The sequence below is a fragment of the Roseococcus sp. SYP-B2431 genome (genome assembly GCF_004336745.1).
Taxonomy (GTDB): domain Bacteria; phylum Pseudomonadota; class Alphaproteobacteria; order Acetobacterales; family Acetobacteraceae; genus Roseococcus.
In genome coordinates, this window is sequence record NZ_SJXD01000002.1 from 1 (window position 1) to 52,904 (window position 52,904).

Sequence of the window (52,904 nt, forward strand, 5' to 3'; positions counted from 1 at the left end):
GGCCGCGGCCGCCGGAGCGGGCGGAGGCGGCGGGGGCGGCGGCGGGGGGGCGGGCGGCTCCGGGCGCGCCGGCTCCTCCTCCGGCGGCTCCGGCGAGGGCGGCGCCGGCACGTTCACCGGCGCGCGCGGGGCGGGCGTCTCGCCCTGCGCGGTCTCGGCGGGGGCGATGAACTCGACCTCCATCGCCTGCTCGCGCGGCTCCTCGATCCTGCGTGGATCGAGGTCGAGCAGGAGCGCCCCCAGCACCAGCAGGTGCGCGGCCAGGGATGCGCCGACCCAGAGGCGGAAGCGCCCGTCTTCCATGGCTCAGCGCGGCGCCGGGCCTCGCGACGGGGGGTTCGCGGCGGGTGCGGGGGCGCGCGGGGGAGCGCCAGAGGGACCGGTATTGGGACCGGTATTGGGACCGGTATTGGGACCGGTATTGGGGGCAGCGGCCGGACGGGCTCCGGCGGGATTGGCCTGCTCGGCCAGCAGCGCGACACGGGTGAAGCCGCCGGCGCTGATCGTGCCCATGACCTCCATGACGCGACCATAGGAGATGCCGCGGTCGCCGCGCACGAAGATGCGGCGCTCGGGCTGGCCAGGCTGCTGGGTCTGCGAGATGGCCTGGAGCTGCTGCACGAGATTCTCCAACTGGACCTCCGTCTCCTGCAGGAAGATGCGGCCCTCGGGATTCACGCTGATGGTCAGCGGCTCCTGCTCCTGGTTCAGCGGCTGGGCGGTCGTCTTGGGCAGGTCCACCGGCACGCCGGAGGTCATCATCGGCGCGGCCACCATGAAGATGATGAGCAGCACCAGCATGACATCCACCATCGGCGTCACGTTGATCTCGGCCATGGGTCGGTAGCGGGCGCCCACCCCCCTCTTCATCAGCGGCCCGGCCATCGCGCGCTACTCCGCCGCCGTCGGCGCGGCGGCGAGGCGCGCCTGCGCCGCGGCCTCGGTCTGGCGGGCCAGGATGGCGCCGAACTCGGAGGCGAAGCCCTCCAGCCGTCCGGCGAACTTGGCGAATTTGGACGACAGCATGTTGTAGATCAGCACCGCCGGGATGGCGGCCACGAGGCCCATCGCCGTGGCGAAGAGCGCCTCGGCAATGCCCGGCGCCACGACCGCCAGGTTGGTGTTCTGCATGCCGGCGATGGCGGTGAAGCTGTTCATGATGCCCCAGACCGTGCCGAAGAGGCCCACGAAGGGCGCCGCCGAGCCGGTGGAGGCCAGGAAGGTCATGCGCTTTTCCAGCCGCTCCATCTCGCGCTGGATGGTGACGGACATGGCCCGCTCCACCCGCTCGCGCGTGCCGGCCACCATGTAGGAGCCGGTGCCGGCCGCGGTGCTCGCGTGCCATTCGCGCATGCCGATGACGAAGACGGCGGCCATGGGATGCGCGGGATGCTCGCCCTGGGCGCGATAAAGCTCATCCAGGCTGCCGCCGCGCCAGAAGCGGTCCTCGAACTCGTCGGCCTCCTTGCGGGCGCGGGCGAGGCTCGTGAACTTCTCGAAGGCGATCGCCCAGACATAGACGCTGGCCAGGACCAGCAGGACCATCACCAGCTTCACGATCCAGTCGGCCTGCATGAACAGGCCGAGGAGCGAGAGGTCGTGGGCAGCCGCCAGCGGCGCGGTGGTGACGGAGTTCAAGGGGCTGGGCCTCCTCAGGTCGTTTCGGGCAGGGCGTTGCCGGGTTGGGCGTTGCCAGGCAAATCGTTGCAGGCGGGGACGGTCCGGGCGCGCAGCGCGCCCAGCCAGGGTTCAGGCAGGCGACGCGGAGCGAGCGTCGCTCCATCCACGCAGGCGAGCGTCACATCGAGCCATGCCAGCCTTTCCTCCCCCCGCCAGACCTCCTGCCGGAGCAGCAGGCTTGCGGAAGCGCGGCGGATTCGCGTGACCACCGTCACCTCGTCGTCGAGTCGCGCGGGGCGTGCATACTCCACCGTGGCGCGCCGCACCACCATGAAGCAGCCATGTAAGCGCTGCATGTCGGCATGGGGCAGGCCCATCTCCCGGAGCGATTCGGTGCGGGCGCGCTCGGCCCAGCGGAGATAGGAGGCGTGGTAGGCGACGCCGCCCGCATCCGTGTCCTCGTAATAGACGCGGATCGTCATCCGATGGGCCGAATCGGTCACTCGATCCGTCATTGCGGCGGATCCAGCAGGTCGGGCTGGAGCTGGGTGCCGGCCGGCGGCGTCATCCCCAGGTGGCGCCAGCCGGGCTCGCCGAGCATGCGGCCCCGGGGCGTGCGCAGAACGAGACCTTCCTGGATGAGGAAGGGCTCCACGACGTCCTCCAGCGTGTCGCGGCTCTCCGACAGCGCCGCCGCCAGCGTCTCCACGCCCACCGGCCCGCCATTGTGGTGCTCGGCGATACGGCGGAGGTAGCGGCGGTCCATGGCGTCCAGGCCCCTGGCATCCACCTCCAGCCGGGCGAGCGAGGCATCGACCATGGCGCGGTCGGCCACCCGGCCCTCGACCACGCAGAAGTCGCGCACGCGGCGCAGCAGGCGGCCGGCGATGCGGGGGGTGCCGCGGCTGCGGTTGGCGATCTCGCGCGCGCCCTCCTCGGCCAGGGCGAAGCCCAGCTTCTCCGCGCCCCGCCGCACGATGCGGAACAGCTCCTCGGGCGTGTAGAGGTTCAGGCGCAGCGGGATGCCGAAGCGGTCGCGCAGCGGCGTGGAGAGCAGGCCCGAGCGCGTGGTGGCGCCCACCAGCGTGAAGGGCGGCAGGTCGATCCGCACGGTCCGCGCGGCCGGGCCCTCGCCGATGATGAGGTCCAGCTGGAAATCCTCCATCGCCGGATAGAGCGTCTCCTCTATGGCGGGCTGAAGGCGGTGGATCTCGTCCACGAAGAGCACGTCGCGCGGCTGCAGGTTGGTGAGGATGGCCGCCAGATCGCCGGCGCGCTGGAGCACCGGGCCGGAGGTGGCGCGGAAGCCAACCCCCATTTCGCGCGCCACGATCTGCGCCAGCGTCGTCTTGCCCAGGCCCGGCGGGCCGTGCAGCAGGACGTGATCGAGCGCCTCGCCGCGCGCCGAGGCGGCCTGGATGAAGACCGAGAGGTTTTCCCGGAGCAGCTTCTGGCCCGTGAACTCGGAGAGGAGCTGCGGGCGCAGCGAGGCCTCGCCCAGATCCTCCTCCTGCCGCGCGCCGCTGGTGATGCGGTCGGCGCTCATCTGTGCCACCGATTCAGCTCTCCGGCGCCATCGCGCCTCCGACCATCGGGGGCGGTCATCCGCGCCACCGATTCAGCTCTCCGGCGCCATCGCGCCTCCGACCATCGGGGGCGGTCATCGCACCGACTCCCGCAGCGCGGCCGTGATCAGCGCGTTCAGGCCCGCGCCCTCCCCCAGGCTGGCCTTGGCCCGCGACACCGCGCGCTCCGCCTCGGGCCGCTTCAGGCCGAGATTGAGCAGCGCGCTGACCGCATCGGCCTCGGGCGTCTCGGGCGGCGGGGGCGTCGTGAGCGCGCCGCTGCCGTCGGCTTCCGGCGTTGCGCGGCCCACCGCCCATTTCTGCATCGCCGGCTCGTCGATGATGCGGTTGGCGGTGGCCGCGCCGAGGCCCTTCACCTCGGAGAGCCGCTTGCGCTCCTTGGCCGCGATGGCGGCCGCCAGCTGGTCCGGCGCGAGGCCCGACAGCACGAGCAGCGCCTTTTGCGGCCCGACCGTCTTCACCTCGATCAGCGCGCGGAAGGCCTCGCGCTCGCTGGCATCGAGGAAGCCGTAGAGGGTGATGGCGTCCTGGCTGACGCGCGTCTCGACCAGCAGCTTCTGGCTCCCGTCCTTCGCCGTCAGCCGGTCCAGTGTCTTGCGGCTGCACGCGACCAGGTAGCCGACGCCGTTCACGTCCAGCACGCAGGCACCGTCCTGCGTCGATTCCACGAGGCCCCGCAGGCTGCCGATCACGCCCGCCTCCGATGGCCGGAGGCGCGAAGGCGCCGGAGGGCTGAATCGGCGGCCGTCATGCCGGTATCAGCCGGGCGAGCATGTTCTTCGTGCCGCGGTGATGCGCGTGGCAGATCGCGATCGCCAGCGCGTCCGCCGCATCCGCGCGCTTCAGCACGGCGCCGGGCAGCAGGCGCCTCACCATGTCCTGCACCTGGATCTTGTCCGCATGCCCGGTGCCGACGACGGCCCGCTTCACCTCCATCGCCTGATATTCCGCGACGGGAAGCCCGGCGAGCGCCGGCACCAGCAGCGCCACGCCGCGCGCCTGGCCCAGCTTGAGCGCGGCTGCCGGATTCTTGTTCACATAGGTGTGCTCGACCGCCGCCTCGTCCGGCGTCCATTCGCCGATGAGATGCGACAGCCCGTTGTGGATCTGCACCAGCCGATGCGCGAGCTCGTCGCCGGCCGAGGTGCTGATGGCCCCCGCCGCGATGTAGCGCAGGTGCGAGCCCGCGCTCTCGATCAGCCCCCAGCCCGTATGGGTCAGGCCAGGGTCGATCCCCAGAACGCGGACGCCGCCGGGGGCCAACTCAGCCCGAAAGCTTCGCCAGCACGGCGTCGCTCACCTCGAAATTGGCGTAGACCTGCTGCACGTCGTCATGGTCGTCGACCAGGTCGATGAACTTCAGGACGGCGGCGGCGCCCTCCTCGTCCAGCTCGACGGTCATGTTCGGCTTCCACTCCAGCCGCGCGCCCTGGGCCTCGCCGAAGCGGGCCTCCAGGGCGTCGCGCACCGTGTTGAGGTCCTCCGGCGCGGTCAGGATCTCATGGCCTTCCGCCGTGCTGGCGACATCCTGGGCACCGGCCTCGATCGCCGCCTCCAGCATGGTGTCCGCATCGGCCACGTCGGCGGCGAAGCGCACGGCGCCGACGCGGTCGAACTGGAAGGCCACCGTCTCGCCCATCGCGCCGCCATGCTTGCTGAACATGGAGCGCAGGTCGCTGGCCGTGCGGTTGCGGTTGTCGGTCAGCGCCTCGACGATCAGGGCGACGCCCGCCGGGCCGCGGCCCTCGTAGCGGACCTCGACATAATCCTCGCCGGAGCCCGCGCCGGAGGCCTTCTTGATGGCGCGGTCCACCGCGTCCTTGGTCATATTGGCCAGCCGGGCCGCGACCAGGGCCGCGCGCAGGCGGGGATTATGGGCCGGATCGGGCAGGCCGGCCTTGGCCGCCACCGTGATCTCGCGCCCGATCCGGGCGAAGGCCCGGGCGCGCTTGGCGTCCTGCCCGCCCTTGCGGTGCATGATGTTCTTGAACTGCGAATGCCCAGCCATGGCTTCTTCAGAGATTGGTTGAAGTTTTTCCATATAGCGCCCGGCCGAGAGTTTCGCCACCATGGGGCGCATGGACACGCATGCCCCCCTGGGTGACGCCGCGGTCGCCGACCGCCACGCCGTCACGACCCTCGAGGCCCTGGAGGCCATCTACGGCCACGCCTCCGAGCTCGCGGCCAACAAATCCACGGACCGGCTCGATCCGGTGACGCTGGCCTTCATCGCCGCCAGCCCGTTTGTCCTGCTGGGCACGCAGGGGCGGAAGGGCAACCACATCACCCCGCGCGGCGACGCGCCCGGCTTCGTGGTGGCGCTGGACGAGAAGCGGCTGGCGGTCCCGGACCGGAAGGGCAACAACCGCCTCGACGGCTATCGCGACATCCTCGAGGACAACCGGGTCTCGCTCCTTTTCCTGGTGCCTGGGATGGGCGAGACGATGCGCGTGCACGGCACGGCTACCATCTCGACCGACCCCGGGCTGCGCGCGCGCTGCATGGCGCAGGAGAAGGTGCCGGCCACCGTGCTGATCGTGGAGGTCCGCGAGATCTTCATGCAATGCGCCAAGGCGATCATGCGCTCCGATCTATGGGACGGGCGGAAGAAGGCGCCGGGCGTGCCGAGCATGGGCGCGCTGCTGCTGGCCCATAAGAAGAACGGGATGGACCCGGCCGCCTATGACGCGGCGGCCGAGGAGCGGCTGCGCGCCAATATGTACTGAGAGCCCCGGGCCTTCACACCTCGCCCTCACACCTCGCCCGTCACCATCCGCGCCGTCGCGACGAAGCTGCGCGGGCCATCCACCCCCCAGGCACGACGCAGCGCGCCCTCCAGCCGCGACCGCGCCGGCGGCTCCAGCCCGGTCGCGAAGGCGCCGACGATGCCCTGACCCCGCAGCCAGGGCTCCCACCAGTCCTCGAACCCGGAGAATTCCTGACGGATCGAGATGTCCCGCTCCCGCGCGTTCCGGATGCCCGCCGCCTCGAAGAGCGCGCCCAGCCGGCCCGGCGTGCCGATCGGGTCGGCCCAGTGCTTGTCGCGCCATTCGGCGCCCTCGCGCAGCACGACGGCCGCCGTGTCCGCGAAGAGCCGCAGGAAGGGAAAGCCCCCGGCGAAGTCCCACATGGCCGTGGCGACGACCCCGCCCGGCCGCGTGACCCGCGCCATCTCGCGGACCGCCTTCAGCGGATCGGGCACGAAGGCGAGGACGAGCAGGGCCAGCGCCGCGTCCTGCGAGCCGGTCGGCAGCGGCAGGGACAGGATGTCGCCGCGCTCGAACCGCGCCTGCGGCAAAGCGACGCGGGCCGCCTCGACATAGGCCTGGCCGAGATCGACCCCCGTGACCTTGGCGCCCGGGTCGCGCTCCAGCAGGGCGGCGCTCAGCGCGCCGGTGCCGCAGCCGGCGTCCAGCACGCGCTGGTCCGGGGCCAGGGCCAGGGCGTCCAGGAAGGGCTCCGCCAGCAGGCGGCTCCAGCGCCCCATGCTCCGCTCATAGGCGCGGGCGTCCGTCGCGACGTAGTCCATCGTGGTGCTCATGGCGCCCGCGTATACCGGAAGTTGCAATGGGTGGAACCGGACATGATGGTCTGCGTGCGCTCCAGCTTCATCCGCGGATCGTAGCCCTCGCAGAAGGCCCCGTCGCGGTTGCAGGAGAGCACGGCGCCCAGCTTGCCCAGCCCCATCTCGCGATAGCTCTCGGCATAGCGGCAGCGGGTGACGTTGAAGTCGAAGTGTTCTTCGTCCTCGCGCAGCACCTCGATGCGCAGCGCATCGTCGAGCTTCCAGCGCTCCATGAGCTCGGCGAAATGCGCGATGCTGGGCTCCGGCGCCTCCCGGGCCATGGTGGCGCCGGTCTGCCGCGCGAGCTTCACGACGGCGCTGGTGAGGATGGCCGTGGCCTGCTCCTCGCCGAGCGCGGCCGCCATCTCCTCGTAGATGCCCTTGGCGAAGGCCGCCTCGATGCGGCGCTGCTCGAGGATGGACACGGTCATGGCGAGGCTCCTGGAATCGGCCGCGTCACGCTAGCCTCGCCGGCCACCGCAACTCCAGCCCTGGGCGGCCCGGCCGTCACGCCGCCTTCCCCCGCGGCAGCCAGCGATAGCCCGCGATCCCGATCACGAGCGAGGAGCCGAGCAGCAGGAAGCCGACGCGGTACCCCGCCTCGCCCACGCCCACCAGCGCCACCGCCCCGCCCACGACCGCCGGCAGCAGCGCCGAGCCGAGCACCTGCCCCAGATTCACCGTCGTGATGCCGCGCCCGACCATGTGCTCGGGGAAGAGCGCGCGGCCCTGCGCCACCAGGATGATCGAATAGGTGGAGAAGAAGCAGCACACCATCATGAGGCCGACCGCCGTCCACAGCGGGATGCCGGGCCAGAGCGCCAGCGTGGTCATGCTGAGGATGACGATGACCGCGGAGGTGATCACCGCCGGCTCCCGCCCCAGATGGCGTTCCAGGAAGGGCAGCGAGAGCTGCCCGCAGGGCACCGTCAGCCCCATGGCCAGCAGCACGGCGCCGCGCCCGCCGGCGTCCAGCCCGTGCACGTCGTAGAGATAGGGCCCCGCCCAGAGGGTCAGCAGCGTCGCCATCACCGCATAGGCGAAGCAGTGCATGGACAGGATCCGCATCAGGCCCGGCGTCCTCCAGACGAGGAACTGGCCGGCCAGCACCTCGCGCAGGGTCTCCTTCTTCGCCTCGCGCAGGGCCATCCCCGGCGGCGCATCCGCCGCCCAGCGCCACCACGCCGCGCCGACCGCGACCGTCAGCACGGCCGAGACCAGATAGGCGCCCCGCCAGCCGACCAGCCCGGAGGCCAGCGCCAGCGGTGCGCCGGCCGTCAGCACGCCCACCTGGCTCCAGGCGAAGATGCCGCTCATCGCCTTGGTGAGGCCGGGGCCGGCATGCCATCGTCCGGCCAGCACCACCGCCGCCATGAAGCTCGCCGCGCAGCCGAGGCCGAGCACGAAGCGCGCGGCGAGGAACTGCGCGCCGTCCTGCGCCAGGGCCTGGCCCACCGAGCCGATCACCGCCAGCGCCGTGAGCCAGGTCACGAGGCGGCGCGGCCCCATGCGGTCCAGCCCCACGCCCACCGGCAGCTGCGCCACCAGCAGGGCCAGGAAGAAGGCGGTGTTGGCGGAGCCGAGCGCCGCCGGGCCGAGCTGCAGCTCCGCCGCCAGCTCGGGCGCCACGACGCCCACCGCCGCGCGATGGAACTGGGAGACGGCCGTCATGGCGGACATCGCCGCGCCGACGCGAACGACGGGGGTCATGCGGCCGCGAGCAGGGCACGCACTCCTGGGGCCAGCGCATCTGCGGAGATTTTCGGCCGCATAGCGGCCGGCGCTGTCCAACTGACCGCGCCGTCTGGACCACCGGCGGCGCGGCGACGCCAAGCCGCCCGAGGCGGCGCCCGGCGTTTGAGGGCATCAAGAATCCTCATGCCGCGATGCCGAACTCCACCGAGAGCGCCCGGGCCCCCTCCGGCGTGCAGGCCAGCCGCCGCCGTTGCAGGAGGTCGGTCGCCGAGGGCTCTATCCGGGTGAGCCAGAGGCGGCGCGTCATCATCGACGCGATCTCGCGCCCCAGCCCGCCGGAGAGGTGCGGCCGGCGCTCGGACCAGTCCATGCAGTCGCAGGCGAAGCGGGGCGCGCGGCGGGCGGCGGCGAGGTCCACGCCCAGCTTCGCCAGCCGTGCCTCGCCGGATTCCGTCGCGACCCAGCCGCCTGGCGCGGCCTCGATCCAGCCGTCGCCCGTCATCCGCGCGTGCAGCGCCACGCCGATCCGTCCGGCGACGTGGTGCCAGCACAGCCGCGCCTGCCGGAAGCCCTCGCCATGCGGCCAGGACTTGCGGGGGCTGGCCTGGGGCAGCGCCATCAGCGTCTCCAGAGCGCTCGCGACCTCCTCGCCGGCCAGCCGGTGATACCGGTGCCGTCCCTGGGCATGGACGCTCACCAGCCCCGAATCGACGAGCGCCTTCGCCTGGGCGCTGGCCGCCGCGGCGCCGATCCCCGCCACGCGCGCCAGCTCGCCGGCGGTCAGCGCCTCGCCGGGCAGCAGGGCCTGCAACATGGCGGCACGGGAGGGGTCGCCGATCAGATGGGCGATGGTGGCGAGATTGGACATGGCGACGCGATCCTACCGGCTTTCGGGGCGACAACCTACCGCCCCACTCCTCCGGACGTTTCGCGGGCCTCCGAAAGGCGGCCGGCTCGCCGCCGCGGCGTTTTACGGCCAGGATGCCGCATGTTCCGGATTTTCCTCACGATCCTCCTGCTCGCCGCGGCGCCGTCGCCTCGTCCCCTCGGGGCGGCCGAGATCAAGCTCGCCACCTGGAACATCGCCTGGCTGACCCTGCGCCCGGCCGGCGACCGCGCCCTGCCGCGCGACCTCACGCCTCGCCAGCCGGGCGATTTCACCCGCCTCGCCGACTACGCGCGCCGCCTCGACGCCGACATCCTGGCGCTGCAGGAGGTGGACGGGCCGGAGGCCGCCGCCCGCGTGCTCGATCCGCGCGACTACAACTTCTTTTTCCCCGACGAGCGCGACATCCAGCGCACCGGCTTCGCCGTGCGGCGCACGCTGCGCGCCATCCGCAACGCGGACCTGGAGGAGTTGGACCCCATCCCCGACGCGCGCTTCTCGCTCCGCCGGGGCACGGACATCACCGTCGAGGTGGAGGGCCGGATGCTGCGGCTGCTCTCGGTCCATCTCAAGGCCGGCTGCCGCGAGGCCTCCGACCAGGGCCGCGACTGCGAGACGCTGATGCGGCAATCCACGGTGCTCGCCGGCTGGATCGCGGCCCGCCGGCGCGAGGGCGCCGCCTTCGCCATCCTGGGCGACTTCAACCGCCGCTTCGCCACCCCGCAGGATGCGATGCTGCGGGAGCTGACCGCCGCCGCGCCGCTGACCCGCGCCAACGAGGGCGTCTCCAACCCCTGCTGGTCGGACGCGCGGGGCGGCCGCCCCTTCATCGGGCACATCTTCCTCGGCGGGCCGGCGCGCGGCTGGATGGTCCAGGACAGCCTGCGCGTCATGGTCTATGCCGAGCGCGATCCGGCCATGCGCCACCGCCTCTCGGACCATTGCCCGATCAGCATCCGGCTGCGCGCGGGCTGAGATGCGCACCTTCTTCCGGATCACCTTCCCGCTGGCCCTGGTGAACTTCCTCAACCAGGCGAGCCGCGCGGTGATGGCGGTCATCGGGCCGCTGCTGGCGCTGGAGTTCGGCCTCTCGGCCTCCGATCTCGGGCTGCTCGCGGCCGTCCTCTTCGCGGCCTACGGGCTGGCGCAGCTGCCGGTGGGGCTCGCGCTCGACATCTTCGGCGCGCGGCGGGTGCAGACGGTGCTCTCGCTGACCGCGGGCCTCGGCTTCCTGATCTGCGCCCTGGCGGAGGACGTCCTCTTCCTCGGCGTCGGCCGCTTCGTCACGGGCATCGGCATCGCGGCCGGGCTGATGGCGATGCTCAAGGCCAATACCCAGTGGTTCCCGCGCGCCAAGGTGGCCGCCATGACGGGCAGCGGCGTCTTCGTCGGCGCGCTGGGCGGCATGGTCGCCACCCTGCCCATGCAGGCGCTGATCCCGCTGACCGGCTGGCGCGGCGGCTTCCTGATCTTCGCCGTGCTGAGCTGCCTCATCGCCGCCTGGATCTGGATCTCCGTCGCCGACGCGCCGCCGGGCTACGTCCGCCCGCCGCGGCGGAGCCTGGTCGCCGAGATCACCGCCTTCGGCCCCATCTTCGCGCATCCCTACTTCCGGCGCTTCGTGCCGGCGATCCTGATGCTGACGACGATGAACTTCGTCTATCAGGGCCTCTGGGCCGGCCCCTGGCTGCGCGATGTCGCCGGGCTCGACGACCAGGCGCGCGGCCTCCTGCTCTTCACCTATGCCTGCGGCGCGGCGGCGGGCAGCCTGCTCACCGGCCAGGCGGCGAGCTTTCTCCAGGGCCGCGGCCACTCGCCGATGCTGGTGCCCTCCGTCGCCATGGGCGCGCTGCTGGCCATCCAGGCCGTCCTGATCGTCGCGCCACCCTCGGGCATGCCGGCGCTGGGCCTGGTCTGGCTCTGCTTCGCCATGGCGGCCTCGGCCGGGCCGGCCGGCTATGCCGCCGTGGGCCAGCGCTTCGGGCCGGAGCTGGCCGGGCGCGTGGCGACCGCCATCAACGGCTCCATGCTGGTCCTGGTCTTCCTCGCGCAGATCGCGATCGGCGCCATCCTGGACCTCTGGCCGCGCACGGCCGAAGGTGGGTGGAACGCGGCGGGCTATGGCTGGGCCATGGGCCTCACGCTCGGCCTCCAGGCCCTCGTCGTGCTGTGGGCCTGGCGGGGCCGCAGGCTGCTGGGAGCAACGGCGACATGAACATCGAGGTCGAGGACATCCTCGCGCGCTACCGGATCGAGAAGGGCAAGGGATTCCGGCTGAAGGACCACGAGCCGGACGACACGGCCGGGCTCAGGCTCTCCAAGGACACCGCGGCGGCGCTGCTGCGCGAGGGCGTGGAGCGGCTCTCCGCGCAGCAGGACAAGCTCTACGCGCAGGACCGCTGGTCGGTGCTCTGCATCTTCCAGGCGATGGACGCGGCCGGGAAGGACGGCACGATCAAGCATGTCTTCTCCGGGCTGAACCCGCAGGGCTGCCATGTCGCCGCCTTCAAGCAGCCGAGCCCGACGGAGCTGGACCACGACTTCCTCTGGCGCCACGTCACGGCCCTGCCGTCGCGCGGCCAGATCGGCATCCACAACCGCAGCTGGTACGAGGAGGTGCTGGTCGCGCGCGTGCATCCGGAAATCCTGGCCCGCCAGAAGCTGCCGCCGAAGCTGGTAACGAAGCACATCTGGGACGAGCGGCTGGAGGACATCGCGGGCTTCGAGCGCTACCTCGGGCGGCAGGGCGTGGTGGTGCTGAAGTTCTTCCTCAACGTCTCGCTGGAGGAGCAGAAGAAGCGCTTCCTGGAGCGGCTCGACGAGCCGGAGAAGAACTGGAAGTTCTCCGCGGCCGATGTCTCGGAGCGGCGGCATTGGGACGCCTACCAGGAGGCCTATGGGGAGGCGATCTCCGCGACGGCGACCGCGGCCTCCCCCTGGTACGTGGTGCCGGCAGACCGGAAATGGTTCACCCGGCTGGTGGTGGTCGCCGCGATCGGCCGGGCGCTGGGGTCGCTGGACCTTCACTATCCACAGCTGACCGAGGAACAGCGCGTGGCCCTCACGGAAGCGCGCTCCATGCTCGAATGAGCGGCGGGCTCCGCCGCGCCTCCGCCTGGGCGCCAAGGGCCGGTCGCGCGGGACGTCGGCCTCGGGGGCTGGAGAAGCCCTGACGGGAGGTGTCCTCGCCCGCATGGGGCAACCCGAAGGCGCGCGCCGAGTTGTTTCCGGCAGAGGCGGCATCAATCCGGATGCCCCATTTCGGAGAGACAGAGCCATGGACAAGGATCGCATCGAGGGCCTGGGCAAGCAGGCCAAGGGCGCCGTCAAGGACGCCGCCGGCAAGCTGACGGGCGACGCGAAGCTGCAGGCCGAGGGCAAGGCCGACAAGGCCGAGGGCAAGATCCAGAACGCCGTCGGCGGCGCGAAGGACGCGGTGCGCGACGCCACCAAGTAGGCTGCGGCCACCATCGAATCCGGGGCGGCCGGCGGGACAACCCGCCGGCCGCCTTGCGTCGTCCGGGCCGCATTGACAGGGGCAGTCGGAAGATGATCCTGCCGCCTCACGCGCCGCTTCCGGGCGCGGCACGGAAGGCGGCTTTCATGCGTATCCTCATCCTCGGCGCGGGCGCGCTCGGCGGCTATTACGGGGCCCGGCTCATCCAGGGCGGCGCGGCCGAGGAGGTCGCCTTTCTGGTCCGCCCGAAACGGCAGGCGCAGATCGCCCGGGAAGGCCTCGTGGTGAAGAGCCCGCTCGGCGACTTCGCCCTGCCGGTGAAGACCGTCGCGGCCGATGCGCCCGGCAACCACTGGGACGTGGTGCTGCTGAGCTGCAAGTCCTACGACCTCGAATCGGCCATCGAGGCGATCCGCCCGGCGGTGGGGCCCGGGACCGCGGTGCTGCCCGTTCTGAACGGCCTGTCCCACCTCTCCGCGCTGCAACGGGCCTTCGGCGACGGGGCCGTGCTGGGCGGCGTCGCCAAGATCGCGGCCATGCTGACGCCGGAAGGCCATATCCGCCACATGGCGCCGCCGGCCGACCTCCTCTTCGGCGAGATCGCGGGCGGCATGTCGGCGCGCGTCGAGGCGCTGGCCAGGGCCTTCCAGGCCGCGCCGCATATCAAGACCACCGCCTCGCCCGCCATCATGGACGAGATGTGGGCCAAGCTGGTCATGCTCGGCTCGCTGGCCGCGCTGACGGTGCTGATGCGCGGCCATATCGGCCAGATCATCCGCGCCGGCGGGCAGGAGCTGATCCTGCGCATGTTCCGGCTCTCGGCGGCGATCGCGGCGGCGAACGGCCATCCGGTGCCGGACGAGACGCTCACCGGCATGGAGCGCATGTTCACCAACCCGAAATCCACCTCGACCGCCTCGATGTTCCGCGACCTGAAGGCCGGCGGGCCGATCGAGATCGACCACATCGTCGGCTTCCTGGTGGAGGCCGGAAAGGGCGCCGCGCTGGACGTGACGCTGCTCGAGGCGGCGCTGGTCAGCGGCCGGACCTACGAGGCGCAGCGCGCCGAAGCTGCCGCCTGATGCCGGACATCGAAGCGCTCCGGCCGCTCGCGCATCTGGTCCTCCGCGACGCGGAGATCCCCGAGCTGCCGAACCACTACGGCGGCAAGGTGCGGGAGAATTACGACCTGCCCGACGGCCGCCGCGTGCTCATCGCCACCGACCGGCTGAGCGCCTTCGACCGCATCCTCTGCGCCATCCCCTTCAAGGGCCAGGTGCTGACGCAGACCGCCCGCCACTGGTTCGAGCGGACGGCCGACATCTGCCCGAACCACGTGCTGGCCTATCCCGACCCCAACGTGGTGATCGGGCGCCGGCTGGACATCCTGCCCGTCGAGATCGTGGTGCGGGACTACCTCGCCGGCACGACCAGCACCTCGGTGCTGACCATGTACAAGGCCGGCAGGCGCGAGATGTACGGCCTGCGACTGCCCGAGGGCATGCGCGACAACCAGCGCCTGCCGCAGCCCATCATCACGCCGACGAGCAAGGCCTTCCATGGCGAGCACGACGCGCCCCTCTCGGCCAAGGAGATCCTGGACGGCGGGCTGCTGACGAAGGCGCAGTGGGACCGGCTGAGCGAATACGCGCTCGCGCTCTTCGCCCGGGGCCAGGAGATGGCGGCCGAGCGCGGGCTGATCCTCGCCGACACCAAGTACGAGTTCGGCACGGATGCGGAGGGCCGGATCGTCCTGGCCGACGAGATCCACACGCCGGACAGCAGCCGCTACTGGCGTGCGGACAGCTATCCCGCGCGGTTCGAGGCCGGCGAGAAGCCGGAGAGCTTCGACAAGGACTTCGTGCGCAACTGGGTGGCCGCGCGCTGCGACCCCTATCGCGACGCGATCCCGGAAATCCCGGAGGAGCTGATCCTGAACACGGCGGCGGTCTATATCGAGGCCTACGAGACCATCACCGGCCAGGGCTTCGATCTGCCGCGCGGCGACACCCCCGTGCTGGACCGGGTGCGGACAAATCTGCGGCCCCTTTTCGGCGCCTGACCGTGCAGGATCCGCTGGTCTTTGCCCTGGCCGTGCTGGCGATCCTCGCCACGCCGGGGCCGACGAACACGCTGCTCGCGACCGGCGGCGCCACCATCGGGCTGCGGCGGTCCCTCGCGCTGATCCCGGCCGAGGCGGCGGGCTACACCCTCTCCATCCTGACGCTGGGCCTGCTGCTGGGGCCGATCCTCGCCGGCGCGCCGGCTCTCGCTTTCGCCATGCGCATGGCGGTCGGCGCCTATCTCCTGTGGCTGGCCATCCGCCTCTGGCGGCGCGGCGGGGCCGCGCTGGCGCTCGGGCGCGTGGTGACGGCCCCGCAGGTCTTCGTCACGACCCTGCTGAACCCCAAGGCGATCATCTTCGCGCTCGGGATCGTCCCCTTCGGGGCCGGGCGGGTCTGGCCCTATATGCTGGGTTTCCTGGCCCTGCTGACCTGCGTGGCCCTGGGCTGGATCACGGCGGGAGCCGTGCTCGGCGGCGCCGCGCGGCGCCGCGGATGGGGCGGCTTGGTTCCGCGCGTCGGGGCCGCGGCCGTGGGGACCTTCGCGGCGATCCTGCTGATCGCCCCGCTGCTGCGCTAAAGAGCATTTTCAAGTCAGGCGGAATCGCCTGACGACTCGGAAAATGCGTTAAAACAATAAACTAGAGTCGCTTCAGCGAGCGCAGTCCAGCTGAAACGGCTCTAGGCCGCACGTGAATCTCGCCTGACGCGCTCCGGTTCTGGTAAGCTTCCGCTCCCACGATGTCCGGGAGGCAAACCATGCGTCCGAGCCGGCAGCGCGCCACCTGGCGGGACAATGCCATCGCGGCGCTGTTTCTCATGGCCTTCATACTTCCGACTTTCGCAGCCTGGTCGCAGCACCTCTATTCCTGCGGGGCGGACGATCGCTGGGCCTTCGCCACGGTGGGCGCGATCCTCTTTCCGATCGGGGTTCTGCATGGAACCGGGGTGTGGTTCGGCCTGTGGGGATGACGGCAGGGCGCTGAGCGCCTGACGTTGCCGTCCAGTATGCGGACTCTGCCGGTGCTTCCCGGCCGGGCGGCGTCCGCGCCACGGGGCCATGAAAACCGTCCCATTCCGCGCGCACAGCCCACCCAGTCCAAACATGCGAGTCGTTAACATTTATTGGTGACCGACGGCTGAGCAGAAGTAAATTTCTGGCGGCCAAAATCCCTCTCTAAATCATTTTTCCCCTATGGCTCAGACATTGTAAAATATTTCTGCATCCGGATGCACCTTTTTTGGAGCCCGGCGTTTGTTGTGAACGGTCGCGCTCATCAAAACTCCACCATTCCCCTCACACCGGGCGCCAGCGGATAAAAGGTTACACTATGTTGGATCGTACGCCCTTCAGCCTTCGGCACGAGATCAGGCTCTCCCCTCCCCCCCCGGCCAGGCCCGCCCCGCCGGCCGAAGCCCCTTCCAGCCGCTCGCCGACTCATGACGACGGCAAGGTCGGCCGGCGCATCAAGGACATTCGACGGAAGCTGGGCCTGACGCAGAAGCAGGTGGCCGGACGCGTGGGCGTCACGGGAGCGCAGTTCCACCGCTACGAAGTCGGTGCCACGCGCGTGGCGGCGAGCCGCCTGATGGCCATCGCGACAGTGCTGGGCGTCCGGCCGGAAGCCTTGATGAGCGACGCGGCCCTTCCCGCCGAAAGACCGGCAAACGTCGAGACGCCCGCGACCGATGCGCTTGTCGAACTGGTGGAGCTGTTCTCCTCCCTCCAGGACGACCGGCGCCGCAGAGCCGTGCTGGGCTTCGCCCGATCGGTAGCAGCCAGCCCCCCATGCCTGGCCGCCGCGGAGGCGTGATCCGTGGAGCGGGAGGGCGGGGCGCCGGCCTACGCCGCCCCCTCCACCCTCCTCCCACTTGAGGAAGGGCAACGGAGCCGCCCCGGCGGGGTTGATCCATCCCGGGGACAATCCCGGCAAAGCCATAGAGGAACCCGTCTCATGAGAATTCTTCGCATAGCCCCCGCCGCCCTTGCTGCGGGCCTGCTCGTCGCACCGGTCGCCGGCTTTTCGCAGGTCGTGACCACGCCCACGCCGACCGTTCCCAACAGTCCGAACACGCCCGGGCAGCCCGCTCTCCTCCAGCCCGCACCGGCCGCGCCCTCGACCTCCTCCGGCGCTCCCAACGCCCCGAGGACGACGACGCCGAGCATGGGCGGACATTCCGGCGCGACCGGCGGCTCGTCCTCCGGCCAGGGCGGCGGCGGCGGCGGCAGTGGTGGCGGCTCGGGCGGCTGAGCCTCACTCGTCAACCAGCTCGGCCGCCCGCCCGGAGGCCCGCATGGCGCCGGGCGGGCGCGCCGCAGCGCCTGGACTTCTCTACGCGAGGTCTGGCCGTTCCAAGCGGCTGGGGGTCGCGGCATCGGGGCGAGAGGATTCGAACCTCCGACCTCCTGCTCCCAAAGCAGGCGCACTACCAGGCTGTGCTACGCCCCGTCCTCCCGGCTGTTTAGGGGCTGCCCCCAGCGGCAGCAAGCGGCATCAGGCCGGCGGCAGCACCTTGCCCGGGTTCATCCGCCCCTCGGGATCCAGCGCGGCCTTGATGCTCCGCATCAGGTCCAGCGCGACGGGCGACTTCAGCATCGCCATGCTCGGCCGCTTGGACTGGCCGATGCCGTGCTCGGCCGAGAAGCTGCCGCCCAGCTCAACGGCGATCCCGCTCACCATCGTCTCGAACTCCGGCGCGCGGGCCTGGAACTCGGCGAAGCCCATGCCGGCCGGCGCCTTCATCGAGAGGTGGATATTGCCGTCGCCCATATGGCCGAGCGCCATCATCCGCCCCTCGGGCCAGCGCGTCGCGATGAGGGAGGCGCAGCGCTCCAGGAATTCCGGCACGGCCGAGACTGGCACGCAGGTGTCCGTGGGCAGGCCCGGGGCATCGATGCGCGAGGCCTCGGGGAAGGTCTCGCGGATGTTCCAGAGGTTCTGGCGCTGCGCCTCGCTTTCGCAGATCACCACATCCTCCGCCTCGCCGGCCTCCATCCCCGCCATCAGCGCCGCTTCCAGCGCCTCGCGGACGGGGATGGAGGCATGGGTGCTGGCGGCCTCGATCAGGACGTACCACTCGGTGGCCAGCGCCATCGGCTCGCGGACATTGGCGCCGTGCCTCAGCGTGACCTCGATGCAGTTGCGCTGGATCAGCTCGAAGGCCACGAGTTCCGCGCCGCTCTCCTGGCAGCGCGCGTAGAGGCGCAGCGCCTCCTGCGGCGTCCGCACGGCGGCCAGCGCCGTCTCGCGCTTCGCGAGCTTCGGATAGAGCCGAAGCGAGGCCGCGGTGATGACGCCGAGCGTCCCCTCCGCGCCGATGAAGAGGTGCTTCAGCGCATAGCCGGAATTGTCCTTCCGCACGCGGCGCAGGTCGTCCAGCACGCGGCCGTCCGGCAGCACGACCTCGACGCCCAGCACCAGGTCGCGCGCATTGCCATAGCGGATGGTGCTGATCCCGCCCGTGTTGGTGGAGAGCGCGCCGCCCACCATGGCGCTGCCCTGGGCGCCGAAATGCAGCGGGAATAGCCGGCTCGCCTCCGCAGCGGCGTTCTGCACCGCCTCGATCGTGCAGCCCGCCTCGGCGACGAGGGAGTTGTCGAGCGGGTCCACCGAGCGGAAGCGGTTCATACGCTCCAGGCTCAGCACGATGCTGGCCGGGCCCTGCGCCATCGGCACCGCGGCGCCGCAGAGCGAGGTGCGGCCGCCCGCCGGCACCACGGCGAGGCCGAGCCCGGCGCAGGCGCGCAGCGCGGCGCTCACCTGCGCCGTGTCGGCGGGCTTGAGCACCGCGACTGGCGCGCCGCGATAGACGCCGCGCCAGTCCACGGCATAGGGCGCGACCTCGGATTCGCCGCGGAGGCAGCCGGCGGGACCGAGCGTTTCGGTCAGGATATCGAGCGGTGACATGACGCCATGCCAGCCCCGGTGCGCCGCCGCGTCAAGCGGTTGACCAGGGCCGGCGCGGGATGGACCATCGCCGAAAGCAACGAGAAGGGGAGCCTCCGTGGAAGAGACCGACGTGGTGGTGGTGGGCAGCGGCTCCGCCGGCAGCGCCCTGGCCGGGCGGCTCAGCGAGGATCCGCGGATCCGCGTGACGGTGCTCGAGGCCGGCAGCCGCGACCGGAACCCCTGGCTGCACGTGCCCATCGGCTACGCCAAGACCATGTACCACCCCACCATCAGCTGGAATTTCGAGACCCAGGCCGAGGCGGAGCTGGGCGGGCGCTCCGTCCCCTGGCCGCGGGGTCGCGTGCTGGGCGGCTCCTCCGCCATCAACGGTCTCATCTACATCCGCGGCCAGGCCGAGGATTACGACCATTGGCGCCAGCTCGGCTGCACCGGCTGGGGCTTCGACGACTGCCTCCCCTATTTCAAGAAGGCCGAGCGGCAGGAGCGCGGCGCCGACGATCTGCACGGCGCCGACGGCCCGCTCTCGGTCACGGACCTGCGGGAGAAGGGCGTGCTGGAACGCGCCTTCATCGATGCCGCCAAGGAGCTCGGCTATCCCGAGAATCCCGATTTCAACGGCCCCGAGCAGGAGGGCGCCGGCTGGTATCAGGTGACCGTGCGCGACGGCTTCCGCTGCTCGGCCGCCACCGCCTATCTCAAGCCCGCGATGAAGCGGCCGAACCTGCGCGTCATCACCGACGCCCATGTGGAGCGCATCGTGATCGAGGACGGCCGCGCGACGGGCGTGGTCTATCGCGTCGGCAGCCAGACCCGCACGCTGAGGGCACAGCGCGAGGTGGTGCTGAGCTCGGGCGCCATCGGCAGCCCGCAGCTCATGATGCTCTCGGGCCTCGGCCCCGCCGCGCATCTGGCCGAGATGGGCATCGAGGTGAAGCGCGACATCCCCGGTGTCGGCCAGAACCTGCAGGACCACCTCCAGGCGCGGCTGATGTACCGCGCCAACCAGCGCGTCACGGTGAACGAGCGCATGGGAATGATGGGTATGGCGCGGATGGGCGCGCAATTCGCGCTGACCCGGCGCGGCCCGCTGAGCTTCGCCGCCGCCACCTCGGGCCTCTTCGCCCGCGTCCTGCCGCAGAGCGCGACACCCGACGTGCAGTTCCACTTCATCCCCTGGAGCGCGGACAGCGTGAAGGAAGGGCTGCACAAATTCCCTGGCTTCACGGTCAGCGTCTGTCAGCTGCGCCCCGAAAGCCGCGGCGAGATCCGCCTCGCCAGCACCGACCCGCTCGCCAAGCCGCATATCCATGCCCGTTACCTCACCAGCGAGACGGACAAGCAGTGCATGGTGGAGGGGGTGAAGCTCGCCAAGCGCCTGGCCGAAACGCATGCGCTTGGCCGCTTCATCACCGACCGCTACTCGCCGCCCGAGGACGCGCCCGAGGATGACGCCGCCTGGCTGGACTTCGTGCGCCGCACCAGCGGCACCATCTACCACCCCACCGGCACCTGCCGGATGGGCGAGGATCAGGGTGCCGTGGTGGACACGCAGCTGCGCGTGAACGGCGTGGGCAATCTGCGCGTGGCCGATGGGAGCATCATGCCCACGGTGGTGAGCGGCAACACCAATGCCGGCTGCATCATGATCGGCGAGCGCTGCGCCGATTTCATGAAGCGCGCCGCCTGAGCCGGGCGCGCGGCCGGGGCGCCCTGGGCCACCCCCCGGACCGCTGTTAAGGAGGGCCGCATGAGCCATGCGACCCTGGAAGCGCTGCGCCGGGGCACCCTGGCCGGCGCCCGCGAATTGCACCTGACGGGCTGCGGCCTGACCGAGTTTCCCCCGGAAATCTACGGACTGGCAGAGACTCTGGAGGTGCTGGACATCGGCCACAACACGCTGGTGGACCTGCCGGCCGATCTGTACCGCCTCGGCCAGCTGAGGGTGCTCTTCGCCTCCGGCAACCGCTTCGCCCGTCTGCCGCCGGCGCTGGGCGACTGCCCGGCGCTGAGCCAGATCGGCTTTCGCGCCTCGGGGCTGAGCGAGGTCCCCGCCGAGGCGCTGCCGCCGCGGCTGCGCTGGCTGACCCTCACGGACAACGCAATCACTGCCCTGCCCGCCGCGCTCGGCGAGCGGCCGGCCTTGGCCAAGCTCATGCTCGCCGGCAACCGCCTGCAGCATCTGCCCGAGACGCTGCTCGGCGCGCCCGGCCTCGAGCTGCTGCGGATCGCCGCCAATCACTTCGAGGCGCTGCCGCATTGGCTTGAGGCGCACCCCACCCTCGCCTGGCTCGCCTGGGCGGGAAATCCCTTCGACAAAGCCCCGTCGCCCAAGGCCGCGGCCATCCATTGGCGCGAGCTGGAGCTGGGCGCGCTGCTCGGCCAGGGCGCCTCGGGCCTGGTCCACCACGCGCTGCGCCAGTCGGGCGAAACGCGGGAGGCCGTCGCGCTCAAGCTGTTCAAGGGCGCCATGACCAGCGACGGCCTGCCCCGGCACGAGATGGCGGCCTGCCTCCTGGCCGGCGGCCATCCGCAGCTCGTCGGCGCCATAGGTCGGCTGAAAGGCCATCCCGAGGGACAGGAGGGGCTGATCATGCCGCTGATCCCCGGAGATTGGCGCGCCCTCGCTGGCCCGCCCAGCCTCGAGAGCTGCACGCGCGACGTCTATGATCCCGGCCTGCGCCTCTCGCCGCTGGCGGCTCTGCGCCTCGCCCGGCGCGTCGCCGCCGCCGCGGCCCATCTGCACGGCCGCGGGCTGCTGCATGGCGACCTCTATGCCCACAACATCCTCTGGGATGGCGCGGCCGGCGAGGCCGTGCTGAGCGACTTCGGCGCCGCCTGCTTCCCCCCCCCCGGCAGGGCCGACGGCTTGCAGCGCGTCGAGGCGCGGGCCTTCGGCATTCTCCTGGGCGAGCTGCTGGCGCGCATCGAAAGCGATGCACCCGCGATCCTGAGTGAGGTCCGGGCCTGGTGCCTGGAGCCGCGCCCGGAGGACCGGCCCTCGATGGCGGAGGTCGCGCGGGCGCTCAGCCCAGCCTGAGCAGCGCCGCGGCGCATCCCGTGCGCCCCCTGTCAGACGGGAGCGGGAAAGCGCCTGCGGAAATCCGTCACGACCTCTTCCAGCGGCAGGAAACGCACGCCCGGCTGGCGCAGCATATGGCCAATGAGCCGCTCCAGCATGAGCAGCACCTGCGGCCGGCCCGAGACATCCGGGTGGATGGTCATGGGCACCACCGCATAGTCGTATTCGCGGTAGACGAAGTCGAAATGGTCGCGCCAGATCTGCTCCAGCGCATGCGGGCTGACATAGCCGTGGCTGTTGGGGAACTTCTTCACGAACATCATCGGCGGCAGGTCGTCGAGATGCCAGGAGGCCGGAATCTCCACGAGATTCGTGGGCTTTCCCTTGGTGAAGGGCCTCATCCAGCTCTCGGCCGGCTGGCTGTAGTCGATGGGCGTCCAGGCATCGCCCGTGCGCACGTAATAGGGCAGCGCGTCGTGATGCATGAGCGAGTGGTCGTACTGGATGCCGCGCTCCAGCAGGATCCCGATGCTGGTCTCGCTCACCTCCCACCAGGGCGCGACATAGCCCACCGGCTTGCGGCCCCAATGCTTCTCGATGAGGCCGATACACTTGTCGAAGATCGCCTCCTCCTGCGGGCGGCTGAGGGCGAGCGGGTTCTCATGGCTATAGCCGTGCAGGCCGATCTCATGGCCGGCCCTGGCGACCATGTCGGTCTGATGGGGAAAGCTCTCGATGGTATGGCCGGGGATGAACCAGGACTGCTTGAGGCCGAAGCGCTCGAAGAGCCGCAGGAGCCGCGGCATGCCGACCTCGGCGGCGAAGACGCCGCGACTGATGTCGCCCGGGCTGTCCTCGCCGCCATAGCTGCCGAGCCATCCGGCGACGGCATCGCAATGCACGCTGAAAGCGCAGATGATATCCTTGGCCATGCCCGGCCTCCTTGCCTTTTAGGGGGAGGCTGACGCCCCCCACGGCCCAAGCCTATGCCCCACGTTCCAACTGCGGCAATTCATCTTGTGGCGGCGGGGACCGACTGCTTAGCCTGCGGCCCAAACGCAGGAATCCCCCCATGACGATGCTCTCCTCCCGGCGCGGCTGCGCCTGCTGCCTCCCCACCCTCGGCCGGCGCGGCATCTTCGGCCTCGCCGCCAGCGCCTTCCTCGCGCCCATGGCCCGCGCCGAGGACGGCACGGCCTATGACTCCATGCTGCTGACCTGCATCGACCCCCGCCTGGTCACCCCGGTGAATGCCTGGATGGGCACACGCGGCCTGACCGGCAAGTTCAGCCAGTTCGCCATCGCCGGTGCGCCGGTCGGCGTCGTGGCGCCGGCCTTCGCGGCCTGGCACACGGCCTTCTGGGACAATCTCGGCGCCTCGATCCAGCTGCACAAGATCACGCGCGTGATCGCCGTCGCCCATCGCGACTGCGGCGCGGCCGCGATCGCCTATGGCGACGCCTCGATCGCGACGCCCGAGGCGGAGACGGCCCTGCACACCCGCGTCTATGGGGAGTTCAAGACCGAGCTCGCCAAGCGCCAGCCCAGCCTGCGCGTCGAAGGCGGGCTGATGGCGCTGGACGGCAAGATCGAGATGTTCGCCTGAGGCGTCTCCGGGCGGCCTAGCTTTCCCCGAGCATCTTCACCCGATCAGGCAAAGCAGCCTGATCGGGATCTGCTCTATCCGCCCGGACCCCGCCTCAGCTTGCGGACAGGCTGTGCTGTTCGCGGAGCGCGTGGAAGCTCAGCATCTTCCACTCGTCCTCGGCGCGCTTGCGCCGCCAGTCGGAGGCGAAAAGCGCCACGAGCTCGCCGTCATGATCATGGGCCAGCTCGCTGCGGTTGAACTGGCTGAAGCGCTCCAGCGCGGCGCGATCGTCCGAGGTCACCCAGCGCAGATATTCCCACTGCGTCTGGTCGAAGCCCGCCGGCACGCCGTACTCCACCTTGAGCCGGCTCTGCAGCACGTCGACCTGCAGCAGCCCCACCACGCCGATCACCGGGGGCGAGCCGTCGAGCGGGCGGAAGATCTGCACCACGCCCTCGTCCGCCAGCTGCTCCAGCGCCTTGTTGAGCTTCTTGGCCAACATCGGGTCGTCCAGCCGCACGCGGCGCAGATGCTCGGGCGCGAAGGACGGCACGCCGCGGAAGTTGATCGGCTCGCCCTCGGTCAGCGTGTCGCCGATGCGCAGGATGCCGTGATTGGCGATGCCCACCACGTCGCCGGGCCAGGCCTCCTCGGCCACCTGGCGGTCCTTCGCGAAGAAGAACAGCGGCGCGTTCACCGGCACCTGCTTGCCGGTGCGGACCTGGAGCAGGCGCGCGCCCTTCTCCAGCCGGCCGGAGCAGACGCGCAGGAAGGCCACGCGGTCGCGGTGGTTGGGGTCCATGTTCGCCTGCACCTTGAAGACGAAGCCGGTCAGCTTGTCCTCGCCGGGCGAGACGATGCGCGCATCGGCCGGGCGCGGGCGCGGCGGCGGGGCGAGGCGGCCGAGCCCGTCCAGCAGGTGCCCCACGCCGAAGTCGCGCAGCGCGCTGCCGAAGAACACCGGCGTCATGCTCCCCTGCAGGAAGGCCGCCTCGTCGAATTCCGGGTAGCCGCCCTGGACGAGGTCGGCCTGCTCGCGCAACTCGGCGAGGCGGTCGGCGGGGATCATCCTGTCGAGCGCCGGGTCGTCCAGCCCCTCCACGGGGATGTGGCTGCCGTCCTGCGTGTCGAGCAGGCGCACGGCCGGACTCAGCAGGTCGTAGACGCCGAGCAGGTCGCGCCCCGCCCCGATCGGCCAGGCGGCCGGCGAGACGTCCAGCGCCAGGGTCTTCTCGATCTCGTCGAGCAGTTCCAGCGGGTCGCGCCCCTCGCGGTCCATCTTGTTGATGAAGGTGATGATCGGGATGTCGCGCAGGCGGCAGACCTCGAAGAGCTTGAGCGTCTGCGCCTCGATGCCCTTGGCGGCGTCGAGCACCATGACGGCGGCATCGACGGCGGTCAGCGTGCGATAGGTATCTTCCGAGAAGTCTTCGTGGCCCGGCGTGTCGAGCAGGTTGAAGATCAGGTCATCGCGCTCGAAGGTCATCACTGAGGTGGCGACGGAGATGCCGCGATCCTGCTCAATGCTCATCCAGTCCGAGCGCGTGGCGCGGCGGTTGCCCTTGGCGCGCACATGGCCGGCGAGCTGGATGGCGCCGCCCTTGAGCAGCAGCTTTTCCGTCAGCGTGGTCTTCCCGGCGTCCGGATGGGCGATGATCGCGAAGCTGCGGCGGCGCGCGGCCTCGGTCGCTGCCTGGGAGGCGACGGGGGGGTTGGGCAAGCTGTCCATGACCGGCGGGAGATGGCATGCCGGGATGCCCAGGTCGAGGGCGGGCCGCCCCCGACCTGAAAAATAGCTCCTCAGCCGGCCAGCGTGCGCCCGGCCGAGCCCAGATCGGCGAAGGCCTCGTTCAGGCGGGCCACGATGCCCTTCTCGCCCGCGCGCAGCCACTTGCGCGGGTCGTAGAGCTTCTTCTGCGGCTTGCCGGTGGCCGGATCGATCTGGTGCTTGAAGGCCACCGGATTGGCGTCGACATAGGCGCCCACCGGCTCGGCGAAGGCGAACTGCGTGTCGGTGTCGATGTTCATCTTGAACACGCCGTAGGAGACGGCCTCGGTGATCTTGGCCTTCTCGGAGCCCGAGCCGCCATGGAAGACGAGGGCCATCGGCTTGGAGCCGCCGCCGAACTTCTGCGCGACCGCGTCCTGGGACGCCTTGAGGATCTCCGGGCGCAGCTTCACGTTGCCCGGGGCATAGACGCCGTGGACGTTGCCGAAGGAGGCCGCCATGGTCACGTGGCCGAGCGGCGAGAGCACCTCCCACGCCTTCAGCACGTCCTCGGGCTGGGTGTAGAGATGGGCGTTGTCGGCCGATTCCTCGATGTCGTGGCCGATGCCGTCCTCCTCGCCTCCCGTCACGCCGAGCTCGATCTCCAGGCTCATGCCCAGCGGCGCCATGCGCATCAGGAAGCGGGCGCATTCGGCGATGTTGGCGTCCAGCGGCTCGGCCGAGAGGTCGATCATGTGGGAGGAGAAGAGCGGCTGGCCGGTGCGCGCCTTGTGGTCCTCCCCGGCGTCGATCATCGCGTCCACCCAGGGCAGCAGCGAGCGGTCGGCATGGTCGGTGTGCAGCACGACGCAGACGCCATAGGCGGCCGCCACCGTGTGGACGTGCTGCGCGGCCGAGACGGCGCCCAGCAGCCGGGCCGCATTCGCGTCCGGGCAGCCCTCGCCGGCGAAGAAGCGCGCGCCGCCGTTGGAGAGCTGGATGATCACGTCGGACTTGTTCTTGGCCGCCGCCTCCAGCACCGCGTTGATGCTGTTGGTGCCCACCACGTTCACCGCCGGCAGCGCGTAGCCGCCCTCGCGGCAGGCTTCGAGCAGCTCGAGATACGCGTCGCCGGTGACGACGCCGGGCTTGAGCTTGGTGGTCACCGACATGCGAAGATCCTCATGAGTTGGGGCCGAAATAGGAGCAGGTATCGCCTTCGGAGTCCCGATAGACGGTGACCTTGGCGAGGTTGGGGCAATCCGTCTCCAACCTTTGCCAGATCCAGGCGGAGAGGCTTTCGAGCGTGGGCGGGCCGAGATCGGGCACCTCGTCCAGGAAGCGGTGGTCGAGCCCGTCGCGCACCCCCTCCAGCGCGCGGCGGAAGAGGCCGAGGTCCATCACCATGCCGGTCTCGGGGTCGCGCGGGCCGCGGAGCGTGACCTCGGCGCGATAGGAATGGCCGTGGATGCGCCGGCTCGGCTCGGCGTCGATGGCCCGGTGGAGGGTATGGGCCGCCTCGAAGCGGAACTGCTTGCTGAGCTCGAACATCAGGGGATTCCCAGCAGCTTGTGCGTCTGCAGGCTGAGGCGCCATTGCGGATGCGCCAGGCAATAGGCGATGGCGGCGGCGGTGTTCTCCGCCTGGGCCGGGCCGTCCATGGGCTGGAGGAGGAAATCCGTGAAGTCCATGGCCTCGAAACGCCTGGGCTCCAGGCTGGGCTGCGGGAAGACCAGCTTCAGCTCGTGGCCCTGGGTCACGGCGAGGGGCGCGCCGGATTTGGGGCTGACGCAGACCCAGTCGAGCCCCTGGGGCGGGGCGATGGTGCCGTTGGTCTCGACGGCGATGACGAATCCCTCGGCGTGCAGGGCGTCGACAAGGGGGGAATCCACCTGGAGCAGGGGCTCGCCGCCGGTCAGGACGACGAAGCGCTCGGCGTGGGTTGCGCCGGCCCAGGCCCCGGCGATGGCGGCGGCCAGGGCCCCGGCATCGGCGAAGCGCCCGCCGCCCGGCCCGTCCAGGCCCACGAAATCGGTGTCGCAGAAGGTGCAGACGGAGGCCGCGCGGTCCTCCTCGCGCCCCGACCATAGGTTGCAGCCCGCAAAGCGGCAAAACACGGCCGGGCGCCCGGCCTGACGGCCCTCGCCCTGCAGCGTGTAGAAGATCTCCTTGACGGCATAGCTCATCGCATCCGGGCCTTAGCGCCGCGCAGCCCGCTTGTCACCGCAGGGAATCGGGAGGCCGGCCTGCCGCCAGGTCAGTCCCCGGGCGGCGCCCATCCTTGCCCGCTGGCAATCCTCGGATCGGTGAACCCGTGCAGGCCGGAATCCTGGTAGCGGCGAGCGGACTTGAACCGCTGACCCCGGCATTATGAGTGCCGTGCTCTAACCAGCTGAGCTACGCCGCCATCCAGTGACCCGGGGAGGTAATCGGCGCCCCTTCGGCTGTCAATGGAAGCGCGTCCCTTCCCGGCGCGCCCCGGCGCGGCGAAGATGCCGCGCATGCGTCCTCGGCGTCCCGCCCTCCCCATCCGGCCCCTCGCCCCATGAGCTGGCGCTGGGTGAAGCCCTCGCTCGGCCGCCGGATGATGGCGGACCTCTCCTGGGCCTCGCTCCGCATCCCCCGCTGCGTCATGACGGCGCGGCTGCGCATTCCGCGCGCGCTGGCGGCGCGCTCGGCCCTGCCCGCGCCGCGCCCACCCTGGACGACCCTCTTCCTCAAGGGCTTCGGCCTGGCCGCCGAACCGCGCCCGGCGCTGCGCCGCTGCCACGCGACGCTGCCCTGGCCGCGGATGCTCGAGGTGGAGCACGCCATCGGCTGCGTCGTCCTGGAACGGCGGCACGAAGGCGAGGCCGCCCTCTCCATCGCCCGCATTCCCCGCTGCCACGCCGTCCCGCTGCCGGAGCTCGCCGGGCGCCTCGCCCACGCCAAGTCGGCGCCTTCCGGCGAGGCCCGCAGCTTCCGGCAATTCCGCAACTTCGCCCGGCTGCCCTGGCCCCTGCGGCGGTTCCTGCTGCGGCTGGGGCTGGCGACCGGCGGGCCGGTGGTCCTCTACGGCGGCACCTTCGCCATCTCGGCCCTGGGCGAGCGGGGGGTGACGATCCTCGACAGCGTCAGCGTGCTGTCCGTCTTCCTGTCCTATGGGCCGATCTCGCCCGAGGGCGAGGTCGAGGTCACGCTCTCCTTCGACCACCGCGTCATGGACGGCGCGGACGGCGCCGACGCCCTGCGCGGCCTGGAGGCGGCGCTCGAGGGTCCGGTGGCGGAGGAACTGCTCGCCCTGGGCGCCGCGTGACCGCGGGCGACTTCGTCCCGCCCCGGCCGCCGCTGGCACGCGGCTTTCCCGGCCCGGCCCGGATCCTGCGCGCCTCCGTCCGGGACCTGCTAGGCCTGTTTCCGGAATCCGGCTTCAACCGCCACCTCATGCCCTTCCGGACCCTCGCCCGCCGCGTCCTGGTGGTGAACGAGCCCGAGACGCTGCGCCGCGTCTTCATCACCGGCCACGGCAATTACGAGGCCAAGAGCCAGCACTTCCAGCACGCCCTCGCGCCGCTGATCGGCGATAGCATGTTCCTCAACAGCGGCGCCGTCTGGTCCAGCCGCCGCGAGGTGATGGTGCGGATGCTCCACCCGTCGCGCACGCCCGGCTTCCATCCGATCTTCGTCCGCGGCGCCGAGGAGCTGGCGGCCCGCTGGTCGGGCGAGGTGGATGTCGCGAAGGGCTTCGCCACGGCCACCGCGCTGGCCGTGATGCGCGCGCTGCTGGGGCCGGACGAGCCCTGGGAGGCGGCGGAAGCCCTCGCGACCAGCTTCGGCACCTATGAGAGCTCGGTGCTGGCGGTGGACTTCGCCCATGTGCTGGGGCTGCCGAAGCGGTGGTCCGGATTCCAGACCCTCGCCGCCCGGCGCGCCGCCCGCGAGGTCCGCGCCATCTGCGCCGGGCGCATCGCCGCGGCCGGCGCCAGGCCCCAGGGCCTCTTCGCCGAGATGCGCGCCGCCCTCAGGCCCGATGGCGCGCCTTTGCTCGATCCCGAGCAACTGGTCAGCGAGGTCGCCTTCCTGTTGCTGGCCGGCAGCGAGACCGGCGCCAATGTGCTGACCTGGCTGCTCTACCTCGTGGCGAAGCATCCCCCGACCCTGGCCCGGCTGCGCGAGGAACACGCCCGCATCCTCGGGGGCCGCGCGCCCGAGGTGGCGGAGCTGCCGGCGCTGACCTTCACCCGGGCGGTGATCCAGGAGGCCATGCGGCTCTTCCCGCCCGTGCCCTATCTCTCGCGCCAGGCGGCCGAGCCGGACCGGATCGGCCCCGTCGAGGTCCGCAAGGGCGACACGGTGCTGGCCATCACCTGGCTGCTGCACCGCCAGGCGCAGCTCTGGGAGGCCCCGCACGCCTTCCGGCCCGAGCGCTTCCTGCCCGACGCCCCGCGCAAGCCGCCGCGCCTGGGCTACCTGCCGTTCAGCCTGGGGCCGAGGGTCTGCGTCGGCGCCTCCTTCGCGATGGCGGAGATGATGGTCTTCCTCTCCGTCCTGCTGCAGCGGCTCGACGTGGCGGCCGATCCCTCGATGGTTCCCCTGCCCGGCGCGCGGCTCACCCTGCGGCCGCGGACGGGCATGCGGCTCACCCTCACGCCGCGTTCCTGAGCAGTTCGGGCGCAGGACACCGGATTTTTCCCCCACCGAGGCGACAGGCGGGGGCGAATCGGTGACATTATAAGGATCGATCCTTCCGGAGCCTCCGCATGCGCCGTCTCGCCTGGTCCCTTCTCCTTGCCGTCGCGGCGGCCTGCCCGGCCTTCGCCTATCCCGACCGGCCGGTCACCCTCGTCGTGCCCTTTGCCCCGGGCGGCACCATCGACGTGCTGGCGCGCGTGCTCGGCCCGGCCCTGTCGACGGAACTCGGCCAGCCCGTGGTGATCGACACGCGGCCCGGCGCGGGCGGCAATGTGGGCGCGGCCTATGTGGCCATCCAGTCCCGGCCCGACGCGCATACCATCCTCTTCACGGGCGCCGGCCTTGCGAGCAGCGTCTCGCTTTCCACGCTGGGCTTCGACCCGGTGAAGGACCTCGTGCCGGTGCTGGGCATGGGCGCCATCCCCTCGCTCATGGTCGTCTCCAACGCCTCGCCCCATCGCAGCCTGGCCGATGTGCTCGCCGCCGCACGGGCGCGGCCGGGCACGGTCAGCTACGGCTCCTCCGGGCCCAATACGGGCAGCCACCTGGCCGGCGTGCTCCTCGCCGCCGCCACGGGGACGGAGCTTCTGCACGTGCCCTATCGCGGCTCGGGCGCCGTCTATCCGGACCTGATGGCCCAGCGCATCGACATCCTGCTGGACATCATGGCCTCCTCCATCGGCCAGGTGCAGCAGGGCTCGGTGCGGGCCATCGGCATCACCTCGCGCCAGCGCTCGAACGTGCTGCCGGAGGTGCCGGCCATCGCCGAATCCGTGCCGGGCTTCGCCTTCGAGACCTGGGTGGGCCTCTTCACCCGCGCCGGCGCGCCGGAGGATTCGCTGCGCCGGCTGGAGGCCGCCGCGCTGCGCGCCATGCGCGACCCGGTGGTGCAGGAGCGCCTGCGCCTCTCCGCCGCCCAGCCCATCCCCTCCGACCGCGCTGGATTCACGGCCTATTTCCGCGAGGATGTGGACCGCTGGGCCGCCATGGTGCAGCAAGGCCGCCTGCAGAAGGCCGAGTGAGCATGAGCACGCACGAACCCGCCGACCTGATCCTGAGCGGCGGCAAGATCATCACCGCCGATGCGCGTTTCAGCATCGCCGAATCGGTGGCCATCCGCGCCGGGCGCTTCATCGCGGTGGGCGAGGACGCGATGGTCCAGCGCCACCGCGCCGCCCATACGCGGGAGATCGCGCTGAACGGCCGCGCCGTGATGCCGGGCCTCATCGACGGCCACGCGCATATGGACCGCGAGGGGCTGAAGTCGGTCTTCCCCTCGCTGGCCGGCTGCCGCTCCATCCCCGAGATCCAGGCCCGCATCGCCGAGCTGGCGCGCGACAAGGCGCCGGGCGAGTGGATCGTCACCATGCCCATCGGCGAGCCGCCCTTCTATTTCGACCTGCCGCAGTCGCTGGCCGAGGGCCGCTGGCCCACGCGACAGGAGCTGGATGACGCCGCGCCGAACAATCCCGTCTATATCCGCTCCATCTGGGGCTATTGGCGGCACAGCCTGCCGCTGGTCTGCATCGCCAACACGCGCGCGCTGAAGCTGGCCGGCGTGACGCGCGAGACGGCGCCGCCGCATGCCTCCGTCACCATCGAGAAGGCTTCTTCCGGCGAGCCCACCGGCGTCTTCGTCGAGCAGGGCTATGTGCCGCTGGTGGAACTCGCCTTCTTCCAGATGGCGCCGGGCTTTTCCATCGCGCAGCGCGTCGAGGCGCTGCCGCGCTCGGCCGCCTATTACCACGCCTTCGGGACGACCAGCATCTACGAGGAGCATGGCGTCGCGGCGGAGCTGCTGGCCGCCTACAGGCAGGTGCATGCGGCGGGCAAGCTGACCATGCGCTCGCACCTCGCCTTCAGCCCGGACTGGCGCGGGATGGAGGGCGTCTCGATGGAGCGGCTGATCGGCGGCTGGGCGCATCAGCTCGCCGGCGCCGGCATGGGCGACGACATGCTGCGCCTCTCGGGCATCATCACCGAGATCGGCAAGACGCCGGACAACGCCGTGCGCGCGCAGGCCGCGCCCTATACCGGCTGGGCCGGCTTCAACTACGACATGGGGCTGGAGCGCGAGCGCGCGAAGGAGATGCTGATCGCCTGCGCGCGGCACGGCATCCGCGCCATCGGCATCTGGCCCAACATGCTCGACCTCTATGCCGAGGTGAACGCGGTGGTACCGATCCGCGACCTGCGCTGGGTGCTGGGCCACATCGCCGTGCTGAGCCGCGAGCAGGTGAGCAAGATCCGCGACCTCGGCCTCGTGATCACGACGCACACCAACCGCTACATCTACAAGGAAGGCCACCTGCTGCAGGAGCGGAACAAGCTGCCCGACGAGGACAGCATCTCGCCGCTGCGCTGGCTGGAGGAGGCGGGCGTGACCTTCGCGCTGGCGACCGACAATGTGCCGGTCTCGCTGTTCTACCCGATGTGGCAGGCCGTCTCGCGGATGAGCCTGTACACGCAGCGGATGGTGGGCGAGCGCCAGGCGATTAGCCGCGAGAGCGCGATCCGCGCGGCGACGAATGCGGGGGCGTATCTGACGATGTCGGAGAAGGACAAGGGGGCGATCGAGGTGGGGAAGCTGGCCGATCTCGCGGTGCTGACGGCGGATCCGCTGACGGTGGATCTGCCCGCGCTGAAGGATGTGGCGTCAGAGTTGACTATGATGGGGGGGAAGGTGGTGCATGAAGGACGGTTGGGGCGGATTTAGCTGCCATCGCGACGATACTATTCTATTATGTGCGCCCGCAGCATGAATGATGAAAAACATGACACGACCAAAACTTCATCATTATGTTCCACGATTTTACCTTGAGCGCTTCACTGATAATCTCGGTTATCTTTGGGTTTGGGATCGCGAAAAGGATCGGGTTTTTCGCTCATCGCCGAACAACGTCGCCGCAGAAAGTCATTTTTATCGACTAGATCAGTATGCTCATTACGCTGTAGATGCCGATGTAGAGCTAGAGCGCCAACTTTCTGTCATCGAAGCCGATATTTCGATCATTACGACGCAATGGTTAGACTGGCTTCGCAACGGCCAGAAATTGGATCGCCTTACAATACCGGAAGAAAATAGACGAGGCTTTTCATTATTTGTTGCCCTCCAAATCCTACGGACCGCAGATCATCGCAGCCTAGTAGAAGCGTTTTTGGAGGAAAGAAACGACATTGACTCTGCCATGAATGCTGAGCAACGCGCAACGGAGATAAGGCGGTTCCATACAGAAATTTTATGGAATGCAGAAGCTGTCGACAATTTATCCGAAAAAATTTATCAATCTATTTGGCTATTTGCCAAAAATCCGACAGACACTCAATTCGTTACATCGGATAATCCTGTTACGTTTCGAACGGCCGATAATAAAATGTGGGTCAAATTAGGATTTTTCAGAGACGGAACATATGCAGCCTTTCCAATCGCACCAGATATAATAATATACATGTACCCTCGACATGAAATGTGGAAATCATTGGAAAAATTTGATTGCCAAATATCTCCGGTCGTATTGACCTCAGAAATGGTTATTAGTGAGAATACGGCATGTGTTTATGGCTTCGAAATTTATTTTTTCAAATAGCAATTCCTTCGATAACGAGCGAGCATTTGCGCCCACTGTCGGAACTGATATTTTTGCTCCCCATTCCGAAGATAAAGAAAATTAAATATCGAGCGCTGCTTGCCCCGGGGCTGGATCAGTCACACGCAATACTCCGAGTAACAACCACTGACGTGGTCTCGCTTTCACGGTTCCCATGGCAAGGATGATCCTGCGCCCGGGTCGCTGTTCCGTAAACTCGGCTCGTAAATGGTCGATGATGGTCGTGTCATCAACGCCGCGCCTTCGCAAATTGAAAAAGGTTCCTGTCGTCTCCCAATCTCCACATTGAGGCGCGTGGTCCACCCCGTCCTGATCAGTGAACGGGATCGCAATCGCATACGAGCATGGATCGAAGGGTGCCATGTCTTCATCCAAAAGCGATTGCTGGCGAGCGGCATTTTCGAAAGCCGATCGCTCAGCCGCAATCACCGCATTGGATTTGGCTTTCACCTTGAATGACAGGCTACGCGGCTCCAGAAGCGCCAAGCTTTCCCCCTTGTCCGCGGCTTCCCGTGTAGACGCTCTCAGCAGTGGCAGAAGCATTCTTAACCGCTCGCGCGCAGGCACCATGCCGCCAGGCTGGAGGGTGTTCTCTTCTATTCGACGACTCTCACGACGGTTGTCGTCGCGAGGTGCCTTCCATCCATAGTTGACCCATTGCCAGCGCGCGAATTGCTGTTCGGCTATGAGCTGCCTGAAGCGCACGGGGTAGAAGCGGCGCCATTCACCACCCGCTGTGATGCCAGCACAGCAAACAGTCTCACGATAATTTTTGCTCGGTCGAGGCACCGCTTTCACAAGCACAACGGCAGCTTCGCGATTATCGCTACGCAGCCGCGGTGAATGTGCTTCCGACGTGGCTCGACGCATCGGGAGAGAGGTGTTGGATGACAAGGCCGGTCTTCCTCGCAATCGAAGCTGCCACAATAGTCCGGTGACAGCCCGACGATTCGGCCTCATAGCATAGCAGGCAAATAGACTTCCGCGTTGATATTTGAATGGCCTCCGCCAGTGCCGCCTGAGCAGCCTCGCTTCGAAGGTGATTCGCATAGATTGCGCGAAACTCTGACATGCGTCCTGCACGAGCGGCCTCTCGGCCGGCTTTAGGGTCTCCGAGCCCCCGTAAGTGCATATAATCAATGCCAATTTCGCGTAATGCGGATGCTAATGCATTCTTAGAAAAACCCTTACGCCGTGAAACAGCTACGGCACGTATATCGACAATCAGCGACACACGAGCGCGACGAAGCGCGGACAGGAAGCCCGACAAAGTTGCGCCTTCATAGCCTATGGTACGAACTGTAGATGCCATGAAATGCTTCTAGTTGAGTTGAAATCGATCAACCGCAGAAATCTGCGGGCAAAGTCAATTACGGGTTGCTATCGCTGTATCTGCCCACCCGCAATCACCCGCCCATCCCAATAAACCACCGCTGCCTGCCCCGGCGCAGCGATCCCCGGCACATCCGGCGTCAGCACCAGCTCCGCCCCATCCCAATCCGCCATCATCCCCGCCGGCCGCTCGCGCCCGCGCAGCTTCGCCTCGCAGCGGAAAGCCCCGGAAGGCGGCTCGACCAGCCAGTTCACCTCGCGCACGCGAATCTGCGTCTGGGCCAGCTTCTCCCGATGCGCCACCACCACGCGCCGCTTCGTCGCGTCGAGCTGCGCCACGAACAACGGCGCCTCGTCCTCGCGCCGCGAGATGCCGAGCCCACGCCCCTGCCCCACCGTGTAGCGCGCGAGGCCGCGATGCTGCCCCAGCACCTTGCCGTCCTCGTCCACGATCTCGCCCGGCTCCAGCGCCTCCGGCCTGAACTTGCCGACCACATCGGCATAGGTGCCGGTCGGCACGAAGCAGATGTCCTGGCTGTCCGGCTTCTCCGCCACCGCGACACCCAGCCGCACGGCCTCGGCCCGCACCTCCGCCTTGGTGGCGTAGCCCCCCAGCGGAAACAGCGTCTTCGCCAGCTGTGCCCGCGTGGTCTGCGCCAGGAAGTAGGACTGGTCGCGCACGGGGTCCACGGCCTGGTGCAGCTCCGGCCCCTCCGGCCCATCGATGCGGCGCGCGTAATGGCCCGTGGCCAGCGCCTCGCAGCCGAGGTCCGCGGCCAGCTCGGTCAGGTCGTGGAACTTCACGGTCTGGTTGCAGCGGATGCAGGGGATGGGCGTCTCGCCGCGCGCGTAGCTGTCGGCGAAGTCCTGGATCACGGCCTCGCGGAAGCGCTGCTCGCGGTCCAGCACGTAGTGCGGGATGCCCAGGTGCTCCGCCACGTTGCGCGCGTCGTGGATGTCCTGCCCCGCGCAGCAGGCGCCCTTCTTCTGGATGGCGGCGCCGTGGTCGTAGAGCTGCAGCGTGGCGCCCACCACCTCGTGCCCCTGCTCATGCAGCAGCGCGGCCACGACCGACGAGTCCACGCCGCCGGACATGGCGACAAGTATTTTCATGCCCTCAAACGCCGGGCGGCGGCTCCGCCGCCTTGGCTTCGCCGCGCCACGGTCGCACCCGGCGTCGCTGTAGAGTGGGCGGCGCCGGCCGCCGTGCGGCCGGATTCCGGGAGGGCGGCGCTAGCCATTGCCCACGAAGTCCCCGCCCCGGACCGCGTCCAGCCCCTGCTGCCAGAAGCGCTGCTCCAGCCGCGCCGCCATGGAGAAGTCGCGCAGCACTTCCTTGAACCGCGCCTCGCCGCCATGGCTTTCGCTCAGCGCGTCGATGCGGTGGGCGGCGGCCTCGGCCAGGGCCTGGTAGCCGTCACTCGAATAGGTGTCGATCCAGGACTGGTAGGGGTTGCCGGCCGTCATGCGCTTGGGGTCGGCCATGATGCGCCGCGCCACCTCGCCATAGCCCACGGTGCAGGGGACCAGCGCGATCTCGAGGTCCATGATGTCGCCGTGCATGCCGCGGTCCATGACCCAGCGGGTGTAGCTGACCGTCTCGATGGATTCCGGGATCTTCGTGACCTCCTCCTCGGAGAGGCCCCATTCCGCGCAATACTTCAGGTGCAGCAGCGTCTCGTCGAGGATGGCCAGCACGGCGGCCGCCTTGCCCCGCATGGCGGACAGGCTCTCGCCCTTCACCACGGCCAGCGCCTTGGCCCGCGCGAAGTGGATGAGGAACAGGTAGTCCTGGATCAGATAGGTCTGGAACGCCTGGAGCGGCAGCGTGCCGGCCGAGAGCTGCTGCACGAAGGGATGCCAAGTGTAGCCCGCCCAATCCGCGCCGGAGGCGGCGCGGAGCTTGCGGAACAGGCCGTCAGCGGCGCCGAAATCCTCGATCCCCCGCATGGCGCATCACCGCGCGGCCGACGGCAGCTTGACGACGAGGCCGTCCAGCTCGTCGGTGATGATGATCTGGCAGCCCAGCCGGCTCGTCTCCTGCAGGTCGAAGGCGAGGTCGAGCATGTCCTCCTCGTCCTCCGTCGGCGCGGCGAGCTGCTGGAACCAGGCGCCCTCCACGATGACGTGGCAGGTGGCGCAGGCCAGGCTGCCCTCGCAGGCGCCCTCGATGTCCACGCCGTTGCGATGCGCGATCTCGAGCACGGACAGGCCCAGCGGGGCTTCCACTTCCCGGCGGCTGCCGTCGCGCTCGATGAAGGTCATCTTCGGCATGATTCTGGTCTACTCCGCGGCGTGAGGCCGGGCGGCGAGGCCCTTCCACGCCGTCCCGATGAGCGCGGCAGCCTGCTCCGCCTCGGCGGGCGAGGTAAAGCGCCCCAGCCCCAGGCGCAAGGTGGCGCGGGCCTCGGCCTCCGGAATCCCCATCGCGCCGAGCACGTAGGAGGGCGCGATCTCGGCCGAGGAGCAGGCCGAGCCGGTGGAGAGGCAGAGCTCCGGCAGGGCCGCCATCAGCGCCTGGGCGTCGACGCCGCCGGGGAAGGTGAGGTTGAGGTTGCCGGCGACGCGGGCTTCCATCGTGCCGTTCACGCGCAGGCCGGGGATGGCGGCGTTCAGCCCGTCGAGCAGGATTTGCCGCTGGCCGGCGATGCGGCCCGCATCCAGCATGCCCTCGGCGGCGGCGATGCGGGCGGCCTCGCCGAAGCCCACGACGAGCGGCGCCGGCAGGGTGCCGCTGCGCAGCCCCCGCTCCTGCCCCCCGCCGGAGAAGAGCGGCGCCAGCCGCACGCGTGGCCGGCGGCGGACATAGAGCGCGCCCACGCCCTTGGGGCCGTAGATCTTGTGGGCGGTGAGGGACATCAGGTCGGCCTGGATCTCGGCCACGTCGAGCGGGATGCGGCCTGAGGCCTGGGCGGCGTCCGTGTGGAAGAGGGCGCCGGCCTCTTTCGCCAGGGCGCCGATGGCGGCGAGGTCCTGGATCACGCCCGTCTCGTTGTTCACGGCCATGACGGAGACGAGCAGCGTCGGGACTTCCAGCGCCGCGCGCAGCACTTCCAGGTCCAGCAGGCCGTTCGGCTTCACCGGGAGGATGACGGGCTCGAAGCCCTCGGCGCCGAGGTCGCGCACGGACTCCAGCACGCATTTGTGCTCGGTCGCCAGCGTGACGATCCGGCGGGGCCCCTCGGTCCCCGCGAAACGCGCCGCGCCCTTGATGGCGATGTTGTTGGATTCCGTGGCGCCGGAGGTGAAGACCACCTCGCGCGGCTCGGCCCCGATCAGCTCGGCGACCTGCTCGCGCGCGGCCTCGACGGCCTCCTCGGCCGCGCGCCCCATCGCGTGTTCGACGGAATGGGGATTGGAAAAGTTCTCCTCCCACCAGGGGCGCATGGCGGCGAGGACGCGCGGGTCCATCGGCGTCGTCGCGTGATGGTCGAGGTAGATGGGGCGGTTCGGGCGCATGGGGGACTATGTGGCGCCGGCCGCGCGGCGTGACGAGAGGCGCGCATGCATGGCCGCATAACCCGCCAGGAAACGCTCCGGCGCGTCGTCTGGGGCGTTCCAGGGCAGCGAGATGCGGATGCCGCAGCCGGCATCAGCGCCGAAGCCCATCGCCTCCAGCACATGCGAGGCCGCGACCTTGCCCGAGGAGCAGGCGGAACCGGCCGAGACGCGGAGGCCGGCCAGGTCCAGCGCGATCACCTGCGTCTCGGCCGGGACACCGGGAAGGATGGCCAGGGTGGTGTTGGGCAGCCGCGGCGCGGCGGCCCCGGCGATGACGGCCTCCGGCGCGATGCGGCGCAGCCCCGCCTCGATGGCGTCGCGCAGCCGGGCGATCCGCGCCGCGTCGTAGCTCTCCGCCACGGCCGCGCCGAAGGCGGCGATCGCCGGCAGCGGCTCGGTGCCCCCACGCCGCCCGCGCTCCTGGCCACCGCCGGCGATGAGCGGCGTCAGGTGCAGCCCCGGCGCCAGGATCAGCGCCCCCGCGCCCGGCACGCCGCCGAGCTTGTGGGCCGAGATGGCGATGCTGGCCGCGCCGGAGGAATCGAGGCCGATGCGCCCGGCGGACTGCACCGCGTCCACGTGCAGGAGCGCGCCATGCTCTCGGCACAGCGCCGCCACCTCGGCCAGGGGATGCAGCACGCCGGTCTCGTTGTTGGCGGCCATCAGGCAGACCAGGGCGGGCGGCCCCTCGGCCAGCAGCTTGGCCAGGGTATCCAGCTCCACCGTCCCGTCCGGGCGAACGGGGATCACCATGGCCTCCGGCGCTGCGGCGCGGACCGCCGCATGCTCCGTGGCCCCCACCAGCGCCCGCCGGCCGGGCATCAAGCCGTGGATGGCGAGCGCGTTCGCCTCGGTGCCGCCGGAGGTCAGGACGACATCGCCCGGCGCCGCGCCGAAGCGCGCGGCGATCCGCCCGCGCGCCTGCTCCAGGACCCGCCGCGCCACCCGCCCGCCGCCATGGACCGAGGAGGGGTTCCCGCCCAGTTCGAGCGCGGCGATCAGCGCCTCGCGGGCCGCAGGGCGGAGGGCTTCGGTCGCATTGGCATCGAGGTCGAGCGCGGTCATGCACGGGATGTCGCGACGGCTTGCGCGGAGGTCAATCGAAGGTTTCGCGGAGTGTCAAAGTTTCAAGCAGGTCGTTCCGGACCCGATCTCCGAGCGAAGCCGCGGAAGGCCCTGGATTCAAATTTGCCCGCAAGGCCATGCATTTAGCCGGACCCAGCCATGCAGGCCTCCGGATGAATCCATTATGAAAACAAGGCCGGGGTGCGTATGATGACCATGCCGCGCACGGGGAACCGAGCGAGGCTCTCGAAGCGATTGTTTCCGTGCCGACTTCTGTTTTCGGGACGGTGCCGCCAGCTCTCTGCGGGCCCCTTGGGTCGTTTCTGCGGAATGAAGTCTGGAGGCAGTCAGGTGACGCGTCAATGGCGCGGCCCTGCGATGCATCGGTTCGGGGAAAACCCACGCGGGCCGCCCTGCCCCGATCCTTCCTCCGGGAAGGAGCCGATGCCGCGGGGCCGCGCCAGATGCGGGGCACCGCCAATTCGGCCGCAGGGGGTCGCCGGTTCCGCCGGCTGATCCCATGCTGCCCAACCGAAGAAACGGACAAAGGACACCGATGCCTGAAGTCATGTTTGCCGGCCCCGACGGCCGCCTCGAAGGCCGTTACCATCATGCGAAGCGCCCGAACGCCCCCGTGGCGCTCCTGCTGCATCCGCATCCGCTGCATGGCGGGACCATGAACAACCGTGTGGTGCACAGCCTCTACGGGAAGTTCCAGGCGATGGGCTTTTCGGTGCTGCGCTTCAACTTCCGTGGCGTCGGCAAGAGCCAGGGCCGCTACGACGGCGGGATCGGCGAGATCAGCGACGCCGCGGCGGCGCTCGACTTCCTGCAGGCCGTGAACCCCAATGCCTCGATGCTCTGGGCGGCCGGCTATTCCTTCGGCTCCTATGTCGGCATGCAGCTGCTGATGCGGCGCCCGGAGATGGGCGGCTTCATCTCCATCTCCGCGCCGGCCAGCCATTACGACTTCGGCTTCCTCGCCCCATGCCCCTGCTCGGGCATGATCCTGCATGGCGAGGACGACGAGCTCGTGCCGCTGAACAGCGTGCAGAAGCTGGTGGACAAGCTGAACACACAGAAGGGCGTCGCCATCGACTTCCGCACGATCCCGCAGGCCGGCCACGTCTATACGCCGAGCCAGGTCGAGACGATCAGCGACATGGCGGAGGACCACGTCCTCTCCGTGCTCAACCGCAGCCGGATGGCCCTCGCCGCCGACTGAGGACTTCAGGACAAAGGATCAGCCGGCCCAGCTCACGCTGCGGCCGGCTTTTTTGCGCGGCATGGGATACACTCCCGCCTCCTCGGATTAGGAAGGCGATCCATGCTGAACTGCGCGCCCGAGCCGGCATCCCCGGCCCCGCATTCCGGCTGCCTGTGCCATCGGCCCGAGATCCGCGCCCTCGGCCGCCGCCTCGGGCGGGAGATGTCGCGCCGCGGCTTTGTCGCGGCCGCCCTGGCTTCCGGCGCGACGCCTGCCCTGGCGCAGCCCGCCGCCCCTCGCCCGATCCTCTTCCTCAACTTCCGCCTCTTCGACGGCACCTCGCCGAACCTGCGCGACGGGCTCAGCCTGCTCGTCGAGGGCGGCCGGATCCGCTCGCTGGCCCCTGGCAATCCCGCCCCGCCCGAGGGGGCGCGGGCGATCGACTGCGGCGGCCGCACGCTCATGCCGGGGCTGATCGACGCGCATTGGCACGGCCTCTTCGCCGCCATCCCGTTGCCGGTGCTGCTGACGGCCGATATCGGCTACATCCAGCTCGCCGCCGCCGCCGAGGCCGAGCGCACGCTGATGCGCGGCTTCACCACCGTGCGCGACCTCGGCGGCCCCGCCTTCGCGCTGAAGCAGGCGATCGACGAAGGGCTGGTGGTGGGCCCGCGCATCTACCCCTCGGGCGCGATGATCACCGCCAGCGGCGGCCATGGCGACTTCCGGCCGGTCTCCGACTTCCCCAGCCCCGGCGGCGGGCGGACCGCCGTGGAGCGGACGGGCGCCCTCGGCATCGCCGACGGGCCCGACGAGATGCGGCGCCGCGTGCGCGAGCAGCTCCTGCAGGGCGCGTCCCAGATCAAGCTGACCGGCAGCGGCGGGGTCTCCACCCCTCGCAGCCCGCTCGAGGCCCTCACCCTCACCGAGGCCGAGATCCGCGCCGCGGTGGAGGCCGCTTCGGACTGGGGCACCTATGTGGCGGTCCACGCCTATACGCCGGCTTCGATCGCCCGCGCCCTGGACGCGGGGGTCCGCTGCATCGAGCACGGCCATCTCATGGACGAGGCGACGGCCGCGCGCCTCGCCGAGAAGGGCGTCTGGCTGAGCACGCAGCCCTTCAGCGAAGGCGATTCGGCCCCTCTCACGGGCCAGGGCCAGATCGACATGCTCCGGGTCTTCGCCGGCACCGACCGGACCTACACGCTGGCGAAGCGCCACGGCCTGAAGACCGCCTTCGGCACGGACCTGCTCTTCTCGGCGGCGCTGGCGCCGCGGCAGAGCCTGATGCTCACCCAGCTGACGCGCTGGTACACGCCCGCCGAGGCCCTGCGCATGGCCACGGCGACCAATGCCGAGCTGATGGCCCTTTCCGGCCCGCGCAATCCCTATCCCGGCAAGCTGGGCGTGGTGGAGGAGGGCGCCTTCGCCGACCTGCTGCTGGTGGACGGCAATCCGCTGGAGAACATGTCGCTCCTCGCCGAGCCGGGGCGGAACCTGCGGATCGTCATGAAGGACGGGCGCATCCACAGGAACACGCTGGGCGGGTAGTGTCCTGCCCCGAAGTTCGCCACTCTTCGCGGCGGGGTTCGGGGATCAGCATGCCGCTGAACAAAGCTAGATTCCGAAGAAGAGCAGGTCGATCCCTCGCGTGATATCCGCCCGCGCCGGCTCGGCCGTCCCGACAGCTTCTCCGAGGACGCGCAGGGGCATGGGCCGCATCTGGCGGAGAACAATGGCGTAGGTCTGGCCCATCAACTCGATCGTCGGCGCCGTGGGACCTCGCAGAGGGGCAGGCGTCAAGGGGCAGACGATCCGTTCCGGTCCCTCGACCGCGGTGGCCTCCAGGATGCAGACGAAAGGAAAGGCCCGCAGCGCCACCACTCGGTGCCGGTGCAAAGCGAGATGCCGGGGTGACCGGATCACGGGTTCTCTTCGAGCCAGGCGTCCACGCCATCGGAGAAGGAGCCGTTCTCCGCGATGAAGCGTTCATAGTCCTTCGCTTCCTGCCGCAGTTCCTCGAGCAGCGCCGCTCGGGCCCGTTGCGCCAGTTCCGCCGCCACGGCCGCCTCGGCGACGGCCGAGACATTGATCTTCGCCGCCTTGGCCTTCGCCATGAGGTCACTGTTGATGGTGACGCTCACGGTGCGGCGTGGGGCGGCCGCGTCATGGGTGACAATGGTCATGCCCGGATTTTACACGGGTCTTGGACCCGTGTCCAAGACCCTCTATCCTCCGCGCAACGACCGAGGAAACCCGATGATCGCCCGCCGTATGCTGCTGTCAGCGCCGAGTCTCCTGGCCGCGCCCGCTTTCGGGCAGCCCCAATGGCGCCCCGACAAGTCCCTCACCATGATCGTCGCCTTCGCGGCCGGCGGCGGCACGGATGCCGCGGCCCGCACCATCGCGCGCTTCATGGAGAGGGATCTCGGCCAGCCGGTCGTGGTGCTGAACCGCCCCGGCGCCGGCGGCGAGATCGGCTTCACCGAGCTCGCCCGCGCGCGTCCGGACGGGCTGACCATAGGCTTCATCAACACGCCGCATATCGTCACCCTGCCGATCGAGCGCCGCACCCGCTTTCGGCTCGAGGATTTTTCCCTGATCGCCAATATCGTGGACGATCCGGGCGGCCTCTGGGTCCGCGCCGATTCCGGGATCCGCGACTTCGCCGGCCTCCTCGCCGCCGCCCGCGCCCAGCCCGGGACGATCGGCTACGGCACCACCGGCGTCGGCTCGGACGATCATCTCGCGATGCTGGCGCTGGAGCGCGCCTCGGGCACCAGCTTCCTGCACGTGCCCTTCGGCGGCAGCGCCCAGGTGAAGCAGAATCTCATGTCCCGCGCGATCCCGCTCGCGGTGATGAACGTGGCCGAGGGCGTGAACGAGGCCCGCCAGGGCGTGCTGCGACCACTCGCCCAGATGGGTGCGGCGCGCTGGGCTCCGCTCGGCGACGTGCCGACGCTGAAGGAGCTGGGCTTCGAGGTGGTGGAGGGCTCGATGCGCGGCATGGCCGCGCCGGCCGGCCTGCCGCCGGAGATCCTCGCGCGTCTCTCGCTGGCCCTCCGCCGCACCGTGGACGACCCGGAGTTCAAGGCCAGCGCCGAGCAGCAGAACCTGCCGCTACGCTTCCTCGGCCCGGAGGAGTTCCTGGCCGAGCTGCGCGGGCTGCAACGCAGCTACCAGGCGCTCTGGGACCGGCATCCCTGGCGGGATTGATCGATTCCGCCTAGCCGACCCCGCTCGTCCGCAGCAGTACGTGGGGGCCCAGCTCGTCCAGCGTGTTCACGCCGAGCAGCGCCATGTCGCGGTCCAGCTCGCCCTTCATCAGGGAGATGGCGTGGCTGACGCCCTCCTCCTGGGCGACCGAGGCCGCATAGAGCATCGGCCGACCGAAGAAGCAGAAATGCGCCCCCAGCGAGAGGGCCTTCAGCACATCCGTGCCGCGCCGCAGCCCGCCGTCGAAGAGCACCGTCATCTGGCCCGAGGCGGCCGCGATCTCCGGCAGCACACGCAGCGTGCCTGCCGTGCCGTCCAGCTGCCGCCCGCCATGGTTGCTGACCACGATGCCGTCCGCGCCCTCGGCCTCGGCGCGGCGGGCGTCGTCCGGATGCATCACGCCCTTCACGATGAGCCAGCCCGGCCAGCGCTTGCGGATCAGCGCCAGGTGCTCCCAGTTCAGATGGTCCCGGGCGGTGAAGTCGCGCAGCACGTTGCGGGCGAGGATCGGCGCGCCGCGCTCGGCGAAGCTGTTCTCGAAATGCGGCATGCCGTGCTTGGCCCAGGTGTAGAGGAAGGAGCCGAAGGTCCAGCGCGGATGCAGCATCCCGTCCCAGGCGAGGCGCAGCGAGGGCTTGAGCGGCGTGGAGAAGCCGTTGCGCACGTTGTTCTCGCGGCTCGGCAGCACGGCCGTGTCCACGGTCACCAGCAGCGTGCCGAAGCCGGCGGCGGCCACGCGGTCCACCAGCGCCTCGACCCGCGTGGCGTTGCCGGGGAGATAGGCCTGGAACCAGGCGTCCGGATTGGCCGCGATCACCTCCTCCATGCGGATCAGCGATGAGCCCGAAAGGATATAAGGAACATTCGCGGCCCGGGCCGCCCGGGCCAGGGCGATGTCGCCGCGATAGGCCACCAGCGCGGCCATGCCCATGGGCGCGATGCCGAAGGGCGCGTCCCATTCGCGGTTGAAGATCGTCCGCTTGTAGCTGCGCGGCGAAACGTCGCGCAGCACGCGCGGCAGGAAGTGGAATTCGGAATAAGCGCTGGCGCTGTCCTCCAGGGCGGCGTTCCGCTCGGTGGCGCCGGCGATATAGCCGAAGATGGGGCGCGGCAGGCGGCGGCGGGACAGTTCCTCGAAATCGTCGAGGCAAAGGGCGCGTCGGGCAATGGAGCTCATGGCGCGCGACTGTAGCGTCTGGCCCGATCCGCGCCAGACGGCGCGGGGCATTTTGCGTCAGGCCGCGCGATGCTCCAGGCGCGCGACCAGCCAGGGCGCCGCGCCGGCAAGGTCCGGCTCCACGCCGAGGCCAGGACCGGCGGGCAGCGGGAAGACGCCCTCGCGCACGCGCGGGAAGGGCTGGGCCAGCGCCTCGCGCAGCGGGTTCTCCATCACGTCGTGCTCCAGCAGGCCGGGTCCGCCGGCCGCGGCCAGGATCTGCGCGGCGGCCAGCAGGCCGATCCCGCCGCCGAGCCAGTGCGGGCAATAGGATCGCCCGGCCGCGATCGCCCGCCGGCCCACGGCATAGGCGCCCGTCACGCCGCCCCATTTCAGCGTGTCCGGCTGCACCACGCCGTGATGGCCGTTGCCGATCAGCGCCGCGAAGCTCTCGAAGCCCATCACGTTCTCGCCGCCTGCCAGCGGCACCGGCGAGAGCATCGCCAGCTCCGCCCATTCGGCCGCCGGACGGTCGGCGGGGATGGGCTCCTCGATCCAGCCGAGGCCGTGTGCGCCCAGGCGCGGCACGGCGCGGCGGGCCTCGGGTAGGTCCCAGCCCTGGTTGGCGTCGATCATCAGGCGCTCGCCGGGCCCCAGGTTCCGGACGAGGCTCGTGACATTCGCCTCGTCTGCCTCCAGGCCGAAGCCCACCTTCAGCTTGAAGGCCCGGAAGCCCGCGGCCCGGCAGCGATCCAGCGTGTCCGGCGTGCTGCCCGGATTGAGGCCGCTGGCATAGGCGGGCACCTCGTCGCGCACGCCGTCGCCGGCGAGCAGCGCGCGCAGCGGCTTGCCGGCGCGGCGCGCGGCCAGGTCCCAGAGCGCCAGGTCCAGCCCGGCGATGCAGGCCGCGAAGGGGCCCGGCTCGCCCACCTGGTTGACCCAGCGGACGGTGCGCGCCGTCAGGCTTTGCCAGACGTCGGAGGGATCGGCGTGGGGGCCGGCGAGCGCCGCCGGCGCGATCACCGTCTCGATCAGGCGCTGCTTGTTGTCGGCGCCATAGGGCGGGAAGTTGCACCAGACCTCGCCCCAGCCATGCGCGCCCTCGGTGTCCTCCACACGCAGCAGCAGCGCGCTGCGGCGGGCGATGCTGCCGAAGGACATCCGCACCGGCTCCTTCACCTCGGCGCGATAGAGGAAGGTCTCGATGCGGGCGAGGCGGATGGTCATGGGTGGTGCTTCTCGATCCAGTGCCGCGCGATGTCCTCCCGCCGGCAGACCCAGATCTGCGGCTGGGTCTTCACCCAGTCGAGCAGCTTCGCGAGCCCCGCCGCGCGGCCCGGATAGCCGATGATGCGGTTGTGCAGGCCCACGCTCAGCATGCGCCCGCCCGGCTCCGCCTGCATCAGCTCCAGCGCGCCCTTGATGTACTGGAAGAACTCCTCGCCCGCCGTCAGGGCCGCGCGCTGAAAGCGGATGTCGTTATGCGCGAGGTTATAAGGAAGGACGAGGCGGGGCGTGCCGTCGAGATCCGCCCAATAGGGCAGCTCGTCGTCATAGGCATCGCTGTCGTAGAGATAGCCGGCCTCGGCGAGCAGCCGCCGGGTGTTCTCGCTCGGCGCGTAGCGCGTGTACCAGCCCAGCGGCGGCGCGCCCATGACGCGGGTGATGAGGGCGGTGGCATCGGCGATGCGCTGGCGCTCGACCGCCTCCTCCATGCCGATGTGCATCTCCCACTTCCAGCCATGGCCGCAGACGTCCCAGCCGGCATCACGGATGGCGGCCACGGCCTGGGGCGTGCGCTCCAGCGAGCGGGCGACGGCGAAGACGGTGCAGGGCAGGTTCCGCTCGGTGAAGAGCCGGTGCAGGCGCCAGAAGCCCACCCGGCTGCCGTACTGGAACATGCTCTCGGCCCCGAGGTCGCGGCCCTTCACGGGCGCGGTGGCGCCTTCGGTGAGGGCATTCTCCGTGCGCGGATCGCCGTCGGGGACGGATTCCTCGCCGCCCTCCTCGTGGTTGATGACGAAGTTGAGCGCGACCTTGGCGCCGCCCGGCCAGCGCGGATCGGGCGGGTTGCGGCCGTAGCCCTCGAAGTCGCGGGCCGGGCTCATACTTCCGATCCCGGCACGATGCCGCGCGGCAGCCCGGCGACATATTCCGCCAGTTCGCCCGGCCGCGTGGCCCAGAGCTGATCCTGCTGCGCCATGATGTGCCGCAGCGCCTGGCGGAACGGCTTCAGCCGGTGCGGCTGCCCCAGGATGAAGGGATGCAGCACCACGCTGCACACCAACGGCCGCTTCTCCGACTGGCGCAGCAGCTCGTCGAACTGGTCCACGATCATGTCGGCGAATTCGCGCGCGCTGTGCTGGCGCGCGATCAGCGCCGGGCTGTCGTTGATCTCGGTCGAATAGGGCACGGAGAGGATCGGCCCGGCCCGCGTCGCCATCCAGAAGGGCTGGTCGTCGGCCGGCCAGTCCATGACATAGGCGAAGCCCGATTCCCGCAGCAGGTCGAGCGTGACGTTGCTCTGGGCGATATAGGGGCCGAGCCAGCCGCGCGGCGGCACACCGGCGTGACGCGCCAGGATGTCGCGGCTCTCCACGATCAGCCGGCGCTCGTCCTCCTCCCAGAGGATGTCCTGCCGCTCGGAATTGCTGCGGCCATGGCCGATGAACTCGTCGCCGCGGGCGCGCAGCGCGGGGCCGATCTCGGGGCAGGCCTCCAGCGCCGCGCTGTTGATGTTGTGCGCCGAGGGGATCCCCAGCTCGTCCAGCGTGTCGAGCAGGTTCCACAGCCCGACCCGGTTGCCGTAGTCGCGCCAGGCGTAGCTGCGCTGGTTCTGCACGGGGTTCAGCCCCGTGCTGTCCGAGCCCATCCCCGCCCGATAGGCGAAATGCTCGATGTTGTTGACCACGAGCAGCGCGAGGCGCTTGCCGCCGGGCCATTCATAGGTCGGGCGGGAGGGGATGGCGCTGTGCGCGTAGCGGTTGTGAGCGGGGAGCTTCATGAGACGGATGCTGGCCCGCGACGCCGGTCCGTTCAACCCGGCCTTGCGCCGTTTCGCGATGGCGCGGAGCATGCGCGGCAAGAACGGGAGGATGCGATGGGGTGGGATTGGCTGCGCGCGGAAGGCGCGATGGCACGATGGCAGGCGCTGTGCGACGCGGACCCCATCCTGCGGCACCGCCTGCCCGGCGGCGCGGCACGCTTCTCGATCGCACAGCCTGGGCTGGCCGTCTCGCTGGACATCGCCGAGGGGCGCCTCACCCTCGCGGAGGGCGACGACGCCGCCACCCGCTTCGGCGCCGAGGCCGCGATCTGGGAGAAGTTCCTGGCGCCCGTCCCGCCACGCCATCACCACAACCTCTACGCGTTGCGCATGCGCGTCCCCGGCTTCACCATGGAGGGCGACGAGCTGGCCTGGGCGCAGCACGCCCATCTGCTGCGCCGCGCGCTGGACCTCGCGCGCTGGCTCCGGTGCGGCGGGACCGGCCCCGCCCCCACCTCGCTCCGGCCGGCCCTCGGCGTCCCGACCCCCGGCCCGGCGGCGACCGGCCGCTACGTGACGGTGCATGCGCGGGGGCGCGACTACGTGCTCTACGGCGAGGCCGCCGGCACAGGCCGCCCGATCCTCGGCCTGCACACCGCGGGCTCCGATTCGCGCCAGTTCCACCGGCTGATGGACGAGCGGCGCCTCGCCCAGGCGGGCTTCGCGATCACCGCCTTCGACCTTCCGGGCCATGGCCGCTCGCCCGCGGTGGCCGAGCCCGGCGGCTGGGCGCTGGACACCGAGCTCTATGCCGAGCTGATCCTGGGCTTCGTGGAGGCCTGGGGCTTCACGGAGAAGCCGGTGCTGCTCGGCGCCTCCATGTCCGGCGAGATCTGCCTGGAGATGGCCTTCCGCGCGCCCGAACGCTTCGCCGCCATCATCGCCTGCGAGGCGGCCGACCACATCGAGCGGCGCCGCACGCCCTGGGCCGACCATCCCCTGGTCAATGCCGCGATCTACATCCCCGAATGGATCGAGGGGCTGATCGCGCCGCAATCGCCGGCGGAATGCGCCGCCGAGATCGCCTGGCACTACAGCCAGGGCGGCTGCGGCACCTTCCCCGGCGACATCCTCTTCTATTCCGGCGGCTGGGACGCGCGGGACCGCGTGCATCGCATCGACACCGCCCGCTGCCCGCTCACCTTGCTGACCGGTGAATACGACTATTCCTGCACCGCCGAGCATTCGGCGGCGACGGCGGCGAAGATTCCCGGCGCGCGCTTCCAGCGGATGGACGGAATCGGCCACTTCCCCATCGCGGAGAACCCGGCCTGCTTCCTGGATTTCCTGCTGCCGGCGCTGTTAAGCCAGCATGCCAAGTCAACAGTCTAAGTATAGAGAGGCGGCCCCTCAGAATTATGCATTTCCACGCCGATAATTGCCTTTCATGGCGCAGTCGCTTCCACTCGACGGTTTATGATCGAAGGCCTAAATACAGAAACACCAGGTGAGGCATAGCCTGACCTGGTGCACTGTAATCCATGCCGAGGGCGCGTAGCTTTCGCCAGTGGGGCCACTTCGGCTGCTCTGAAGTTTAGGATAGGCGCGAGAATGGCTGAAAGTCAAGTTCCGTATTCCAACCTGCCGCATCAGATCGCCGCTATCCGGGCCTCACTCTCGGAGCCACGCTTCTCCACCTATCTTGCCAAGGGCGGGGGCGACGAAGGCTACGCCATCGCGCTCTATCTCTACAATGCCCGCGTCGCGAAGGCATTCATGTATCCCCTCGGTGTTGTCGAGGTAACGCTTCGCAATGCCATCGATGCCCTGCTCGTCGCACAGCACGGGCCAGCCTGGCAGCTCGAGCCCAGCTTCCGCGACTCCGTATTAATGCCAGACGGACTCTCCGCCTTGGATACCGCCATCAGGCGCGCCGGCGTCCAACCGACGCGTGACCACGTCGTCGCCGAACTTACCTTCGACTTCTGGTCAAATTTGCTCCGGCCGGAATACGGCAGCCTGTGGCGCACCAGTCTCAACGTCGTTTTTCCGAACCTCGTCCGGGGCACGACGCGGCACCAGATCCAGGCCAAGGCGCGCGAGATCAATCGGTTTCGCAATCGGGTTGCCCATCATGAGCCGGTGCTCGACCTCAACATCACGGACATTCATGCCAAGATCGTGGAACTCGCCGGCCTCCGCTGCGCTGAAACCGCAGCATGGCTAAGGCACCATTCCACTGTCGGCATCGTGACCCGCACGCGTCCACGTGGCGCGGCAGCCGGCTTTACGTCGGTGGAAACACGATTGGCGACGGATTTCGTAACGGTGACAGAGACGACCACCCTCGACGCTGTCGCACATCAGTTTGACCGAAAGAACCAGGTGGCTGTCTGCCTCGACGACAGGGGATCGCCGGTTGCGGCCTTTGGAGCTCTTGAGCTCACCCAGTACATCTCGAAAGTAGCAAAGCCCAACGGTGGGCTCGTCGCTCTCGACGAACATACCGTGAAGAGCCTCCTGGAGGCATACGGACGTCGCTGGATCGCCATTTCCGCCAGCGACCCGTTTTCCAATGCCGCCGAGCACCTGCTGAAAGGGATGGAGTTCGTCGTCGGACTTGATGCCAACGGCGACATCGCGGGCGTCATCCCTCGAGCCTTGCGCCGCTATTGATGGCCGACGGCCCCCTCGTTTCTACTCGATCTTCACCGCCGCGGCGCGCACCACCGGCGTCCAGCGGTCGTATTCCTCGCGCACGAAGCGGTCGGTGGCCGCCGCGTCCATCCAGATGGGCTCGCTGCCGAGATCGGCGAGGCGCGTGCGCATCTGCGGCGCCTCCATCACCTCCTTCGACAGGTTGCCCATCTTCTGCACGATGGCGGCCGGGGTGTTCCTCGGCGCGAAGAGGCCCGTCCAGGAGCGCACGGCGTAGTCCGGCACGCCGCCCTCGGCCACGGTGGGCAGGTCCGGGCGCAGGGCGACACGCTCGCCGGTGCAGACGGCGATGACACGCACCCGGCCCGCCTCGGAGGGCGGAATCACGGTCGGCAGATTCATGAAGGCGAGCTTGATGGTGCCCGAGATGAGGTCCGTCAGCACCGGCCCGCCGCCGCGATAGGGCACATGCGTCATGTCCAGCCCCGTGCGCAGCCGGAAGAGCTCGCCCGCCAGATGGTTCGAGGAGCCGACGCCGGAGGAACCGAAGCTCATCCCGCCGGGGGTCGCGCGGATATGGGCGATCAGCTCCTGCACGTTGCGGACCGGCAGCGAGGGATGGATGGCGACGACATTGGGCACGTCCACCCACATGGCCATGCCGTGGAAGGCCTCGCGCACGTCGTAGCCGAGTTCGCCCGAGATCAGCGGGTAGAAGACGTGGTTGGAGGCGGAGGAGACGAAGAGCGTATTGCCGTCCGGCCGCGCGCGCATCGCCTGCCCCATGCCGACCGAGCCGCCGCCGCCGGGCCGGTTCTCGATCAGGAAGGGCTGGCGGGTGCTTCCCTCGAAGCTCGGCGAGAAGAGCCGCGCCACCACGTCGTTCGATCCGCCGGGCGCCCAGGGGACGATCATGGTGACCGGGCGTGTGGGCCAGGCCTCCTGGGCATGGCCCGCGAAGGGGGCAAGCAGGGCCGGGGCGGCCAGCAGGGCGCGGCGCTTCATGGATGGGTTTCCTCGGTTTCTTCCGCTACCGGAGAACGCCGTCTGGCGCCTCCGGCAACGCATCGGACGGGTTATACCAACTCGCCGCATCGGACCGCCAGATGTGGCCCGCGGGCCGGTCGGTGATCGGCGTGTCCAGGCATCCCAGCCGCAGCAGAACGTGGTCCCGCGCCGGCCGGTCGGCGAGGACCTGCGAGCCGCAGCTCCGGCAGAAGCGCCGGAACTTCCCCGGCGAGGACTCGTATTCGCCGAGGTTCCCCGCGCCCCGCACCCATCGGAAGGCCTCCCGCGGCACGCCCATCACGCTGGAGAAGGCCGAGCCATGCGCCTTGCGGCAGGTCCGGCAATGGCAGTGGACGATGGGCTCCCTCGGACGATCGGGCGGCACGTCGACCTCGTAGGCGACGGCGCCGCAGAGACAGCTTCCGGTCAGCATCGGTTCTCCTCCGTGTGATCAGGGACACCCTGACGGCATGGTTGCACGAAGCCCGTTTCGCGCCACCGGTGGTGCATGGCGGAATGCCGGGACCCGGGCTAGGCTTCTCGCCGTGTGAGGCAGATGAGAGAAAAGATGCGCGCAACCCGTCTGGCAGTCCTGACCGGAGCGGCCGCCCTGCTGGGGGCCTGCGCCTCGACCGGCATCCGCTCGGACGGCGGCGACGTCTTCGTGCTCGAGAACAGCAACCTGAGCGGATCGCGCGCCGTGGAGCGCGGCCTCGCCGATGCGCGCGACTTCTGCGCGGCCAACGGCCGGCAGTTCGTCGTGCAGGACAGCCGGATCGGCTCGGGCACCTATCAGCTCCAGTTCCGCTGCGTGGCGCCCTATGGCGTGGCGCGGGCTGGCGGCGTCGACCCCCTGCTGGCCGCGGCCGCGACGCCGGTCACGCCCGCCGCCACCGAGACGCCGGCGCGCCGGCGCCGGGCCCGCCGCCCGGCCGATGCCGCCTATGTGCCGCCGGCCGAACCCTCCGCCGCGCCCGCCGAGACGCCGCGCCCGGCCCGCCGTGTTCGCCGGACGCGGCCCGCCGACGCCGCCTACGCGCCGGCCGCCGATGCCTCCGGGCTCCAGCCCATCCCGATGGCCTCCGCCCTGCCCTCGCGCTTCGCCCGGCCCGAGCCCGCGCCGCAAGAGGCGCCGGCCCTACCGCCCGTCGCGACCACGCCGCTCTTCAATCCGCGCGGGGCCAGCTTCCCGGCGCCGGTGGCGGCGCCCCTGCGCCGGATCCCGGCGGATAACGCGCCCTTCGCGCCCCTGGAGCAGGCCGCCGCGCCCGCCGCCGCCATCCAGCCGGCGGCCGCGCCGCGGGCGGCCGCCGGCGACGGCCTGCCGCCGATCCAGCTCCCGCCGGGTCTTCCCGGGCTTCGCCAATATCCACACGCATTTCGTCATGACGCTGGCCC

Annotated in this window: 57 protein-coding genes, 2 tRNA genes and 1 pseudogene; 25 read left to right on the plus strand and 35 right to left on the minus strand. The window is 70.0% G+C overall.

Annotated features, from left to right (window positions below; genetic code table 11):
* From EJV46_RS22600 to EJV46_RS00655, 8 genes are all read right to left on the minus strand, one after another.
* Window positions 1–303: hypothetical protein (locus tag EJV46_RS22600; RefSeq protein WP_206020667.1), on the minus strand; the 303-nt coding region annotated here is incomplete at its 3' end.
* 3 nt (window positions 304–306) lie between these two features.
* Window positions 307–885, minus strand: a complete 579-nt coding sequence (gene tolR / locus EJV46_RS00625; protein ID WP_131546661.1) for a protein TolR — start codon at window positions 883–885, stop codon at window positions 307–309.
* A 6-nt stretch (window positions 886–891) separates the two neighbouring features.
* Window positions 892–1,638 (minus strand): protein TolQ, encoded by a 747-nt coding sequence (tolQ, locus tag EJV46_RS00630; RefSeq protein ID WP_255465939.1) that lies wholly within the window; start codon window positions 1,636–1,638, stop codon window positions 892–894.
* A gap of 14 nt (window positions 1,639–1,652) precedes the next feature.
* Entirely contained in the window at window positions 1,653–2,135 is a 483-nt protein-coding gene (locus EJV46_RS00635; protein ID WP_305000523.1) for a YbgC/FadM family acyl-CoA thioesterase, read from the minus strand.
* Entirely contained in the window at window positions 2,132–3,166 is a 1,035-nt protein-coding gene (gene ruvB / locus EJV46_RS00640; RefSeq protein ID WP_131546716.1) for a Holliday junction branch migration DNA helicase RuvB, read from the minus strand. Before ruvB ends, EJV46_RS00635 begins: the two co-directional genes overlap by 4 nt.
* A 114-nt stretch (window positions 3,167–3,280) precedes the next feature.
* Complete coding sequence (ruvA, locus tag EJV46_RS00645) at window positions 3,281–3,898, minus strand: Holliday junction branch migration protein RuvA (RefSeq protein ID WP_131546662.1); 618 nt, start codon at window positions 3,896–3,898, stop codon at window positions 3,281–3,283.
* 55 nt (window positions 3,899–3,953) lie between these two features.
* A complete protein-coding gene (gene ruvC, locus EJV46_RS00650) occupies window positions 3,954–4,469 on the minus strand; it encodes a crossover junction endodeoxyribonuclease RuvC (protein ID WP_131546663.1) in 516 nt (171 codons plus the stop codon).
* Window position 4,470: 1 nt separating this feature from the next.
* On the minus strand, window positions 4,471–5,214 hold the full coding sequence (locus tag EJV46_RS00655) for a YebC/PmpR family DNA-binding transcriptional regulator (RefSeq protein WP_131546664.1): 744 nt from the start codon (window positions 5,212–5,214) through the stop codon (window positions 4,471–4,473).
* Window positions 5,215–5,284: 70 nt separating this feature from the next.
* Between EJV46_RS00655 and EJV46_RS00660 the strand changes: the two genes are divergently transcribed.
* A complete protein-coding gene (locus tag EJV46_RS00660) occupies window positions 5,285–5,932 on the plus strand; it encodes an MSMEG_1061 family FMN-dependent PPOX-type flavoprotein (RefSeq protein ID WP_165585249.1) in 648 nt (215 codons plus the stop codon).
* Between the two features lie 26 nt (window positions 5,933–5,958).
* Here EJV46_RS00660 and EJV46_RS00665 read toward each other — a convergent pair whose 3' ends face one another.
* The 4 genes from EJV46_RS00665 to EJV46_RS00680 form a co-directional block, all read right to left on the minus strand.
* On the minus strand, window positions 5,959–6,747 hold the full coding sequence (locus tag EJV46_RS00665) for a class I SAM-dependent methyltransferase (protein WP_131546666.1): 789 nt from the start codon (window positions 6,745–6,747) through the stop codon (window positions 5,959–5,961).
* The gene (locus EJV46_RS00670) at window positions 6,744–7,202 is read right to left on the minus strand and encodes an L-2-amino-thiazoline-4-carboxylic acid hydrolase (RefSeq protein WP_131546667.1); all 459 of its coding nucleotides are present in this window, start codon (window positions 7,200–7,202) and stop codon (window positions 6,744–6,746) included. The genes EJV46_RS00665 and EJV46_RS00670 overlap by 4 nt, the downstream gene beginning before the upstream one ends.
* Before the next feature lie 76 nt (window positions 7,203–7,278).
* Entirely contained in the window at window positions 7,279–8,481 is a 1,203-nt protein-coding gene (locus EJV46_RS00675) for an MFS transporter (protein ID WP_131546668.1), read from the minus strand.
* A gap of 166 nt (window positions 8,482–8,647) precedes the next feature.
* Window positions 8,648–9,334: a helix-turn-helix transcriptional regulator gene (locus EJV46_RS00680; RefSeq protein WP_131546669.1), complete on the minus strand. Its 687-nt coding sequence runs from the start codon at window positions 9,332–9,334 to the stop codon at window positions 8,648–8,650.
* A gap of 120 nt (window positions 9,335–9,454) precedes the next feature.
* Here EJV46_RS00680 and EJV46_RS00685 point away from each other — a divergent pair, with 120 nt between their 5' ends.
* The 10 genes from EJV46_RS00685 (at window position 9,455) to EJV46_RS00730 (ending at window position 17,124) form a co-directional block, all read left to right on the plus strand.
* Window positions 9,455–10,327, plus strand: coding sequence for an endonuclease/exonuclease/phosphatase family protein (locus EJV46_RS00685; protein ID WP_131546670.1), 873 nt, complete (start codon window positions 9,455–9,457; stop codon window positions 10,325–10,327).
* A gap of 1 nt (window position 10,328) precedes the next feature.
* Complete coding sequence (locus EJV46_RS00690; RefSeq protein ID WP_165585250.1) at window positions 10,329–11,567, plus strand: MFS transporter; 1,239 nt, start codon at window positions 10,329–10,331, stop codon at window positions 11,565–11,567.
* Window positions 11,564–12,442: a polyphosphate kinase 2 family protein gene (locus EJV46_RS00695; RefSeq protein ID WP_131546672.1), complete on the plus strand. Its 879-nt coding sequence runs from the start codon at window positions 11,564–11,566 to the stop codon at window positions 12,440–12,442. Before EJV46_RS00690 ends, EJV46_RS00695 begins: the two co-directional genes overlap by 4 nt.
* A 187-nt stretch (window positions 12,443–12,629) precedes the next feature.
* On the plus strand, window positions 12,630–12,809 hold the full coding sequence (locus tag EJV46_RS00700) for a CsbD family protein (RefSeq protein ID WP_131546673.1): 180 nt from the start codon (window positions 12,630–12,632) through the stop codon (window positions 12,807–12,809).
* Window positions 12,810–12,955: 146 nt separating this feature from the next.
* Window positions 12,956–13,891, plus strand: coding sequence for a 2-dehydropantoate 2-reductase (locus tag EJV46_RS00705; RefSeq protein ID WP_131546674.1), 936 nt, complete (start codon window positions 12,956–12,958; stop codon window positions 13,889–13,891).
* Window positions 13,891–14,871: a phosphoribosylaminoimidazolesuccinocarboxamide synthase gene (locus tag EJV46_RS00710; protein WP_131546675.1), complete on the plus strand. Its 981-nt coding sequence runs from the start codon at window positions 13,891–13,893 to the stop codon at window positions 14,869–14,871. The genes EJV46_RS00705 and EJV46_RS00710 overlap by 1 nt, the downstream gene beginning before the upstream one ends.
* Window positions 14,872–14,873: 2 nt before the next feature.
* Window positions 14,874–15,452, plus strand: coding sequence for a LysE family translocator (locus EJV46_RS00715; RefSeq protein ID WP_131546676.1), 579 nt, complete (start codon window positions 14,874–14,876; stop codon window positions 15,450–15,452).
* 179 nt (window positions 15,453–15,631) lie between these two features.
* Window positions 15,632–15,844 (plus strand): hypothetical protein, encoded by a 213-nt coding sequence (locus EJV46_RS00720; RefSeq protein ID WP_131546677.1) that lies wholly within the window; start codon window positions 15,632–15,634, stop codon window positions 15,842–15,844.
* A 359-nt stretch (window positions 15,845–16,203) separates the two neighbouring features.
* Window positions 16,204–16,686, plus strand: a complete 483-nt coding sequence (locus EJV46_RS00725) for a helix-turn-helix domain-containing protein (RefSeq protein ID WP_131546678.1) — start codon at window positions 16,204–16,206, stop codon at window positions 16,684–16,686.
* 141 nt (window positions 16,687–16,827) lie between these two features.
* Entirely contained in the window at window positions 16,828–17,124 is a 297-nt protein-coding gene (locus tag EJV46_RS00730) for a hypothetical protein (protein WP_131546679.1), read from the plus strand.
* Window positions 17,125–17,248: 124 nt separating this feature from the next.
* Here the strand turns inward: EJV46_RS00730 and EJV46_RS00735 are convergent.
* Window positions 17,249–17,322, minus strand: a tRNA-Pro gene (locus EJV46_RS00735).
* A 45-nt stretch (window positions 17,323–17,367) separates the two neighbouring features.
* Entirely contained in the window at window positions 17,368–18,780 is a 1,413-nt protein-coding gene (locus EJV46_RS00740; RefSeq protein ID WP_131546680.1) for an FAD-binding oxidoreductase, read from the minus strand.
* Between the two features lie 97 nt (window positions 18,781–18,877).
* On the opposite strand from EJV46_RS00740, the gene EJV46_RS00745 reads away from it, so the two are divergent.
* Both EJV46_RS00745 and EJV46_RS00750 read left to right on the plus strand, forming a co-directional pair.
* Window positions 18,878–20,470, plus strand: coding sequence for a GMC family oxidoreductase (locus tag EJV46_RS00745; RefSeq protein WP_131546681.1), 1,593 nt, complete (start codon window positions 18,878–18,880; stop codon window positions 20,468–20,470).
* 60 nt (window positions 20,471–20,530) lie between these two features.
* Complete coding sequence (locus EJV46_RS00750; protein ID WP_131546682.1) at window positions 20,531–21,820, plus strand: leucine-rich repeat-containing protein kinase family protein; 1,290 nt, start codon at window positions 20,531–20,533, stop codon at window positions 21,818–21,820.
* Window positions 21,821–21,852: 32 nt separating this feature from the next.
* On the opposite strand, the gene EJV46_RS00755 is transcribed toward EJV46_RS00750, so the two are convergent.
* Window positions 21,853–22,734, minus strand: coding sequence for a polysaccharide deacetylase (locus tag EJV46_RS00755; RefSeq protein ID WP_131546683.1), 882 nt, complete (start codon window positions 22,732–22,734; stop codon window positions 21,853–21,855).
* 140 nt (window positions 22,735–22,874) lie between these two features.
* Here EJV46_RS00755 and EJV46_RS00760 point away from each other — a divergent pair, with 140 nt between their 5' ends.
* Window positions 22,875–23,408, plus strand: coding sequence for a hypothetical protein (locus EJV46_RS00760; RefSeq protein WP_131546684.1), 534 nt, complete (start codon window positions 22,875–22,877; stop codon window positions 23,406–23,408).
* A 94-nt stretch (window positions 23,409–23,502) separates the two neighbouring features.
* Here the strand turns inward: EJV46_RS00760 and EJV46_RS00765 are convergent, their stop codons facing one another.
* The 5 genes from EJV46_RS00765 to EJV46_RS00785 form a co-directional block, all read right to left on the minus strand.
* On the minus strand, window positions 23,503–25,119 hold the full coding sequence (locus EJV46_RS00765; RefSeq protein WP_131546685.1) for a peptide chain release factor 3: 1,617 nt from the start codon (window positions 25,117–25,119) through the stop codon (window positions 23,503–23,505).
* Window positions 25,120–25,190: 71 nt separating this feature from the next.
* Window positions 25,191–26,270 carry a class II fructose-bisphosphate aldolase gene (gene fbaA / locus EJV46_RS00770; protein ID WP_131546686.1) on the minus strand — a complete coding sequence of 360 codons (1,080 nt, stop codon included), beginning with the start codon at window positions 26,268–26,270 and terminating at the stop codon, window positions 25,191–25,193.
* Window positions 26,271–26,280: 10 nt separating this feature from the next.
* Window positions 26,281–26,649, minus strand: coding sequence for a 6-carboxytetrahydropterin synthase (locus tag EJV46_RS00775; protein ID WP_131546687.1), 369 nt, complete (start codon window positions 26,647–26,649; stop codon window positions 26,281–26,283).
* Window positions 26,649–27,284, minus strand: a complete 636-nt coding sequence (queE, locus tag EJV46_RS00780; protein WP_131546688.1) for a 7-carboxy-7-deazaguanine synthase — start codon at window positions 27,282–27,284, stop codon at window positions 26,649–26,651. Before queE ends, EJV46_RS00775 begins: the two co-directional genes overlap by 1 nt.
* Before the next feature lie 144 nt (window positions 27,285–27,428).
* Window positions 27,429–27,505 (minus strand) — tRNA-Met (locus tag EJV46_RS00785).
* 138 nt (window positions 27,506–27,643) lie between these two features.
* Here EJV46_RS00785 and EJV46_RS00790 point away from each other — a divergent pair.
* From EJV46_RS00790 to EJV46_RS00810, 5 genes are all read left to right on the plus strand, one after another.
* Window positions 27,644–28,393, plus strand: a complete 750-nt coding sequence (locus tag EJV46_RS00790; protein WP_131546689.1) for a 2-oxo acid dehydrogenase subunit E2 — start codon at window positions 27,644–27,646, stop codon at window positions 28,391–28,393.
* Window positions 28,390–29,739 (plus strand): cytochrome P450, encoded by a 1,350-nt coding sequence (locus EJV46_RS00795; protein WP_131546690.1) that lies wholly within the window; start codon window positions 28,390–28,392, stop codon window positions 29,737–29,739. Before EJV46_RS00790 ends, EJV46_RS00795 begins: the two co-directional genes overlap by 4 nt.
* A gap of 98 nt (window positions 29,740–29,837) precedes the next feature.
* On the plus strand, window positions 29,838–30,791 hold the full coding sequence (locus EJV46_RS00800) for a tripartite tricarboxylate transporter substrate binding protein (RefSeq protein ID WP_131546691.1): 954 nt from the start codon (window positions 29,838–29,840) through the stop codon (window positions 30,789–30,791).
* A gap of 2 nt (window positions 30,792–30,793) precedes the next feature.
* Complete coding sequence (locus tag EJV46_RS00805; protein WP_131546692.1) at window positions 30,794–32,485, plus strand: amidohydrolase; 1,692 nt, start codon at window positions 30,794–30,796, stop codon at window positions 32,483–32,485.
* A gap of 58 nt (window positions 32,486–32,543) precedes the next feature.
* Window positions 32,544–33,356, plus strand: coding sequence for a DUF4238 domain-containing protein (locus tag EJV46_RS00810; RefSeq protein ID WP_165585251.1), 813 nt, complete (start codon window positions 32,544–32,546; stop codon window positions 33,354–33,356).
* Window positions 33,357–33,437: 81 nt separating this feature from the next.
* Here the strand turns inward: EJV46_RS00810 and EJV46_RS00815 are convergent, their stop codons facing one another.
* From EJV46_RS00815 to EJV46_RS00845, 7 genes are all read right to left on the minus strand, one after another.
* Complete coding sequence (locus EJV46_RS00815; protein WP_165585252.1) at window positions 33,438–34,271, minus strand: hypothetical protein; 834 nt, start codon at window positions 34,269–34,271, stop codon at window positions 33,438–33,440.
* Window positions 34,204–34,689: a DUF488 family protein gene (locus tag EJV46_RS23490; RefSeq protein ID WP_131546695.1), complete on the minus strand. Its 486-nt coding sequence runs from the start codon at window positions 34,687–34,689 to the stop codon at window positions 34,204–34,206. Before EJV46_RS23490 ends, EJV46_RS00815 begins: the two co-directional genes overlap by 68 nt.
* Window positions 34,690–34,757: 68 nt before the next feature.
* A complete protein-coding gene (gene mnmA, locus EJV46_RS00825; protein ID WP_131546696.1) occupies window positions 34,758–35,822 on the minus strand; it encodes a tRNA 2-thiouridine(34) synthase MnmA in 1,065 nt (354 codons plus the stop codon).
* Between the two features lie 120 nt (window positions 35,823–35,942).
* On the minus strand, window positions 35,943–36,659 hold the full coding sequence (locus tag EJV46_RS00830) for a TenA family protein (protein WP_131546697.1): 717 nt from the start codon (window positions 36,657–36,659) through the stop codon (window positions 35,943–35,945).
* Window positions 36,660–36,665: 6 nt separating this feature from the next.
* Window positions 36,666–36,983 (minus strand): ferredoxin family 2Fe-2S iron-sulfur cluster binding protein, encoded by a 318-nt coding sequence (locus EJV46_RS00835; RefSeq protein ID WP_131546698.1) that lies wholly within the window; start codon window positions 36,981–36,983, stop codon window positions 36,666–36,668.
* A gap of 9 nt (window positions 36,984–36,992) precedes the next feature.
* Complete coding sequence (locus tag EJV46_RS00840; RefSeq protein ID WP_131546699.1) at window positions 36,993–38,168, minus strand: cysteine desulfurase family protein; 1,176 nt, start codon at window positions 38,166–38,168, stop codon at window positions 36,993–36,995.
* A gap of 6 nt (window positions 38,169–38,174) precedes the next feature.
* Window positions 38,175–39,275, minus strand: a complete 1,101-nt coding sequence (locus tag EJV46_RS00845; protein WP_131546700.1) for a cysteine desulfurase family protein — start codon at window positions 39,273–39,275, stop codon at window positions 38,175–38,177.
* Window positions 39,276–39,831: 556 nt separating this feature from the next.
* Between EJV46_RS00845 and EJV46_RS00850 the strand changes: the two genes are divergently transcribed.
* Window positions 39,832–40,500 carry an alpha/beta hydrolase gene (locus EJV46_RS00850; protein WP_131546701.1) on the plus strand — a complete coding sequence of 223 codons (669 nt, stop codon included), beginning with the start codon at window positions 39,832–39,834 and terminating at the stop codon, window positions 40,498–40,500.
* A gap of 102 nt (window positions 40,501–40,602) precedes the next feature.
* Window positions 40,603–42,033, plus strand: coding sequence for an amidohydrolase family protein (locus EJV46_RS00855; protein WP_131546702.1), 1,431 nt, complete (start codon window positions 40,603–40,605; stop codon window positions 42,031–42,033).
* A 66-nt stretch (window positions 42,034–42,099) separates the two neighbouring features.
* Here the strand turns inward: EJV46_RS00855 and EJV46_RS23495 are convergent, their stop codons facing one another.
* Entirely contained in the window at window positions 42,100–42,408 is a 309-nt protein-coding gene (locus EJV46_RS23495; protein WP_165585253.1) for a CcdB family protein, read from the minus strand.
* Window positions 42,405–42,668, minus strand: coding sequence for a type II toxin-antitoxin system CcdA family antitoxin (locus EJV46_RS00865; RefSeq protein WP_131546704.1), 264 nt, complete (start codon window positions 42,666–42,668; stop codon window positions 42,405–42,407). The genes EJV46_RS23495 and EJV46_RS00865 overlap by 4 nt, the downstream gene beginning before the upstream one ends.
* Before the next feature lie 73 nt (window positions 42,669–42,741).
* On the opposite strand from EJV46_RS00865, the gene EJV46_RS00870 reads away from it, so the two are divergent.
* Complete coding sequence (locus tag EJV46_RS00870) at window positions 42,742–43,698, plus strand: tripartite tricarboxylate transporter substrate binding protein (protein WP_165585254.1); 957 nt, start codon at window positions 42,742–42,744, stop codon at window positions 43,696–43,698.
* A 10-nt stretch (window positions 43,699–43,708) separates the two neighbouring features.
* Here the strand turns inward: EJV46_RS00870 and EJV46_RS00875 are convergent, their stop codons facing one another.
* The 4 genes from EJV46_RS00875 to EJV46_RS00890 are packed head-to-tail and all read right to left on the minus strand — an operon-like array spanning window position 43,709 to window position 47,858.
* Window positions 43,709–44,926, minus strand: coding sequence for an alpha-hydroxy acid oxidase (locus EJV46_RS00875; protein ID WP_131546706.1), 1,218 nt, complete (start codon window positions 44,924–44,926; stop codon window positions 43,709–43,711).
* Between the two features lie 6 nt (window positions 44,927–44,932).
* On the minus strand, window positions 44,933–46,081 hold the full coding sequence (locus EJV46_RS00880; protein ID WP_131546707.1) for a mandelate racemase/muconate lactonizing enzyme family protein: 1,149 nt from the start codon (window positions 46,079–46,081) through the stop codon (window positions 44,933–44,935).
* A complete protein-coding gene (locus tag EJV46_RS00885; RefSeq protein ID WP_131546708.1) occupies window positions 46,078–46,962 on the minus strand; it encodes a polysaccharide deacetylase family protein in 885 nt (294 codons plus the stop codon). The genes EJV46_RS00880 and EJV46_RS00885 overlap by 4 nt, the downstream gene beginning before the upstream one ends.
* Window positions 46,959–47,858, minus strand: coding sequence for a polysaccharide deacetylase family protein (locus EJV46_RS00890; RefSeq protein WP_131546709.1), 900 nt, complete (start codon window positions 47,856–47,858; stop codon window positions 46,959–46,961). Before EJV46_RS00890 ends, EJV46_RS00885 begins: the two co-directional genes overlap by 4 nt.
* Before the next feature lie 129 nt (window positions 47,859–47,987).
* Here EJV46_RS00890 and EJV46_RS00895 point away from each other — a divergent pair, with 129 nt between their 5' ends.
* Together EJV46_RS00895 and EJV46_RS00900 are read left to right on the plus strand one after the other, a co-directional pair.
* Window positions 47,988–49,232: an alpha/beta fold hydrolase gene (locus tag EJV46_RS00895; RefSeq protein WP_165585255.1), complete on the plus strand. Its 1,245-nt coding sequence runs from the start codon at window positions 47,988–47,990 to the stop codon at window positions 49,230–49,232.
* A gap of 219 nt (window positions 49,233–49,451) precedes the next feature.
* Window positions 49,452–50,516, plus strand: coding sequence for a hypothetical protein (locus EJV46_RS00900; RefSeq protein ID WP_131546711.1), 1,065 nt, complete (start codon window positions 49,452–49,454; stop codon window positions 50,514–50,516).
* A 21-nt stretch (window positions 50,517–50,537) separates the two neighbouring features.
* Here EJV46_RS00900 and EJV46_RS00905 read toward each other — a convergent pair whose 3' ends face one another.
* The gene (locus EJV46_RS00905; protein ID WP_165585256.1) at window positions 50,538–51,503 is read right to left on the minus strand and encodes a tripartite tricarboxylate transporter substrate binding protein; all 966 of its coding nucleotides are present in this window, start codon (window positions 51,501–51,503) and stop codon (window positions 50,538–50,540) included.
* Window positions 51,504–51,528: 25 nt separating this feature from the next.
* Window positions 51,529–51,939 carry a GFA family protein gene (locus tag EJV46_RS00910; RefSeq protein WP_131546713.1) on the minus strand — a complete coding sequence of 137 codons (411 nt, stop codon included), beginning with the start codon at window positions 51,937–51,939 and terminating at the stop codon, window positions 51,529–51,531.
* Between the two features lie 135 nt (window positions 51,940–52,074).
* Here EJV46_RS00910 and EJV46_RS00915 point away from each other — a divergent pair.
* Window positions 52,075–52,904 (plus strand): annotated as a pseudogene (locus EJV46_RS00915) (hypothetical protein); the annotation flags it as partial.

Excerpts from the sequence above, each read along its gene's own strand:
- EJV46_RS00680 (WP_131546669.1), bottom strand. The coding sequence starts at position 9,334 with ATGTCCAATCTCGCCACCATCGCCCATCTGATCGGCGACCCCTCCCGT.
- ruvB (WP_131546716.1), bottom strand. The coding sequence starts at position 3,166 with ATGAGCGCCGACCGCATCACCAGCGGCGCGCGGCAGGAGGAGGATCTG.
- EJV46_RS00710 (WP_131546675.1), top strand. The coding sequence starts at position 13,891 with ATGCCGGACATCGAAGCGCTCCGGCCGCTCGCGCATCTGGTCCTCCGC.
- EJV46_RS00870 (WP_165585254.1), top strand. The coding sequence starts at position 42,742 with ATGATCGCCCGCCGTATGCTGCTGTCAGCGCCGAGTCTCCTGGCCGCG.
- EJV46_RS00700 (WP_131546673.1), top strand. The coding sequence starts at position 12,630 with ATGGACAAGGATCGCATCGAGGGCCTGGGCAAGCAGGCCAAGGGCGCC.
- EJV46_RS00775 (WP_131546687.1), bottom strand. The coding sequence starts at position 26,649 with ATGTTCGAGCTCAGCAAGCAGTTCCGCTTCGAGGCGGCCCATACCCTC.
- EJV46_RS00865 (WP_131546704.1), bottom strand. The coding sequence starts at position 42,668 with ATGACCATTGTCACCCATGACGCGGCCGCCCCACGCCGCACCGTGAGC.
- EJV46_RS23490 (WP_131546695.1), bottom strand. The coding sequence starts at position 34,689 with ATGGCATCTACAGTTCGTACCATAGGCTATGAAGGCGCAACTTTGTCG.
- EJV46_RS00725 (WP_131546678.1), top strand. The coding sequence starts at position 16,204 with ATGTTGGATCGTACGCCCTTCAGCCTTCGGCACGAGATCAGGCTCTCC.
- mnmA (WP_131546696.1), bottom strand. The coding sequence starts at position 35,822 with ATGAAAATACTTGTCGCCATGTCCGGCGGCGTGGACTCGTCGGTCGTG.
- EJV46_RS00905 (WP_165585256.1), bottom strand. The coding sequence starts at position 51,503 with ATGAAGCGCCGCGCCCTGCTGGCCGCCCCGGCCCTGCTTGCCCCCTTC.
- EJV46_RS00695 (WP_131546672.1), top strand. The coding sequence starts at position 11,564 with ATGAACATCGAGGTCGAGGACATCCTCGCGCGCTACCGGATCGAGAAG.
- EJV46_RS00655 (WP_131546664.1), bottom strand. The coding sequence starts at position 5,214 with ATGGCTGGGCATTCGCAGTTCAAGAACATCATGCACCGCAAGGGCGGG.
- EJV46_RS00835 (WP_131546698.1), bottom strand. The coding sequence starts at position 36,983 with ATGCCGAAGATGACCTTCATCGAGCGCGACGGCAGCCGCCGGGAAGTG.
- EJV46_RS00810 (WP_165585251.1), top strand. The coding sequence starts at position 32,544 with ATGACACGACCAAAACTTCATCATTATGTTCCACGATTTTACCTTGAG.
- EJV46_RS00755 (WP_131546683.1), bottom strand. The coding sequence starts at position 22,734 with ATGGCCAAGGATATCATCTGCGCTTTCAGCGTGCATTGCGATGCCGTC.
- EJV46_RS00880 (WP_131546707.1), bottom strand. The coding sequence starts at position 46,081 with ATGACCATCCGCCTCGCCCGCATCGAGACCTTCCTCTATCGCGCCGAG.
- EJV46_RS00720 (WP_131546677.1), top strand. The coding sequence starts at position 15,632 with ATGCGTCCGAGCCGGCAGCGCGCCACCTGGCGGGACAATGCCATCGCG.
- EJV46_RS00900 (WP_131546711.1), top strand. The coding sequence starts at position 49,452 with ATGGCTGAAAGTCAAGTTCCGTATTCCAACCTGCCGCATCAGATCGCC.
- EJV46_RS00635 (WP_305000523.1), bottom strand. The coding sequence starts at position 2,135 with ATGACGGATCGAGTGACCGATTCGGCCCATCGGATGACGATCCGCGTC.
- tolR (WP_131546661.1), bottom strand. The coding sequence starts at position 885 with ATGGCCGGGCCGCTGATGAAGAGGGGGGTGGGCGCCCGCTACCGACCC.
- EJV46_RS00855 (WP_131546702.1), top strand. The coding sequence starts at position 40,603 with ATGCTGAACTGCGCGCCCGAGCCGGCATCCCCGGCCCCGCATTCCGGC.
- EJV46_RS00765 (WP_131546685.1), bottom strand. The coding sequence starts at position 25,119 with ATGGACAGCTTGCCCAACCCCCCCGTCGCCTCCCAGGCAGCGACCGAG.
- EJV46_RS00685 (WP_131546670.1), top strand. The coding sequence starts at position 9,455 with ATGTTCCGGATTTTCCTCACGATCCTCCTGCTCGCCGCGGCGCCGTCG.
- EJV46_RS00740 (WP_131546680.1), bottom strand. The coding sequence starts at position 18,780 with ATGTCACCGCTCGATATCCTGACCGAAACGCTCGGTCCCGCCGGCTGC.
- EJV46_RS00730 (WP_131546679.1), top strand. The coding sequence starts at position 16,828 with ATGAGAATTCTTCGCATAGCCCCCGCCGCCCTTGCTGCGGGCCTGCTC.
- EJV46_RS00850 (WP_131546701.1), top strand. The coding sequence starts at position 39,832 with ATGCCTGAAGTCATGTTTGCCGGCCCCGACGGCCGCCTCGAAGGCCGT.
- EJV46_RS00790 (WP_131546689.1), top strand. The coding sequence starts at position 27,644 with ATGAGCTGGCGCTGGGTGAAGCCCTCGCTCGGCCGCCGGATGATGGCG.
- EJV46_RS00690 (WP_165585250.1), top strand. The coding sequence starts at position 10,329 with ATGCGCACCTTCTTCCGGATCACCTTCCCGCTGGCCCTGGTGAACTTC.
- EJV46_RS00910 (WP_131546713.1), bottom strand. The coding sequence starts at position 51,939 with ATGCTGACCGGAAGCTGTCTCTGCGGCGCCGTCGCCTACGAGGTCGAC.
- EJV46_RS00800 (WP_131546691.1), top strand. The coding sequence starts at position 29,838 with ATGCGCCGTCTCGCCTGGTCCCTTCTCCTTGCCGTCGCGGCGGCCTGC.
- EJV46_RS00665 (WP_131546666.1), bottom strand. The coding sequence starts at position 6,747 with ATGAGCACCACGATGGACTACGTCGCGACGGACGCCCGCGCCTATGAG.
- EJV46_RS00890 (WP_131546709.1), bottom strand. The coding sequence starts at position 47,858 with ATGAAGCTCCCCGCTCACAACCGCTACGCGCACAGCGCCATCCCCTCC.
- fbaA (WP_131546686.1), bottom strand. The coding sequence starts at position 26,270 with ATGTCGGTGACCACCAAGCTCAAGCCCGGCGTCGTCACCGGCGACGCG.
- EJV46_RS00675 (WP_131546668.1), bottom strand. The coding sequence starts at position 8,481 with ATGACCCCCGTCGTTCGCGTCGGCGCGGCGATGTCCGCCATGACGGCC.
- EJV46_RS00705 (WP_131546674.1), top strand. The coding sequence starts at position 12,956 with ATGCGTATCCTCATCCTCGGCGCGGGCGCGCTCGGCGGCTATTACGGG.
- EJV46_RS00670 (WP_131546667.1), bottom strand. The coding sequence starts at position 7,202 with ATGACCGTGTCCATCCTCGAGCAGCGCCGCATCGAGGCGGCCTTCGCC.
- queE (WP_131546688.1), bottom strand. The coding sequence starts at position 27,284 with ATGAGCTATGCCGTCAAGGAGATCTTCTACACGCTGCAGGGCGAGGGC.
- EJV46_RS00875 (WP_131546706.1), bottom strand. The coding sequence starts at position 44,926 with ATGCCCCGCGCCGTCTGGCGCGGATCGGGCCAGACGCTACAGTCGCGC.
- EJV46_RS00845 (WP_131546700.1), bottom strand. The coding sequence starts at position 39,275 with ATGACCGCGCTCGACCTCGATGCCAATGCGACCGAAGCCCTCCGCCCT.
- EJV46_RS00895 (WP_165585255.1), top strand. The coding sequence starts at position 47,988 with ATGGCACGATGGCAGGCGCTGTGCGACGCGGACCCCATCCTGCGGCAC.
- EJV46_RS00805 (WP_131546692.1), top strand. The coding sequence starts at position 30,794 with ATGAGCACGCACGAACCCGCCGACCTGATCCTGAGCGGCGGCAAGATC.
- EJV46_RS00840 (WP_131546699.1), bottom strand. The coding sequence starts at position 38,168 with ATGCGCCCGAACCGCCCCATCTACCTCGACCATCACGCGACGACGCCG.
- EJV46_RS00830 (WP_131546697.1), bottom strand. The coding sequence starts at position 36,659 with ATGCGGGGGATCGAGGATTTCGGCGCCGCTGACGGCCTGTTCCGCAAG.
- EJV46_RS00750 (WP_131546682.1), top strand. The coding sequence starts at position 20,531 with ATGAGCCATGCGACCCTGGAAGCGCTGCGCCGGGGCACCCTGGCCGGC.
- EJV46_RS00660 (WP_165585249.1), top strand. The coding sequence starts at position 5,285 with ATGGACACGCATGCCCCCCTGGGTGACGCCGCGGTCGCCGACCGCCAC.
- EJV46_RS00885 (WP_131546708.1), bottom strand. The coding sequence starts at position 46,962 with ATGAGCCCGGCCCGCGACTTCGAGGGCTACGGCCGCAACCCGCCCGAT.
- EJV46_RS00760 (WP_131546684.1), top strand. The coding sequence starts at position 22,875 with ATGACGATGCTCTCCTCCCGGCGCGGCTGCGCCTGCTGCCTCCCCACC.